At 59.7% G+C, this 47937-nt stretch carries 47 protein-coding genes (1 of these 47 cut by a window edge); 13 read left to right on the forward strand and 34 right to left on the reverse strand.

Annotation, left to right across the window (positions count from 1 at the left end):
• The 4 genes from nusB to nrdR form a co-directional block, all read right to left on the reverse strand.
• Positions 1–396, reverse strand: partial view of a transcription antitermination factor NusB gene (gene nusB, locus B3797_RS18040; protein WP_120451267.1) — the 5' portion only. 24 nt of this gene lie to the left of the window's left edge; only the first 396 of its 420 coding nucleotides appear in the window; its start codon is at positions 394–396; its stop codon lies beyond the left edge, outside the window.
• Between the two features lie 19 nt (positions 397–415).
• Positions 416–886 (reverse strand): 6,7-dimethyl-8-ribityllumazine synthase, encoded by a 471-nt coding sequence (gene ribE / locus B3797_RS18045; RefSeq protein WP_103795113.1) that lies wholly within the window; start codon positions 884–886, stop codon positions 416–418.
• A gap of 89 nt (positions 887–975) precedes the next feature.
• On the reverse strand, positions 976–2079 hold the full coding sequence (ribD, locus tag B3797_RS18050; protein ID WP_311791799.1) for a bifunctional diaminohydroxyphosphoribosylaminopyrimidine deaminase/5-amino-6-(5-phosphoribosylamino)uracil reductase RibD: 1104 nt from the start codon (positions 2077–2079) through the stop codon (positions 976–978).
• 2 nt (positions 2080–2081) lie between these two features.
• Complete coding sequence (gene nrdR, locus B3797_RS18055) at positions 2082–2531, reverse strand: transcriptional regulator NrdR (RefSeq protein ID WP_120451265.1); 450 nt, start codon at positions 2529–2531, stop codon at positions 2082–2084.
• Between the two features lie 176 nt (positions 2532–2707).
• On the opposite strand from nrdR, the gene lysM reads away from it, so the two are divergent.
• Positions 2708–3145 (forward strand): peptidoglycan-binding protein LysM, encoded by a 438-nt coding sequence (gene lysM / locus B3797_RS18060; protein WP_311782105.1) that lies wholly within the window; start codon positions 2708–2710, stop codon positions 3143–3145.
• Positions 3146–3162: 17 nt separating this feature from the next.
• Positions 3163–3726 (forward strand): DUF3251 domain-containing protein, encoded by a 564-nt coding sequence (locus tag B3797_RS18065; protein ID WP_311791800.1) that lies wholly within the window; start codon positions 3163–3165, stop codon positions 3724–3726.
• A gap of 115 nt (positions 3727–3841) precedes the next feature.
• Here B3797_RS18065 and secF read toward each other — a convergent pair whose 3' ends face one another.
• The 5 genes from secF to queA all read right to left on the reverse strand — a co-directional run bounded on the left by secF (position 3842) and on the right by queA (position 9323).
• The gene (gene secF, locus B3797_RS18070; protein WP_120451262.1) at positions 3842–4810 is read right to left on the reverse strand and encodes a protein translocase subunit SecF; all 969 of its coding nucleotides are present in this window, start codon (positions 4808–4810) and stop codon (positions 3842–3844) included.
• A gap of 10 nt (positions 4811–4820) precedes the next feature.
• Positions 4821–6668 (reverse strand): protein translocase subunit SecD, encoded by a 1848-nt coding sequence (secD, locus tag B3797_RS18075; RefSeq protein ID WP_311791801.1) that lies wholly within the window; start codon positions 6666–6668, stop codon positions 4821–4823.
• A 25-nt stretch (positions 6669–6693) separates the two neighbouring features.
• A complete protein-coding gene (yajC, locus tag B3797_RS18080; RefSeq protein WP_120451260.1) occupies positions 6694–7026 on the reverse strand; it encodes a preprotein translocase subunit YajC in 333 nt (110 codons plus the stop codon).
• Between the two features lie 25 nt (positions 7027–7051).
• On the reverse strand, positions 7052–8176 hold the full coding sequence (gene tgt / locus B3797_RS18085; RefSeq protein WP_311782108.1) for a tRNA guanosine(34) transglycosylase Tgt: 1125 nt from the start codon (positions 8174–8176) through the stop codon (positions 7052–7054).
• Positions 8177–8252: 76 nt separating this feature from the next.
• On the reverse strand, positions 8253–9323 hold the full coding sequence (queA, locus tag B3797_RS18090) for a tRNA preQ1(34) S-adenosylmethionine ribosyltransferase-isomerase QueA (RefSeq protein WP_311791802.1): 1071 nt from the start codon (positions 9321–9323) through the stop codon (positions 8253–8255).
• A 105-nt stretch (positions 9324–9428) separates the two neighbouring features.
• Between queA and B3797_RS18095 the strand changes: the two genes are divergently transcribed.
• From B3797_RS18095 to B3797_RS18105, 3 genes are all read left to right on the forward strand, one after another.
• Positions 9429–10010 (forward strand): ACP phosphodiesterase, encoded by a 582-nt coding sequence (locus tag B3797_RS18095; protein WP_311782110.1) that lies wholly within the window; start codon positions 9429–9431, stop codon positions 10008–10010.
• Between the two features lie 129 nt (positions 10011–10139).
• Positions 10140–10955, forward strand: coding sequence for an inositol monophosphatase family protein (locus B3797_RS18100; protein WP_311791803.1), 816 nt, complete (start codon positions 10140–10142; stop codon positions 10953–10955).
• 343 nt (positions 10956–11298) lie between these two features.
• The gene (locus B3797_RS18105; protein ID WP_311791804.1) at positions 11299–13254 is read left to right on the forward strand and encodes an acyltransferase family protein; all 1956 of its coding nucleotides are present in this window, start codon (positions 11299–11301) and stop codon (positions 13252–13254) included.
• A gap of 69 nt (positions 13255–13323) precedes the next feature.
• On the opposite strand, the gene proY is transcribed toward B3797_RS18105, so the two are convergent.
• The 6 genes from proY to phoB all read right to left on the reverse strand — a co-directional run bounded on the left by proY (position 13324) and on the right by phoB (position 20700).
• Positions 13324–14676 (reverse strand): proline-specific permease ProY, encoded by a 1353-nt coding sequence (proY, locus tag B3797_RS18110; protein WP_311791805.1) that lies wholly within the window; start codon positions 14674–14676, stop codon positions 13324–13326.
• 67 nt (positions 14677–14743) lie between these two features.
• Positions 14744–16063, reverse strand: coding sequence for a branched-chain amino acid transporter carrier protein BrnQ (gene brnQ / locus B3797_RS18115; protein ID WP_311782114.1), 1320 nt, complete (start codon positions 16061–16063; stop codon positions 14744–14746).
• A gap of 401 nt (positions 16064–16464) precedes the next feature.
• A complete protein-coding gene (locus B3797_RS18120; protein ID WP_311791806.1) occupies positions 16465–17568 on the reverse strand; it encodes a cobalamin-independent methionine synthase II family protein in 1104 nt (367 codons plus the stop codon).
• Positions 17569–17731: 163 nt separating this feature from the next.
• A complete protein-coding gene (locus B3797_RS18125) occupies positions 17732–18664 on the reverse strand; it encodes a phosphate ABC transporter substrate-binding protein PstS family protein (protein WP_311791807.1) in 933 nt (310 codons plus the stop codon).
• 18 nt (positions 18665–18682) lie between these two features.
• Positions 18683–19996 (reverse strand): phosphate regulon sensor histidine kinase PhoR, encoded by a 1314-nt coding sequence (gene phoR, locus B3797_RS18130; protein WP_120451251.1) that lies wholly within the window; start codon positions 19994–19996, stop codon positions 18683–18685.
• A 14-nt stretch (positions 19997–20010) separates the two neighbouring features.
• The gene (gene phoB / locus B3797_RS18135; protein WP_033788773.1) at positions 20011–20700 is read right to left on the reverse strand and encodes a phosphate response regulator transcription factor PhoB; all 690 of its coding nucleotides are present in this window, start codon (positions 20698–20700) and stop codon (positions 20011–20013) included.
• A 195-nt stretch (positions 20701–20895) separates the two neighbouring features.
• On the opposite strand from phoB, the gene sbcD reads away from it, so the two are divergent.
• From sbcD to B3797_RS18150, 3 genes are read left to right on the forward strand one after another with little or no spacing between them, the layout of a single operon-like run.
• The gene (sbcD, locus tag B3797_RS18140; RefSeq protein ID WP_311791808.1) at positions 20896–22095 is read left to right on the forward strand and encodes an exonuclease subunit SbcD; all 1200 of its coding nucleotides are present in this window, start codon (positions 20896–20898) and stop codon (positions 22093–22095) included.
• A complete protein-coding gene (locus B3797_RS18145; RefSeq protein ID WP_311791809.1) occupies positions 22092–25775 on the forward strand; it encodes an AAA family ATPase in 3684 nt (1227 codons plus the stop codon). The genes sbcD and B3797_RS18145 overlap by 4 nt, the downstream gene beginning before the upstream one ends.
• Entirely contained in the window at positions 25775–26134 is a 360-nt protein-coding gene (locus B3797_RS18150; RefSeq protein WP_311791810.1) for a cell envelope biogenesis protein TolA, read from the forward strand. The genes B3797_RS18145 and B3797_RS18150 overlap by 1 nt, the downstream gene beginning before the upstream one ends.
• A 10-nt stretch (positions 26135–26144) precedes the next feature.
• Here B3797_RS18150 and mak read toward each other — a convergent pair whose 3' ends face one another.
• Positions 26145–27056, reverse strand: a complete 912-nt coding sequence (gene mak / locus B3797_RS18155; protein WP_311791811.1) for a fructokinase — start codon at positions 27054–27056, stop codon at positions 26145–26147.
• Between the two features lie 146 nt (positions 27057–27202).
• Here mak and rdgC point away from each other — a divergent pair, with 146 nt between their 5' ends.
• The gene (rdgC, locus tag B3797_RS18160) at positions 27203–28114 is read left to right on the forward strand and encodes a recombination-associated protein RdgC (RefSeq protein ID WP_120451246.1); all 912 of its coding nucleotides are present in this window, start codon (positions 27203–27205) and stop codon (positions 28112–28114) included.
• A 29-nt stretch (positions 28115–28143) separates the two neighbouring features.
• On the opposite strand, the gene ppnP is transcribed toward rdgC, so the two are convergent.
• The 7 genes from ppnP to aroL form a co-directional block, all read right to left on the reverse strand.
• Positions 28144–28434: a pyrimidine/purine nucleoside phosphorylase gene (gene ppnP / locus B3797_RS18165; RefSeq protein ID WP_081139266.1), complete on the reverse strand. Its 291-nt coding sequence runs from the start codon at positions 28432–28434 to the stop codon at positions 28144–28146.
• 105 nt (positions 28435–28539) lie between these two features.
• The gene (locus B3797_RS18170) at positions 28540–29217 is read right to left on the reverse strand and encodes an AroM family protein (RefSeq protein WP_311791812.1); all 678 of its coding nucleotides are present in this window, start codon (positions 29215–29217) and stop codon (positions 28540–28542) included.
• Positions 29218–29219: 2 nt separating this feature from the next.
• Positions 29220–30149, reverse strand: coding sequence for a DUF1177 domain-containing protein (locus B3797_RS18175; protein ID WP_311791813.1), 930 nt, complete (start codon positions 30147–30149; stop codon positions 29220–29222).
• A gap of 12 nt (positions 30150–30161) precedes the next feature.
• Entirely contained in the window at positions 30162–31718 is a 1557-nt protein-coding gene (locus B3797_RS18180; protein ID WP_311791814.1) for an OPT/YSL family transporter, read from the reverse strand.
• A gap of 165 nt (positions 31719–31883) precedes the next feature.
• Complete coding sequence (locus tag B3797_RS18185) at positions 31884–32645, reverse strand: IclR family transcriptional regulator (RefSeq protein WP_311782125.1); 762 nt, start codon at positions 32643–32645, stop codon at positions 31884–31886.
• Between the two features lie 270 nt (positions 32646–32915).
• Positions 32916–33107, reverse strand: a complete 192-nt coding sequence (locus tag B3797_RS18190; protein WP_120451241.1) for a YaiA family protein — start codon at positions 33105–33107, stop codon at positions 32916–32918.
• Positions 33108–33230: 123 nt separating this feature from the next.
• On the reverse strand, positions 33231–33755 hold the full coding sequence (aroL, locus tag B3797_RS18195; RefSeq protein ID WP_311791815.1) for a shikimate kinase AroL: 525 nt from the start codon (positions 33753–33755) through the stop codon (positions 33231–33233).
• A 280-nt stretch (positions 33756–34035) separates the two neighbouring features.
• On the opposite strand from aroL, the gene B3797_RS18200 reads away from it, so the two are divergent.
• Positions 34036–34752, forward strand: a complete 717-nt coding sequence (locus tag B3797_RS18200; RefSeq protein ID WP_311782127.1) for a DUF2076 domain-containing protein — start codon at positions 34036–34038, stop codon at positions 34750–34752.
• A 2-nt stretch (positions 34753–34754) separates the two neighbouring features.
• Here the strand turns inward: B3797_RS18200 and B3797_RS18205 are convergent, their stop codons facing one another.
• From B3797_RS18205 to B3797_RS18215, 3 genes are read right to left on the reverse strand one after another with little or no spacing between them, the layout of a single operon-like run.
• Positions 34755–35204: a YaiI/YqxD family protein gene (locus tag B3797_RS18205; RefSeq protein WP_120451238.1), complete on the reverse strand. Its 450-nt coding sequence runs from the start codon at positions 35202–35204 to the stop codon at positions 34755–34757.
• A 9-nt stretch (positions 35205–35213) separates the two neighbouring features.
• Positions 35214–35657 (reverse strand): DUF421 domain-containing protein, encoded by a 444-nt coding sequence (locus B3797_RS18210; RefSeq protein ID WP_120451237.1) that lies wholly within the window; start codon positions 35655–35657, stop codon positions 35214–35216.
• A 9-nt stretch (positions 35658–35666) separates the two neighbouring features.
• Complete coding sequence (locus B3797_RS18215) at positions 35667–36176, reverse strand: hypothetical protein (RefSeq protein WP_311791816.1); 510 nt, start codon at positions 36174–36176, stop codon at positions 35667–35669.
• An 87-nt stretch (positions 36177–36263) separates the two neighbouring features.
• Here B3797_RS18215 and proC point away from each other — a divergent pair, with 87 nt between their 5' ends.
• The gene (gene proC / locus B3797_RS18220) at positions 36264–37076 is read left to right on the forward strand and encodes a pyrroline-5-carboxylate reductase (RefSeq protein WP_120451235.1); all 813 of its coding nucleotides are present in this window, start codon (positions 36264–36266) and stop codon (positions 37074–37076) included.
• A 40-nt stretch (positions 37077–37116) separates the two neighbouring features.
• Here proC and B3797_RS18225 read toward each other — a convergent pair whose 3' ends face one another.
• The 5 genes from B3797_RS18225 to B3797_RS18245 all read right to left on the reverse strand — a co-directional run bounded on the left by B3797_RS18225 (position 37117) and on the right by B3797_RS18245 (position 40962).
• Positions 37117–38646 (reverse strand): FAD-dependent oxidoreductase, encoded by a 1530-nt coding sequence (locus tag B3797_RS18225; protein ID WP_311791817.1) that lies wholly within the window; start codon positions 38644–38646, stop codon positions 37117–37119.
• A 169-nt stretch (positions 38647–38815) separates the two neighbouring features.
• A complete protein-coding gene (gene lpxO / locus B3797_RS18230; RefSeq protein WP_311791818.1) occupies positions 38816–39727 on the reverse strand; it encodes a lipid A hydroxylase LpxO in 912 nt (303 codons plus the stop codon).
• 203 nt (positions 39728–39930) lie between these two features.
• Positions 39931–40239 (reverse strand): PsiF family protein, encoded by a 309-nt coding sequence (locus B3797_RS18235; RefSeq protein ID WP_311782132.1) that lies wholly within the window; start codon positions 40237–40239, stop codon positions 39931–39933.
• Positions 40240–40346: 107 nt separating this feature from the next.
• On the reverse strand, positions 40347–40601 hold the full coding sequence (gene iraP / locus B3797_RS18240; RefSeq protein ID WP_311782133.1) for an anti-adapter protein IraP: 255 nt from the start codon (positions 40599–40601) through the stop codon (positions 40347–40349).
• A gap of 208 nt (positions 40602–40809) precedes the next feature.
• Positions 40810–40962: a hypothetical protein gene (locus B3797_RS18245; RefSeq protein WP_311782134.1), complete on the reverse strand. Its 153-nt coding sequence runs from the start codon at positions 40960–40962 to the stop codon at positions 40810–40812.
• A 264-nt stretch (positions 40963–41226) separates the two neighbouring features.
• Here B3797_RS18245 and B3797_RS18250 point away from each other — a divergent pair, with 264 nt between their 5' ends.
• Positions 41227–44352 carry a beta-galactosidase gene (locus tag B3797_RS18250; protein WP_311791819.1) on the forward strand — a complete coding sequence of 1042 codons (3126 nt, stop codon included), beginning with the start codon at positions 41227–41229 and terminating at the stop codon, positions 44350–44352.
• On the opposite strand, the gene B3797_RS18255 is transcribed toward B3797_RS18250, so the two are convergent.
• Positions 44237–45508, reverse strand: coding sequence for a multidrug efflux MFS transporter (locus B3797_RS18255; RefSeq protein WP_311782136.1), 1272 nt, complete (start codon positions 45506–45508; stop codon positions 44237–44239). The two genes, B3797_RS18250 and B3797_RS18255, sit on opposite strands and share 116 nt — an antisense overlap.
• A 422-nt stretch (positions 45509–45930) precedes the next feature.
• Here B3797_RS18255 and B3797_RS18260 point away from each other — a divergent pair, with 422 nt between their 5' ends.
• Complete coding sequence (locus tag B3797_RS18260) at positions 45931–46179, forward strand: biofilm development regulator YmgB/AriR family protein (RefSeq protein WP_311791820.1); 249 nt, start codon at positions 45931–45933, stop codon at positions 46177–46179.
• A 144-nt stretch (positions 46180–46323) separates the two neighbouring features.
• Here B3797_RS18260 and B3797_RS18265 read toward each other — a convergent pair whose 3' ends face one another.
• Positions 46324–46620 (reverse strand): I78 family peptidase inhibitor, encoded by a 297-nt coding sequence (locus B3797_RS18265; protein ID WP_311791821.1) that lies wholly within the window; start codon positions 46618–46620, stop codon positions 46324–46326.
• Between the two features lie 264 nt (positions 46621–46884).
• Positions 46885–47937, reverse strand: a 1053-nt coding sequence (locus B3797_RS18270; RefSeq protein WP_311791822.1) for a bifunctional diguanylate cyclase/phosphodiesterase, incomplete at its 5' end; no start/stop codon positions are given.

Genomic DNA, 47937 nt, shown 5'->3' on the forward strand with positions numbered 1-47937 from the left:
TGGAGCGGCTTTATCCAGCACGCCGTTGACGAACTTATGGCTGTCTTCAGCGCCAAACACTTTCGCCAGCTCGATACCTTCGTTGATGGCCACTTTATAGGGCACATCATCGCGCTTGCTCAGTTCATACAGCGAAATACGCAGGATTGCTTTTTCTACCTGGCCCAGCTCTTCCAGCTGGCGCGACAGGTAAGGTTTCATCAGCCCATCCAGATACGCGCTGTTGGTCGCCACACCGGACAGCAGTTCGCGGAAATAGGTAATGTCGACGTCTTTGACGTCTTGTTCCGCCAGAAACTGGTATTCCACATCGGCAATGTCGTTTTTAGACAACTGCCAGGAGTAGAGCGCCTGGACAGCGCACTCGCGGGCGCGGCGACGAGCAGCAGGTTTCACAAAATTCCCCTTACAAAAATCAGGCTTTGATGGCTTTCAATACGTTAATCATTTCGAGTGCGGTCAGGGCCGCTTCGGCGCCTTTGTTACCCGCTTTGGTACCGGCACGCTCAATAGCCTGCTCGATATTTTCCGTGGTCAGCACGCCGAACGTTACCGGGATTTCGCTGGTCATCGCGACATTAGCGATGCCGGAGCTGGCTTCGCCGGCGACATATTCAAAGTGAGCGGTGCCGCCGCGAATAACGGTGCCCAGCGCCACAATGGCGTCGTGCTTGCCGCTGTTCGCCAGCGCGCGGGCTGCCAGCGGCAGTTCGTACGCGCCTGGAACCCAGACGACGGTGATGTTTTCATCTTTCACCTGACCGATACGCTTCAGGGCATCGATCGCGCCGTCCAGCAGGCTGTCGTTGATGAAGTTGTTAAAACGCGCGATGACGATGGCAACATTGGCCTCAGGCGTGGCAACAGCAGCTTCGATAACTTTCATACTTATCCTTTCAGGGTTTTGTTATGGCCCCGCAGGGGGGCGGATTCTATCACACTCTTTGGCGGCGTGCTCTCGCTTTTCCGCCGCCGTCAGCGCGGCGTCAGCGTCAGGCGGAGATCGGGGCCGACCTGGCGCACGTCGCAGAATGAAAAGGCTGGCGCATCAGCCAGATGCTGCAGGCCAGGCAGCTGGCACAGGCCGCGCGCGGCGTCGCCGAGCAGCGTTGGTGCCAGATAGACAATCAGCTCATCCACCACGCCCGCCTGCAGCAGCGCGCCAGCCAGCGACGCGCCCGCTTCGACCCACAGGCTGTTCACCTGTCGTTTGCCGAGCAGCATCATCAGCGCCACCAGATCGAGCTGCTCGCCGCGCCGCGGCACAGCAATCTGCGTCACGCTCTCCGGCCAGGGCTGCTCATCAGGCGCGGCGCGCATCAGCCAGGTTTCGCCCGGCTGCGTAATCAGTTTATGCTGCGGCGTGACCCGGTTGCGGCTGTCCACCACCACGCGCAGCGGCTGGCGCAGCGCAGCTTCGTCCAGCAGCGAACGCGACTCTTCATCCAGCTCTGGCCAGCGCACCGTCAGCGAAGGATTGTCCGCCAGTACGGTGGCGCTGCTGCTGAGAATAGCGGAGCTTTGCGCGCGCAGACGCTGCACGTCTCGACGGGCGGCGGCCGAGGTAATCCACTGGCTTTCGCCGCTCGCCATGGCGGTACGGCCATCCAGCGAGGCGCCGAGCTTGAGCTGAACAAAAGGAAAACCGGTACGCATACGCTTCAGGAAGCCGCGATTCAGCGCCTCCGCTTCCGCCATCATCAGGCCGTGGCTCACCGCGATGCCCGCCTGCTGCAGGCGATAGAGGCCGCGCCCGGCGACCTGCGGATTGGGATCCTGCATCGCCGCGACCACGCGACTGACGCCGGCGGCGATCAAGGCGTCGCAGCAGGGCGGCGTGCGGCCGTGATGGCTGCAAGGCTCGAGCGTAACGTAAGCGGTCGCGCCACGCGCCCTGTCGCCCGCCATACGCAGCGCGTGCACTTCGGCGTGCGGCTCACCGGCGCGCTGATGCCATCCTTCGCCGACTATCTCGCCGTCGCGCACGATAACGCAGCCCACGTTGGGATTAGGCGTCGTCGTGAAACGTCCGCGCCGCGCCAGCTCCAGCGCGCGCGCCATATAGCGTTCATCAGTCATGGTTAATCCTGTAACTTCGCGATCTCCGCGCCGAAATCGCGAATATCTTCAAAGCTGCGGTAGACCGAGGCGAAACGGATATAGGCGACCTTATCCAGCTTTTTCAGCTCGTCCATCACCAGATTGCCGATCAGCTTGCTGGGAATTTCCCGCTCGCCGGTGGCGCGCAGCTGGGTTTTGATATGGTTTACCGCGCTTTCGACCGCATCGGCGCTCACCGGACGCTTCTCCAGCGCCTTCATCATGCCGCTGCTGAGCTTGTCTTCGTTAAAGGGTTCGCGCACGTCATTGCTTTTCACTACCCGCGGCATCACCAGCTCCGCCACTTCGAAGGTGGTGAAACGCTCATGGCACACCAGACACTGCCGGCGACGCCGCACAGACGATCCTTCGCTGACCAGACGGGAATCAATGACTTTCGTGTCCACAGCAGAGCAAAATGGGCAGTGCATGACGGTTCCTGACGCTAAATAAATGGGCCACACAGTGTAGCGCGAATGGCAAGTCAACAAAATGTATAAGCGTGCCTTTCCACTTTTGCCTTTCGGCAGGAGACGTAGCGAGAAAATGTCTATGCTTAATGATGTCGTCAGAAAGGCGGCTTACACCACGACAATCTGGAGGATATATGGGTTTGTTTAACTTTGTGAAAGAGGCAGGCGAAAAACTGTGGGACGCAGTGTCCAGCCATGATGACGCCAGCAAAAAGCTGAAGGAGCACATCGACAAGCTGGGCTTACCGGACAGCGACAAAGTGAACGTGGCGGTAAACGGCGACACCGTAACGGTGAGCGGCGACGGCATTTCTCAAGAGCTGAAAGAGAAAATTTTGGTGGCGGCCGGTAACGTTGCAGGCATCACCAAAGTCGACGACCAGGTTAAAACAACCGACAACGCGCCGGAAGCGGAGCTCTACACCGTGAAAAAAGGCGACACGCTGAGCGCGATCTCAAAGACCGTTTATGGCAACGCCAACGAATACAACAAAATTTTCGAAGCCAATAAACCGATGCTGACGCATCCTGATAAAATCTATCCAGGCCAGGTATTACGTATTCCTAAATAACGGAAAAGGAACGCTTTATGATCAGGACGGTTTGGGCGCCGCTGGCGTGTACGATAGCGCTGTTAAGCGGCTGTAGCTCGACGCCTACCAGCCCAAAAGTGAATCAGCTGCATCAGGAAGTGAGCCAGCTGAATCAGCAGATGCGCCACCTGACCAGTCAGGCGAGCGCTATCGAAATCCAGGGGCAGCTTAACAGCAACTCGACGCAGGGTGCCTGGCTGGTGCCGCAGGCTAACACGCCGGTGGAGCTGCAAACCCAGCTCGGCAAGCTGCGCCTCTCGCTGACGCGCCTTGCCGCGGAAGCCAACGGCTCACGCGCCAACCTCACCATTAGCGCGGCAGAGAGTCAGGCCGTTCCGGCGCTGCACGCGCGCGTGGTGTGGGGCGAGCGAGACCCAGCGACGGGTAAACCGCTGGAGGCGAGCAGCCTGAGCCAGACTATCGATGTGCCCTCCACGCTGCTGCCGCGCGCCTCGGTAACGGTGCCGCTGCGTCTGAGCGGCTTCGCGCCGGATCAGCTCGGCTTTGTGCGCGTGCATGACGTGGTTGGCGACGCCCCTGCCGTTCCTGCCGCGCAGTAAAGAGAAGCGGACGAAGAGGGGAAAACAAAGCCGCGCCTGCGCGAGCGAGCCCCCTTCCCTCCCCTAAACAAAACGGGCTGCCAGATGGCAGCCCGTTTTTTATCACGCTCGCGCGTTACGGCATGATTGAAGGCTGATCCGCGCCCTCTTTCTCTACCTTCTGCACCAGCATATGTTCGCGCTTCATGCCCAGCTTCAGCGCCAGCGCGGAAGAGACATAAATCGACGAAATGGTACCGATGGTGACGCCGATCAGCATCGTCAGCGAGAAGCCTTTCAGCAGCGCGCCGCCAAAGATGAACAGGATCAGGATCATCGCCAGCGTGGTCAGCGAGGTGATCAGGGTACGGCTCAGCGTCTGGGTCAGCGACACGTTGGTGATATCGTAAGAAGAGCCGCGACGGATCTTGCGGAAGTTCTCACGAATACGGTCGGACACCACGATTTTATCGTTGAGCGAGTAGCCGATCACCGACATCAGCGAGGCGACGATCGTCAGATCGATCTCGATATGCGCCAGCGACAGAATGCCGCAGGTGATGATCACGTCATGCGCCAGCGCCAGTACGGTGCCGAGCGCCAGACGCCACTCAAAACGGAAGCCGATATAGATCAGAATTGCAATCAGCGCCGACAGCAGCGCCATCGCGCCCGCCTGCGCCAGGTCGCTGCCCACGCTCGGGCCAACGAACTCAATGCGCTTCACCGTCGCGTTCTGCTGGGTGGTCTGATTGATGATGGTAATGATCTTGTTGCCCAGCTCCTGCCCAGCCGGGCCGTCCATGGGCGCCATGCGCACCATCACGTCACGGCTGCTGCCGAAGTTCTGCACGATAGGATCGGCATAACCCGCTTTTTCCAGCCCGTCACGCAGCGTATCCAGCTCTGCGGGTTTCTCCAGCGCGATCTCGATCACCGTACCGCCGGTAAAATCGAGACCCCAGTTGAAACCGCGCACTGAGACCATGGCGACAGACGCCACGATCAGCAGGCCGGAGATAATAAACGCCAGCGTGTCCCAGCGCATAAAGTCGACGACTTTACGCCCGTGGTTCAGCTGTTCAATATTGTATTCCTGTGCCACAACGCACTCCTCAGATAGACAGCTTGTTGATGCGTTTGCCGCCGTACACCAGGTTCACGATGGCGCGCGTTCCAACGATCGCGGTAAACATCGAGGTGGCGATACCAATAGCGGTGGTAATCGCAAAGCCTTTAATTGAACCCGTACCAACGGCATACAGGATGATGACCTTGATCAGCGTCGTTACGTTAGCGTCGACGATACTGGAGAAGGCGCCTTTATAACCTTCGTGAATCGCCTGCTGCACGGAACGTCCGTTTCTCAGCTCCTCCTTAATACGCTCGTTAATCAGTACGTTCGCATCCACCGCAACCGCCAGCGTCAGCACGATACCGGCGATACCCGGCATGGTAAGCGTGGCGCCCGGCAGCAGCGACATGATGCCGACAATCAGCACCAGGTTGCACAGCAGCGCGCTGGTGGCGATCAGGCCGAACTTCTTATAGAACACCACCATAAACAGAATGGAGGCGATCAGGCCCCACAGGCAGGCTTCAAGCCCCTGCGTGATATTCTGCGCGCCCATGGTCGGGCCGATGGTGCGCTCTTCCACAATCTGAATCGGCGCAATCAGCGCGCCCGCACGCAGCAGCAGCGAGAGCTGGCGCGCTTCGTTCGGGTTGTTGATGCCGGTGATGCGGAAGCTGTTGCCAAGGCGAGACTGGATATTGGCGACGTTAATCACCTCTTCCTGCTTCACCAGCACCGCGCGGCCGTTGGCGTCTTTCTTACCGCTGTCTTTATACTCCACAAACAGGGTCGCCATCGGCTTGCCGATATTGTCCTTGGTGAAGTTAGACATGATATTGCCGCCCGCGCCGTCCAGCGAGATATTCACCTGCGGCTGGTTGTACTCATCCATGCTGGACGTTGAGTCGGTGATATGGTCACCGGTCAGGATCACGCGCTTGTAGAGCACAACCGGCTGGCCTTCACGCGTCTGTTTCACTTCCGAGTCACCCGGCACGCGGCCGTTGGCGGCGGCAGTCGGATCGGCGGTGGTATTAACCAGACGGAACTCCAGGGTAGCGGTGGCGCCGAGGATCTCTTTGGCGCGCGCGGTATCCTGGATGCCCGGCAGTTCAACCACGATACGGTCAGTTCCCTGACGCTGCACCAGCGGTTCGGCGACGCCGAGCTGGTTAACGCGGTTACGCAGGATGGTGATGTTCTGCTGAACGGCGTACTCGCGCGCTTCGCTGAGGCGCGCATCGCTCATCACCGCACGCAGCGCGTCGCTGCCGCTGGAAGAGATCACCAGGTCGCGATGGCGAGCGGTCAGCCAGTTAATCGCCTCATCACGGCTGTTGCCGTCGCGGAAACGGATTTCCACGCCGTAGTTGGCGATTTTATTGACGTTGGTATAGGGGATATTCTTTTCGCGCAGGTCGCTGCGCAGGCTGTCGGCATTCTGCTCCTGCAGCTTGCCCAGCGCGGTGTCCATATCCACTTCCATCAGGAAGTGCACGCCGCCGCGCAGATCCAGACCGAGCTTCATCGGTTCAGCCGCCAGCAGGCTCAGCCAGCGCGGCGTAGCCGGCGCGAGGTTAAGCGCGACGACGTAGTTTTCGCCAAGCTTATTCATAATCGCTTCACGGGCGCGCAGCTGCACATCCGTATTAGCGAAGCGCGCCAGGATGGCGCCATTTTCCAGCGCGAGGGATTTGCTCTGGATATTCTCTTGTTTTAACAGGTTCTGAATCTGATCCAGCGTTTGCTCACTGGCGGCGGCGCCGCGCGCGCCAGTGACCTGAACAGCCGGATCCTCACCATAAAGGTTGGGAAGTGCATAGAGCAGGCCGACAAGAATGACGACGACCAGCATCACGTACTTCCACAAAGGATAACGATTTAACACGGCAGTTCCCTTAGGGAAGTAAATATTAGAGCGCCTTCATCGTACCTTTCGGCAGGACGGCAGCCACGAAATCACGTTTGATAACCACTTCGTTGGTCTCGTTCAGGGCGATAGAAACATAGCCCGTGTCGGAAACCTTGGTCACGCGGCCTACCAGGCCACCGCTGGTCAGCACTTCGTCACCTTTGGAGATAGATTCCATCAGCTTTTTGTGCTCTTTCGCACGCTTCTGCTGCGGACGCAGGATCATGAAGTAAAAAATCAGGCCAAACACCACCAGCATGATCACCAGAGAATACGGACTTCCCTGCGACGGTGCACCTGCGGCTGCCACAGCGTCAGAAATGAAAAAGCTCATTTAATTTCCCTCATTAATAGAATTATCAGACGTTTAACGGCGGAACCGCTTTGCCCGTCCGTTGGTAGAACTCGCTAACAAAGCGCTCCAATTTACCCTCTTCGATAGCCTGGCGTAAACCCGCCATCAGGCGCTGGTAGTAGCGCAGGTTATGAATGGTATTCAGGCGCGCGCCGAGTATTTCGTTACAGCGATCAAGATGATGCAAGTAGGCGCGGCTGTAATTGCGACAGGTGTAGCAATCACACTCCGCATCCAGCGGCGAGGTGTCGTCTTTATGCTTCGCGTTACGGATTTTCACCACGCCGTCGGTGACAAACAGATGGCCGTTGCGCGCGTTGCGCGTCGGCATCACGCAGTCGAACATATCTATGCCGCGACGTACGCCTTCCACCAGATCTTCCGGCTTGCCGACGCCCATCAGGTAACGAGGTTTATCGTGCGGGATCTGGGGACAAACGTGCTCCAGGATGCGATGCATGTCCTCTTTCGGCTCACCCACCGCCAGGCCGCCCACAGCGTACCCATCAAAGCCAATCTCTACCAGACCTTTGACCGAGACATCACGTAAATCTTCGTAAACAGAACCCTGGATAATGCCGAACAGCGCGTTCTTGTTGCCCAGGCTGTCGAAGCGGTCGCGGCTGCGTTTTGCCCAGCGCAGCGACATCTCCATAGAGCGTTTCGCGTAGTCCCAGTCCGCCGGGTATGGCGTACACTCATCGAAGATCATCACGATGTCCGATCCCAGATCGAACTGAATCTCCATCGACTTTTCAGGATCGAGGAAGATCGGATCGCCGTTGATCGGGTTACGGAAGTGCACGCCCGCTTCGGTGATCTTACGAATATCGCCGAGGCTGAAGACCTGGAAGCCGCCGGAGTCGGTCAGGATCGGGCCTTTCCACTGCATAAAGTCGTGCAGGTCGCCGTGCAGCTTCATGATCTCCTGGCCGGGACGCAGCCAGAGATGAAAGGTATTGCCGAGAATAATCTGCGCGCCGGTCTCCTGTACCTCTTCCGGCGTCATGCCTTTAACCGTACCGTAGGTGCCCACCGGCATAAACGCCGGGGTTTCCACCACGCCGCGATCGAAAATCAGACGGCCACGGCGCGCGCGCCCGTCGGTAGTGTCGAGTTCAAACTTCACAAAGCCTCCATCAGAGAAACAGTCTGATGCGATGGTTAAACAAGCAGTTTACGGCGCAGCCATAAACCGGACGTCATCAGGCGCCGACTTTCTCGTGCGGCGCCTGCGGATTCTTAGTAATAAACATGGCGTCGCCATAGCTAAAGAAGCGATAGGCTTCGGCGACGGCAGCCCGATAGGCCGCCATAGTATGCTGATACCCGGCGAACGCCGACACCAGCATAATCAGGGTGGATTCCGGCAGGTGGAAATTGGTGATCAGCGCGTCGATCACCTGATATTCGTAGCCCGGATAGATAAAAATCTGCGTGTCGTCGAAGAAGGGCGCAATCAGCGCCTCTTTGCTCGCCTGCGCGGCGCTCTCCAGCGAGCGCACCGACGTGGTGCCAACGGCGACCACTTTATTGCCGCGCGCTTTGCACGCCAGCACCGCGTCAACCACCTCCTGCGGCACCTCAGCATATTCGGAATGCATCACATGCTCTTCAATGCTGTCGACGCGCACCGGCTGGAAGGTTCCCGCACCAACGTGCAGCGTGACGAACGCCATCTCTACGCCCTTCTCGCGTAGCGCGGCCAGCAAAGGCTCGTCGAAATGCAGACCGGCGGTCGGTGCCGCCACCGCGCCAGGACGCGCGCTGTAGACGGTCTGGTAAAGCTCGCGGTCCGCCTCTTCATCAGGACGATCGATATAGGGCGGCAGCGGCATATGGCCGACGCTGTTGAGGATATCCAGCACCGCGCGGTCGTCTTCGAAGGCGATCTCAAACAGCGTATCGTGGCGCGCCACCATGGTTGCTTTAACGCTTTCGTCATCGCCAAGCAGCAGCTGCGCGCCGGGCTTAGGCGCTTTGGAGGCGCGTACGTGCGCCAGCACGCGCTTATCGTCCAGCATGCGCTCCACCAGCATTTCGATTTTGCCGCCGCTCGCTTTACGGCCATAGACGCGCGCCGGGATCACCCGCGTATTGTTGAACACCAGCAGATCGCCGGGATTCAGCTTCTCCAGCACGTCGGTAAACACCCCGTGTGTCAGCTGCCCGCTCGGACCGTCCAGCGACAGCAAGCGACAACCGCTACGCTGCGCCTGCGGATAGTGGGCGATTAAAGATTCAGGCAACTCAAAAGCAAAATCGGCGACACGCATGGCTAACTTCTTACTCAGGCATAAAAACAGGCGGCACAGTTTAGCGGAAAAGCGGCCAATTCTGAACAACTGGCTGCGCGTTCGCACTTCTGGCTATAATGCGGCATGAACTTTCTTGCTCATCTTCACCTCGCTCACCTCGCCGAAAGCTCGCTGCTCGGCAACCTGCTGGCGGATTTCGTGCGCGGAAATCCGCACGAACTGTGGCCGACGCCGGTCGCTGACGGCATTCTGATGCACCGCCGACTGGATGCGATGACCGACGCGCTGCCTGAAGTGCAGGAAGCGCGCCCGCTGTTTCGTCCGCAGACGCGTCGCGTCGCGCCCATTACGCTTGACGTGGTCTGGGATCACTTTCTCGCCCGCCACTGGGACCAGATCTGCCCCGACATGACGCTGACCGCCTTCTCGCGCTTTGCCGAACAGCGCGTCGTGCCGCAGCTGGCGGGCACGCCGGAAAGCTTCCAGGCGCTGAACGCGGTGATGTGGCGCGAACGCTGGTTTGAGCACTATGCCGAGCCGACGCGCATGGCGCGCGTGCTCAACGGCATGGCTCAGCGGCGGCCGCGCCTCGCCGCGCTGCGCGACTCTTATCAGGACTTCACCGATCACTACGCCCTGCTGGAAACGCTGTTTTTCCGCTTCTATCCGCGCCTGATGACGCTGGCGCGCAGCAAAACGCTCTGATCTTTTCCCGACTTGCCAGCACTTCGCATTTCCGGCTTAATGAAACCCTGCTTAACAATAGCGCGCTCCCGGCGCGTTATTTCCGGCCCGTGATCGATTCAGCCTGTGATAAATGATAAGAGGGAAAGGATGTCATCCGCTTCGCAAACCGAAACAGACGCACGTTACCACTATGCCTGTGAAATCGCCCGCGCGGCGGCCAGCCGCGCCTATGCATGGTATCAGCAGCGCCAGCAGCTGGTGGTGGAACACAAGCGGGATTTACAGGATGTTGTCAGCGAGGCGGATCGCAACGTTGAAGATCTGATTAAAACCCTTATCGCCGAACGTTTCCCGGACGATGCGGTGCTGGGTGAAGAGAGCGGCGGCGACGTCGAAGGCGCCCGCTGGGTATGGGTCGTCGACCCTATTGACGGCACCGCCTGCTTCCTCAACGGCCTGCATAACTGGTGCGTCTCGCTTGCCGTACTGTGCGACGGCGAAGCGCTAATCGGCGTCGTCTGCGATCCAAACCATCAGGAGCTGTTTCACGCCCGCGCGGGTCGCGGCGCCTGGGTCAACGAGACGCGTTTGCAGGCGCATGGCGCGCAGCACCTCAGCGAGGGCGTGCTGGGGTTAAGCAACTCCAGCCGCGCGTCGACGGCTCAAACCGCCGGTTTCATTCAGGCCCTGCTTGAACAGGGCGGCATGTTCGTACGCATCGGCTCCGGCGCGCTCACCACCGCTTGGGCGGCCGCGGGACGTCTGATCGGCTACTACGAAGCGCATATGAATCCCTGGGACAGCCTGCCGGGTATCGTGCTGATGCGCGAAGCGGGCGGCGTTACCAACGACTATCTGGCCAACAACGGCCTGAAAAACGGTAATCCGGTGCTGCTCGCTAACCCGGCCATCTATGCGCAAGTCAACGCGTTGCTCGGCGCTGCTGCCGTTAAGCAAGCATAATCGCGCCTTCGTCTGAGACGCGGCTGGCTGGCCGCGTCGTTACCCTGCCCCGTCACGCGTTAATTCCGCCATTATCTCACTGTAACGCCTCTTATCTGTCGCGCATTTATCCATAACCTTCCCTACACCATTTTTTTAGCGCCATTACGGACTTTTCTATATTCACCCTCCGCATGATTTCATCGCCTTTTTTTCGCTTAACATAGTGGCGTCAATCATCCCTTTATCATTATTTATTTTGTTATTTGCTTATTTCGGCGACTGGATTCGCCGATTTCTTTATGGGCTGCGCCAGCGCATCAGCGGTATTCACTACCTTTGCCGATACTCGGGGAACCCAATAATGAAAACCCATTTACCCACAGATTATCGCGCGGATATTGATGGCCTGCGCGCCATCGCGATCCTGATGGTTGTGCTGTTCCACGCCGGCGTCAGCACGCTGCCGGGCGGCTATACGGGCGTCGATATTGCCTTTGTTATTTCAGGCTTTCTTATCGGCTCTATTCTCAGCCGTGACATCGCCTCCGGCCAGTTTTCACTCTTTCAGTTCGCTGTGCGACGTATTCGACGCATTGCACCTGCCCTGATGACCATGCTGTTCAGCCTGCTCTTTATCGGCTATTTCCTGCTCTCGCCGCTGGAATATAGCCAGCTGGCGAAATACAGCTTTGCCCTGTTTCTCTCGGTGCCCAATATTATTCTGCTAAAAGGCGCGGATTATTTCAGCGCCCCGGCAGATTTAAATCCGCTGCTGACAACCTGGTCGCTCGGCATTGAAGAGCAGTTCTATATTGCGCTGCCGATCATAATGCTGCTAGCGGCCAGAGCGCGCATCCCGATGTTCGTTGCGGTGGCGCTGCTGAGTCTGTTGTCGCTGGCGGGCTGCATCTGGCTGACGCCGCAAGAAAGCTCGCAGGCCTTCTATCTGCTGCCGACGCGCGGCTGGGAGCTGGGCGCCGGGGTGCTGCTGGCGCTGTGGAAGCCGAAACCCGTCGGCGGCGGCTGGGCCAGCCTCTTTACCCTCGCCGGGCTGGCGCTCATCGCCTTCTGCGCCCTGAGGCTGAATAAAAGCGACGCGTTTCCCGGCTATCAGGCGCTGTTGCCGGTGCTGGGGGCGTGCCTGATTATTATGGCGCGCGGCGCGCTCAGCCGTCTGGCGCTGGAAAACGCGCCGATGCGCTTTATCGGCAAACTCTCCTACTCCTGGTATCTGTGGCACTGGCCGCTGCTGGCGCTGGCGCGTATCTGCAGCGACGGACCGGTCAGCGTCAACCAGGGGCTGAGCATCAGCGCGATGGCGCTGGGGATCGCCTGGCTGACCTGGCGCTATGTTGAACAGCCCTTTCGCCGCCCGGCCAGCGCGCCGCGCCTCGTCATTCCTGCCTACAGCCTGATCTCGCTCGCCGCTGCCGCCGCGATGGTGGGCGTATGGAGCAGCGGCGGTCTCCCCTGGCGCGTTAACGACAAAGTGATCAGCGGCGAAACCTACAAAATTGACGCCCAGGCGAATCCCTGCCTGCTTGATACCGGCCCTAATCTGCCCTCGACGGATAAACGCTGTCAGCCGCAGACCTCGCGTCCCGGCATCGCGCTGGCAGGCGACAGCCATGCAGCGGCGATGCGCAGCGCCGTGGCACGCTACGCAGAAGCGCAGCATAAGCCGCTCTACCAGTTCACTAAAGTCGCCTGTCCGCTGCTGGCGGCGGGCGTTACGCGCGCGCTTTACCAGCAGCCGGCGCACGCCAGCCAGTGCGCGGCGTTCAATGAGGCGGTAATGAAAGAATTATTAAGCGACCGCATCGATGAGGTCGTGATCGCCGCCTCCTGGGCGTCAGGTATCGAAACCCTGCCCGGCGCTGGCTACCGCGATCTCACTCATCCCGATAAAGACAACCTCAGCGCCCTGAGCCAGGGCATGGGTGGGGTCATTGCCCAGCTGCGCCAGGCGGGCAAAAAAGTGGTGCTGATTGAGGAAGCGCCATCGCTCTCTCTCGACCCTCTGCGCTACAGCAACAACCGCAATATGCCGCTGCGCCGCGAACTGAGCCAGTGGCTAAGCGACTGGAAACCTCTGCCGACGCAGAACGCGCGTACCAGGCTCTATTCACTGCCAGAAGCGGATTTGACGCGGCTGCTGCGCAGCTATGAGCAGCGCGACGTGCGCGTGGTGTCGTTACAGGAGAATCTTTGCAATCGCAGCGGCTGTCTGGTGACCTGGCAGGGTCTGCCGCTCTATTACGACGATAACCATCTGAGCCCGCAGGGGGTGGAAATTGCGCTGGGCAGTCGCTGGTAGGTGGGCTGACAGAGAAGTCATAACGCTCCGAGCGCCAGAAAGGTTAAGGGGGGCATCACCCCCCTCTGATTATGCAGTCTTGCGTACCAGCTTATAGCCCGCCAGCAGCAGCACAATCCACACCACACCCACATAGAGCGAAATGCGCGTATCCGGGAAGTAGCCGATCAGCGCGATGATAAAGCCCAGGAACAACACGCCGAACAGTGATGTCCAGATGCCGCCCGGTACGGCAAACCGCAGCTTGCTCGCCGCCTCTTTGCCAATCTTACGGCGGAAGGCGATCTGCGACAGCAGGATCATAATCCACACCCAGACGGTGGCGAAGGTCGCCAGCGAGGCGATAACCAGAAAGACCTTTTCCGGCATCAGATAGTTGAGATAGACCGCTACCAGCATCGCTGCCATCATTACGACCACCGTTACCCAGGGAATGCCGCGCGCTGAGACCTTCATAAAGACTTTCGGCGCATGGCCCTGCTGCGCCATACCGTGCAGCATGCGGCCTACGCCGAACACGTCGCTGTTAATTGCCGACAGCGAGGCCGTCAACACCACGAAATTCAGGATAGAAGCGGCCGCCGCGATCCCCAGATGCTGGAAGGTCAGCACGAAAGGCGAGCCGCTGGTACCGACCTGATTCCACGGATAGATAGACATAATCACAAACAGGGTGCCGACGTAAAACACCAGAATACGCATCGGCACCGAGTTAATCGCGCGCGGAATCGACTGCGCCGGATCTTTGGCTTCGCCAGCGGTGATGCCGATAATTTCAATACCACCGTAGGCGAACATCACCATTTGCAGCGACAGCAGCATGCCGACCACGCCGTGTGCAAAGAAGCCGCCGTTGCTCCACAGGTTATGAATACCGGTCGGCTGGCCGCCGTTGCCGATACCCCAGAAAATCATGGCGAAACCGGCAATAATCATCACGACAATGGTGGCGACCTTAAAGAAAGAGAACCAGAACTCAACTTCGCCAAACACCTTCACGCTCATCAGATTGACGGCGCCGATAATCAGCACCACGCTCAGCACCCATATCCAGTGCGGCACGTCCGGGAACCAGACGCCCATATAGATGCCGAAGGCGGTAACGTCGGCAATGGCAACGATCAGGATTTCAAAGCAGTAGGTCCAGCCGGTGATGTAGCCCGCCAGCGGCCCAAGATAATCCTGCGCATAGCGCGAGAAAGAGCTGGCCTGCGGGTTGTTCACCGACATCTCGCCGAGGGCGCGCATGATGATATACGCCACCGCGCCGCCGATAATATAGGCGAGCAGCACGCTTGGTCCCGCCATTTTGATGGCATCCGCCGACCCGTAGAACAGTCCGGTGCCAATCGCCGATCCCAGCGCCATAAAACGGATGTGGCGCGTGCTCAGTCCGCGTTTGAGCTTGTTGGTTTCTTGCATAACAACCTGTACCTGTGAAAAGAAAAACCACGGGCAAGCCCGTGGTCGGAGAAAACAGCAGTGGCGGTTACGAGTGAACGCTAACCTGCTCGCGTCCTTTCACGCGATCCACAATCGCCGCAATCAGCAGCATCACCAGCGCGGGCGGCAGCCAGGCGAGTCCCTGGTCCGCCAGCGGCAGCTGCTGGCAGAACGCGGGCAGCATATCTTTAAAGCTGGTGGTTTTCACCCCGTCGATGATGCCGAAGATCAGGCTGACCAGCATGGTCGGCGCAATCAGGCGGCTGCTCTTGTTCCACCAGTTAAGGGTGAAACTCAGCACAACCAGCACAATGCAGGGCGGATAGATCGCCGTCAGCACCGGAATCGAAATCTGAATCAGATGGCTCAGGCCGAGGTTCGACACCACCATCGAGAACAGCCCCAGAATAAAGACCAGTGCTTTATACGACAACGGCAGGTGTTGCGCAAAAAATTCCGCACAGGCGCAGGTCAGGCCGACCGCCGTCACCATGCAGGCGACGAAAATCAGCGCCGCAAGGAAGAAGCTGCCCATGCCGCCGAAGGTTTGCTGCACGTAAGCGTGCAGGATCGCCGCGCCGTTCGCGCTCTGCGCCACCAGCGCGCCGCTGCCGTTGCCGAGCTTAAACAGGCTGAGGTAGACCAGCGTCAGGCCGACGCCCGCGATAAGTCCCGCCATCACGGTGTAGCGCGTCAGCAGGCTGGCGCTCTCAACGCCGCGCGAACGCGCCGCATTAACGATAACGATGCCGAACACCAGCGCGCCAAGGGTATCCATAGTGAGATAACCGTTAACGAAGCCGCTGGAGAAGGCAGCACGCTGATAATCTTCGGTGGCAGGCGCGATGGTACCTGCCGGCCAGATCAGCGCCGCAACGCCGAGCACCGTCAGCGCCACGATTTTCAGCGGCGCAAGGAAGTGGCCCACGGTATCCAGCAGCTTACCCGGATAGAGCGAAATGGCGATCACCAGCGCAAAGTAGATAAGGCTGTAAATGAACAGCGGCAGCGCGCCGTCGCCGGTCAGCGGAGCGATGCCCACTTCAAATGAGACGGTCGCAGTACGCGGCGTGGCGAACAGCGGGCCAACTGCCAGATAGCAGACGGTCGCCAGCACCAGGCCTGCGGCCTTGCCGATAGGTGAACTGAGCGCGTCAATGCCGCCGCCGACGCGCGCCAGCGCGATAACGGTCATGACCGGCAGGCCAACAGCGGTGAGCAGGAAACCAATGGCGGCGGTCCAGACGTGTTCGCCTGACTGAATACCGACCATCGGCGGGAAAATAATGTTACCCGCGCCAACAAACAGGGCGAACGTCATGAAGCCCAGCGCGAGGATATCCTTCGAGGTTAAGCGGTGTGTCATACAACTGTATAGCCTGTTACGAGTGTTGCGGTGGAAGTTGGGTTTCTGTTGTCCCCAAACCGCGCAATGACAACGATTTAGCGCACGATGCCAGAGCATTGTGCTTGCTGTAATCGAATCGCGCAGGTGATTTAAGCTGCTTTTGTTCTGTTCACAAGGGGGATGATGCGACAACGGCCGTTAGTAGAACGTTTATAGCGAAGAAAGGCAATACGGGATCGGAAAACCGGGAGCTTATGGCGGAAAACAGGATAAAAGTAGTGGAAACCGCGGTTATATCACCACAGGGCATCAGATGATGTGCTTATTTTTACCGCAGCGCGTGAGAAATTTCAGCATTGGCGCCCGTTGCTATGCACAAAAGGCGCGTATTACGCGCCTGTTTGCACAATTTTGCAGCGTTACCACACCTGACCGGCGATATCGACCACCAGGCGGATCTTCGCCCACTGCTGCTCTTCGCTCAGGCTGTTGCCCTCTTCGGTCGAGGCGAAGCCACACTGCGGGCTAAGGCAGATCTGATCCAGGCTGACAAACTTCGCCGCTTCCTGCAGGCGTGCTTTCACCTGCTCCGGATCTTCCAGCTCGCCGTTTTTAGTGGTCACCAGACCCAGCACCACTTTCTGATGGCCCGGCTTGATAAAGCGCAGTGGCTCAAAGCCGCCGGAGCGCTCGTTATCATACTCCAGGAAGAAAGCGTCGATATTCACGCCGCCGAACAGGATCTCCGCTACCGGCTCATAGCCGCCTTCGGAAATCCAGGTGGAGCGGAAATTGCCGCGACAGACATGCAGGCCCACGGTCAGATCGGCAGGCTTGCCCTCCAGCGCCTTGTTAAGCACGCGGGCATAGGTATGCGCCAGCTGCTCAGGATCGTCGCCGCGCTCGCGGATCTGACGCTTCTGATCTTCCGAACAGAGATAGGCCCAGACGGTATCATCCAGCTGCAGATAGCGGCAGCCCGCATCGTAAAAGGCTTTAATCGCCGTTTTATAGGTTTCGGCCAGATCGTCGAAGTAGTCCGCCAGATCGGGATAAACGGTCTCGTCGATCACCTTACGACCGCCGCGGAAGTGCAGCACGCTCGGGCTGGGAATGGTCATCTTCGGCACCGCATTGCCTGCGATACTTTGCAGGAAACGGAAATGCTGCAGCATCGGGTGATCGCGAAAGCCCAGCTTGCCCACCACGCGCACGCCGTGTGCTTTAGTCTGCACGCCGTTAAACTGAATGCCCTGCTCAGCTTCGAACAGCTCAACGCCCTCCAGCCCGCCGAAAAAGTCAAAGTGCCACCAGGCGCGGCGAAACTCACCGTCGGTCACCACCTGCAAACCGTTGGCGATCTGCTTAGTGACGACGTCGCGAATCGCTTCGTCTTCGACACGGGTCAGCTCGGTTTTATCGATCTGCCCAGCGGCATATTGCTCGCGCGCATTTTTAATCGCGGCGGGACGCAGGAAGCTGCCGACGGTATCGGCGCGGAAGGGGGCGGTCTGTACGGTCATCTTCACTCCTGGCACCCTGACCGTTAATTACGGCAGGGAATAATTACGCTAAGTTATGTGCAGCCATCTGGATGGCTAAACGTCTGGAAACAGAGTGACATGAGCGCGGTTCATCTGCAACAGAAGAAATTTCAGCGGTGATGAAAAAAATTCATGTTAGCGTTCACTGCGCCTCAATCGCCGCCAGCGCCTGCGCGCGCTGCGCCGCCGATAATGGCAGATAGCCCGCCTCGCTGACTCGCTGCTGCCCCTGCGGCGAGAGCACCTGATGCAAAAAGGCATTCACCAGCGGCGGCAAGGGTTTGCCAGGAGGTTTATTAACGTAGATATAGAGCGGACGCGCCCAGGGATAGCGCCCGCTGCGGATAGAGTCGGCGTCCGGTGCGACCGCCGCGCCCTGCCCATCGACCACGGCGAGCATTTTCACGCCGCTGAGATGAAAGCCGAAGCTGGCGTAGCCGATGCTGCGCGGATTGGCGGCGACCGCCTGTACCACGGCCGCCGAGCCGGGAAACTCCGCCACGTCAGAACGAAAGTCGCCGTTGCACAGCGCCTGCTGTTTAAAGAAACCCCAGGTCCCGGAAGCGGAATTGCGCCCGTAGCGCTGGATCGGTCGGCGCGCCCAGTCGGGCTGGCGCTCGCCCATCTCGCCCCAGCGCGTTGGCACCTGAGTCGCGCCGCACAGGCGCGTCACGGAAAAAATAGCGTCCAGCTGGCGCATATCGATCTGCGTCAGCGGGTTGCGCTGATTGACCACCACCACCAGCGCGTCGAGCGCCACCGGTACGGCGAGAGGCGCATAGCCGTAGCGCGCCTGAAAGGTTTGTCGCTCTTCCGCCTGCATGGGACGGCTCATCGGGCCTAGCTGCGCGGCGCCCGCCGCCAGCGCGGTCGGCGCGGTGGAAGAGCCGGAGGCCTGCACCTGCAAATTTACGCCCGGCGCCAGCGCGCTGAAATCCTCGCTCCACAGCATCATCAGCGTGCCCAGCGTGTCTGAGCCGACGCTGCTGAGGTTGCCGGTCAGCATTTCGGGCTGCGGCGCCGCCAGCGTTATCGCGGGCATAAAAAGTGAAAGCAACAGCAGCAAGGCGCGCATGAAAGATTCCATTAACGGTTAATGGACGGCATTCTCCTGCAATCCCGCGCTGACGATCAACCTCGACGGCAGCGTAAAGGTAAAACAGGTCTCTTTATCGGGAATGCTGGTGATCTCCAGCCGCGCGTTATGGTGGCTGAGGGCGTGCTTGACGATCGCCAGCCCCAGCCCGCTGCCGCCGGTGGCGCGCGAGCGCGCCTTATCCACGCGGTAGAAGCGCTCCGTCAGGCGCGGCAGATGCTCAGCCGGAATGCCTGGCCCGTTGTCGCACACCTTAAACTGTGCGCCCTGCCGGTTGCGCAGCCAGCTGATGTCGATGCGGGTGCCTTCCGGCGTATGGTTCACCGCGTTATAGACCAGGTTAGAGATGGCGCTGCGCAGCTGATCGTCATCGCCGAGCACCTTGAGATGCGGGTCGGTATGAAAATGGATCTCGTGGCGACCGCTGCTTAACGTCTCCGCTTCGCGCTGCAGCAGATGCAGCATCATCGGCACGTCCACCGTCTCTTTCATATCAATCGCCGGTGCGGCCTCGATACGTGACAGCGTCAGCAGCTGACGCACCAGGCTGTCCATCCGGCGCGTCTGCTCCTGCATAGTCTGCAGCGCCTTGCCGCGCGAGCGCTCGTTCATTACCGAGTCGTTCATCATCTCCAGATAGCCCTGCAGCACCGTCAGCGGCGTGCGCAGCTCGTGGCTGACGTTGGCGAAAAAGTTGCGGCGCGCGCCCTCCAGCTGGTGCATCTGCGTGACGTCACGCGCCACCATCAGCCACTGCCCTTCGCTATAGGGCATAACGCGGAACTCCATATGGTGCTGGTTATTCAGGATTAAGGTGAGCGGCTTATTGAAATCGCGCTGGCGGATATAGCGGGAGAATTCGGGATAGCGCAGCAGGTTAAGGATGTTCTGCCCGTTATCTTCCGGCCAGCGCAAGCCAAGATGCTGCTGCGCCAGCCCGTTGCACCAGAAAATGGTGCCCTCTTCCGTGGTCAGCACCACCGCGTCGGGCAGCGTCTCGGCGCCGCTGCGAAAGCGCTTAATCAGATTGCCCAGCTCGCGCCGCCGCCGCCGGTTGCGCAGCTGCATCTGATAAAGGCCGTAAAACAGCGGCTCCCAGCTCGCCTGGCCCGTTGGAGGCGTCATGGTGCGATCCACCCACAGCCAGTGCGACAGGCGCATCAGATTGTGAAAGTGCCACAGCAGCACCGCCAGCGCGCTAATCAGCAGTAGCCAGGGCAGATAACCGAAAATCAGCCCGATAATCAGCGCGGGCAGAGACGCCAGCGCCAGCTCAGAGAGCAATCTCTTCCAGGAGAGTCGTTCCAGCACGGTTAAGACTCCGTTTAGTAGCGGGCGGAGAAACGATACCCCGTACCGCGAACGGTTTGAACCATGCGGTCATGGCCGGAAACTTCCAGCGCCTTACGTAAGCGGCGGATATGCACGTCAACGGTGCGATCCTCTACGTACACATTGGTGCCCCAGACGTGGTTCAGCAGCTGTTCGCGGCTGTAGACGCGCTCTGGATGCGTCATAAAGAAGTGCAGCAGTTTATATTCGGTCGGCCCCATTTCCAGCGGCGTTGACTCCGACATCACGCGGTGCGACGAAGGGTCCAGACTCAGGCCCTGCATCTCAATCACCTCTTCCACCGCCATCGGCGAAATACGGCGCATCACCGCCTTGATACGCGCCATCAGCTCTTTCGGCGAGAAAGGCTTGGTGATGTAGTCGTCTGCGCCCACTTCCAGACCGCGTACGCGATCTTCCTCTTCGCCGCGCGCCGTCAGCATCATCACCGGAATATCGCGGGTCAGCGCTTCGCGCTTAAGATGTTTAATAAACTGAATACCGCTGCCGCCCGGCAACATCCAGTCCAGCAGAATCAAATCTGGCCAGGGCTCAATCAGTTTCCCTACCGCGCTGTCATAATCCTCGGCCTCGATGGGCTGGTAGTCGTTCTGCTCCAGAACGAAGCACAACATTTCACGGATAGGGGCTTCATCTTCCACAACCAAAATGCGCTTAGCCATTGTAACTCCTGCTGATGTGACCGCTGTCACCGTTATATGCGGCGCCATTATGCGTCAGATTTATGACACTTTTATGAAAAACATAGCCGCTTAATCAGCGCTTTAACACTGCTTTATGACAGCCGGCGCGGCTTTTTTCGCTTTTGCGCCATAGCCGGTATAATCGTCCGGCAAACCGTTACGGCAGGGAGTTTTATGCGCATCATTCACACCGCGGACTGGCACCTCGGTCAGTTTTTCTATAACAAGAGCCGGGCGACGGAGCACCAGGCTTTTCTGGAGTGGCTGCTGGCGCGCATTGAAGAGCATCAGGTCGATGCGCTGATCGTCGCGGGCGATCTCTTTGATAGCGGCACGCCGCCAAGCTACGCGCGTGAGCTTTTCAACCGTTTCGTGGTGGCGCTGCAGCCGACCGGCTGCCAGCTGGTGGTGCTGGCGGGCAACCACGACTCGGTCGCCACGCTCAACGAGTCACGCGCGCTGCTCGCCTGTCTCAATACCCAGGTGATCACCACGCCGCAGGCGGATCATAACCTGCTGCTGCTGCGGGATCGCGCCGGCGAGCCGGGCGCGCTCCTGTGCGCCATTCCCTATCTGCGTCCGCGCGATATTATGCGCAGCCGACCGGGCCAGTCGGGACGCGAGAAGCAGCTCAGCCTGCTGGAAGCGATAGCCGCGCACTACCAGCGCAGCGTCGACGCGGCGCGCGCGCATCCGCTGACGCTGCCGGTGATCGCCACCGGCCACCTCACCACCGTCGGCGTCAGCAAAAGCGATTCGGTGCGCGATATCTATATCGGCACGCTCGACGCCTTTCCCGCGTCAGCTTTTCCCGACGTCGATTACGTGGCGCTCGGCCATATCCATCGCGCCCAGCGCGTCGCCAACAGCGATCATATCCGCTACAGCGGCTCGCCTCTACCGCTCAGCTTCGACGAGCTCGGCAGCGAGAAGAGCGTGTTTTTAGTGGAGCTGGATAACGCAGGCTTACAAAGCGTCACGGCGCTGCCGGTACCGCAGTTCCAGCCGATGAAAATGCTGAAAGGCTCGCTGGCGCAGATCGAAGCCCAACTGGCGCCTTTCGCCGCTCATAAGGGCGAGAAGCCGGTATGGCTCGATATTGAAGTCACCACCGAAGAGTTTCTCAGCGATCTGCAGCGCCGCATCGAAGCGCTGACCGCTGAGCTGCCGGTTGAAGTACTGCTGCTGCGCCGCAGCCGCGAACAGCGTCAGCACAGCCTGGCGCAGCTGAAAAACGAAACCCTGAGCGAGCTAAAGGTGGAAGAGGTGTTCGCCCGCCGCATCGCGCTGGCGGAGGATATTGATGAGACGCGGCAGGCGCGCCTCAGCGACCTGTTCCGTTCCACCCTCGCGTCCCTTGAGGAGAGTGAATGAAGATCCTCACGCTGCGCTTTAAAAACCTTAATGCGCTGAAAGGCGAATGGTTTATCGACTTTCGCGCCGAACCCTTCGCCAGCAACGGCCTGTTCGCCATTACCGGCGCAACAGGCGCAGGCAAAACCACCCTGCTCGACGCCATCTGCCTGGCGCTCTATCACCAGACGCCGCGCCTCGGCGTGCTGTCGCAGACGCAAAACGGGCTGATGACGCGCGACACCGCCGAATGCCTTGCCGAAGTGGAGTTTGAGATCAAAGGCGAAGCCTGGCGCGCCTTCTGGAGCCAGAACCGCGCGCGCGGCGCGGCCGACGGCAAGCTGCAGGCGCCGCGCGTCGAGCTGGCGCGCTGCATCGACGACAAAATCTTCGCGGATAAGGTAAACGATAAACTAAAGCTGATTGAGTCGCTGTCGGGCCTCGATTTTGAACGCTTTACCCGCTCGATGATGCTGTCGCAGGGGCAGTTCGCCGCCTTCCTGAATGCGAAGCCCGGCGAACGCGCCGAACTGCTGGAAGAGCTGACCGGTACCGAAATCTACGGCCAGATCTCCGTCGCCATCTATGAACGTCACAAGGCGGCGCGGCTGGCGCTGGAGAACCTGCGCAGCCGCGCCGGCACCCTGACGCTGCTCCACGCTGACGCGCGCGACGCGCTGCAACAGCAGCTGGCGACGCTGACCGAAGCGGAGCAGGCGCTTACTCAGCAGAACACGCGCCTGCATCAGCAGCATCAGTGGCTGACCCAGGCAGAGCAGCTGGACAGCGATATTCAGGCCGCGCAGGCGGCGCTGGACGCGGCGGAGCAGGCCTGGCTCGGCGCAGAAGCGGATCGCCAGCGCCTGGCGCGCAGCGAACCGGCGGAGAAGCTGCGCGATAAGCTTGTCCAGCGCGACAGCCTGCTGCATGAACAGCAATATCTGCAGCAGACGCAGCAGCAGCTGGCGCAGCAGCGTCAGGCCATCGAACAGCAGGCGCAAAGCGACCAGCAGCGCCGTGACGCAGCCCTGGCGACGCGCGACGCGGCGCTGCGCGAGCAGCAGGCGCAGGAGACGCTGCTGACGGAACAGGTGATCCCGCTCGATCAGCAGATCGCCGCCCTGCTCGCGCAGGCGCAGCAGCAGCAGCGGGAAGCCGACCAGCAGCAGCAGGCGCTGACGCAAAGCCAGAACGCGCTGCAGCAGGAAACGGCGCAGCGGGAGCAGCTACAGGCCGCGCTGACGCAGCAGCAGCAGTGGCGCGCCGATCAGGGCACGCTGCCGCAGTGGGGCCCTTCGCTGGCGCTGTGGCAGGAGCGTTTCGCCCAGCTGGCGCAGCGGGAAAGCGCGCTGGAATCGCTTCGTGAACAGCAGCGTCAGCAGCAGCAGGCGCTGGCGCAGCGACAGGCGAATATCGCGCAGCTGCAGCAGCAGGCGACGCCGCTGAGCCACGCCGAGCGGCAGGCGGCCGACGCGCTGCAGAGGGCAGAACAGACGCTGGCCGCGTCAGAGCAGACGCATCCGCCACAGGCGCTGCTGGCCCGCCAGGCGCAGTTTGAGGCGAGCCGCCCGCTGCGCCAGCAGCTGGCGGTGCTGACCTCGCAGTGGACACCGCTGCAGCAGCATATCTCCGCGCGTCAGCAGCGCCTCGCCGCGCTGGAAAAAACGCTGCGGCAGGATGAGGAGACGCTGCAAACGCTGCGCGCGACCTTTGCGCGCGAAAAAGCGGCGCTGGCCGATATCAAAAAAATCTGCGAGCTGGAGCAGCATATCGCCGATCTGTCGGCGTGGCGCGCGCGCCTTGAGCCGGAGCAGCCCTGCCCCCTGTGCGGCTCCTGCCAGCATCCGGCGGTGGAGCGCTACGCTGCGCTGGAGCTGAGCGAGAATCAGCGTCGTCTGGCCGATCAGGAACAGCAGGTCGAGGCGCTGCGCGAACAGGGCATCAAAAAAGGCGAGGCCGTTAAGCAGGCGAAAGCCGAACAGCAGCGACTGCAGGAAGAGCTTGCCGCTGAAACCCAGCAGCTGGACGCGCTAAACCAGCAGTGGCAGGCATTACAGAGTGAGCTGGCGCTTACATTCGATGCGGGCGACAGCGCCGCGCTGGCCGCCTGGCAGCAGCAGCAAAGCAGCGAGGAACAGGCGCTGCAGCAGCTTGTTCGTCAGCAGGAGGCCGCCGCGCGCCAGCGTCAGCAGGCGAAAGATGAGTACCTGCGACATCAGCAGGCGCTGCAGCAGCATCAGCAGCAGCTTCAACTGGCCCAGCAAACGCTCACTAACCTGCAGGAGAGCGCCACAGCGCTGGCGCAGCGTCTGGAGCAGGAGGAGCGCGAATGGCGGGAGCGCAGCGACGCGCTACAACAGGAACTGGCCGGTGCGGGAGTCGCCCTGCCCGATGCCGCGGTGCGCGACGGCTGGCTGCAACAGCAGCAGCAGCGCTGGCGGCGCTGGACTGAGAGCGAGCAGCGGCTCGCCGAACTACAGCCGCAGCTGGCGCGCGCCGAAGCACAGTGCGCCAGCCTGCAGCAACGCGTGGAGAGCGAGCGTCAGCGGCTCGATACCCTGCAACAGCTACGCGCGCAAACCGAGGCGACGCTGACGCAGCAGCGCGCGGCCCGGCAGGCGCTGTTTGGCGATCGCGACGTCGCCGCGGCGCGGCGGCAGGCGCAGACGCAGCTCCAGCAGCAGGAAGCCGCGCTCTCCGCCGCGCTGGAGGCGCTGCAAACAACGCAGAGCCAGCTCAGCCAGCTGGCGGGACGCGCGGCGGAACTCGACGCACAGCAGGCCAAGGTCACCCAGTCGCTGAACGCGGCGCAGCAGCAGCTCAGCGCCGCGCTGGCTGCCGCAGAATTCAGCGATGAGGCCAGCCTGCGCGCCGCGCTGCTTGACGAAGAGGAGGCGCGCGCGCTGCGAAGCCAGATGCAGCAGCTTGAGCAGCAGCGACACGCCCTGCAGGCCCAGCGGCAGCAGCTGGCGCAGCGTAGGGCGACGCATCAGCAAAGCCAGCCAGAGGAGACGCCGCAGAACGCCGCCGCGCTGGAGGCGCAGCTTGAGCAGCTGCGTCTGGCGCTGCGCGACAATGCGCGTCAGCAGGGTGAAGCGCAGCAGCAGCTGCAGAGCGATGCGCGCCTGCGCGACCAGCAGCAAAGCCTGATGACCCAGATAGAGGAAGATGAAGCGGCGCTTGAGCAGTGGAGTCAGCTGAATGATTTGATCGGCTCCGCCAGCGGCGATAAGTTCCGCCGCTTCGCGCAGGGGCTGACGCTGGATCACCTGGTGGCGCTCGCCAACCGCCAGCTTGATCGGCTACACGGTCGTTATCTGCTGCAGCGCCGCGCCAGCGACGCGCTGGAGCTGGACGTGATCGATACCTGGCAGGCCGACGCCGCGCGCGATACGCGCACGCTTTCCGGCGGCGAAAGTTTCCTGGTCAGCCTCGCGCTGGCGCTGGCGCTTTCAGATTTAGTCAGCGTGAAAACGCGCATAGAATCTTTGTTTCTCGATGAGGGCTTCGGTACGCTGGACGCCGAAACGCTCGACACCGCGCTGGACGCGCTGGACGCGCTCAACGCCAGCGGCAAAACCATCGGCGTTATCAGCCATGTCGAGGCGATGAAAGAGCGCATTCCGGTGCAGATCCGGGTGCGTAAAATTAACGGGCTAGGCTACAGCAAACTGGAGCTGCCCCGCGCTCAGGAGGCGTAATGAAAACAGGCATGGCGCTGCTGCTCGCCAGCGCGCTGCTGGCGGGATGCAGCAGCAAACCGCAAAGCGATCCCGCCTGCGACCGCCACTACTCGGCGGCGCAGTGCAACTATTTACGCGACGTTCAGCAGCAGCTGATGGGCAGCTTTAACAGCACCGTCGCCCCGCGCTATCCAGGGCGAACCTGTCTGGTTTCGGCACACCGCCGCGCCGACGGCGGCTACAGCGTGCTGCGCACCGAAGGCGACGAAGCGCTTTGCCTGCGCGCCTGGCAGCAGGTAAGCAGCGCGCGCAACCTGCCGCTGCCGCCGGTCGGCGTGCCGGAGGACTGGCAGTTCGCCTTTGGCTCAACGCAGTAACGCGTTACGCTTAACCTTTTAGCGGCCACAGCCAGGCCGCGCCGCGTACCCCGCTTGAATCGCCGTGTATTGCCTTCAGCACCGGCGTTTCGCACTCCCCGCCGAATACCCACTGCTTCATCAGCGTCGGCACGTTCTGATAGAGACGATCGTTATTGCTCATGCCGCCGCCGAGTACGATCACATCGGGATCCAGCAGGTTTACCACCTGCGCCAGCGACTTCGCCAGCCGGGTTTCGTAGCGGCGCATCGCCTGCTCGGCGATCGGATCCTGCTGCGCGATCAGCCTGACGATCTCCGCGCCCCGCAGCGCCTGCCCGCTCAGCCGCCGGTAATCGGTGGCGAAGCCTGTGCCGGAGACAAAGGTCTCGATACACCCCTTCAGCCCGCAGTAGCATGGCACTTCCTCGCGGTAGCGCAGCTCCTCTTCGTCCATCCACGGCAGCGGGTTGTGTCCCCACTCGCCCGCATTGCCGTTGCCGCCGATGCGCGCCTCGCCGCCGATCGCCACGCCCGCGCCCGATCCGGTGCCGATGATCACCGCAAACACCAGCGGCTGGCCCGCGCCCGCGCCGTCTACCGCCTCAGAAACCGCCAGGCAGTTGGCGTCATTAGCGATGCGCACCTCACGCTGCAGCGCCAGCGCCAGATCGCGATCCAGCGGCTGGCCGTTGAGCCAGGTGGAGTTGGCGTTTTTCACAAGGTGCGTGTATGGCGAAATCGTGCCGGGAATGCCGACGCCGACGCTGCCGGTCTGGCCGGTCTTCGCTTCGGCGAGATGCACCAGGTCGGCAATTGCCTTCACCGTGGCGGCGTAGTCGTCGCGCGGCGTATCCACGCGGTGGCGAAACAGCTCTATTCCCTCGTCAGACAGGGCGATCACTTCAACTTTGGTGCCGCCCAAATCAATACCTATACGCACGCGTTATTCCTCATTCTTTGTCAGGGTGAGAGATACATTAGGAGCGGCGTCGGGGAAAGGCAATGAAACCGCTCCGATGTTTCGCTATCATGCGCGCTGACCTCTCGACTTGTGCGCCAGATCGCGCGCCCCGGTAAGGAATTGTGATGTTGTGGTTTAAAAATATGATGGTTTATCGTCTCAATCGGGACATTCCGCTCTCGGCAGACGATATGGAAAAGCAGCTTGAGGCGTACACGTTCTCGCCCTGCGGCAGTCAGGATATGAGTAAAACCGGCTGGGTGTCGCCGATGGGCAACCGCAGCGATGCGCTGACCCATGTGAACAACGGCCAGATTGTGATTTGCGCCCGTAAAGAGGAAAAAATCCTGCCGTCGCCGGTGGTGAAACAGGCGCTGGAGGCGAAGATCAGCAAGCTGGAGGCGGAGCAGAGCCGCAAGCTGAAGAAGACCGAAAAAGATTCTCTGAAAGATGAAGTGCTGCACAGCCTGCTGCCGCGCGCCTTCAGCCGTTTCAGCCAGACCTTTCTCTGGATCGACACCGTTAACAACCTGATTATGGTGGACTGCGCCAGCGCGAAAAAAGCGGAAGATACGCTGGCGCTGCTGCGTAAGAGCCTGGGTTCCCTGCCGGTGGTGCCGCTGACCCTGGAAAAACCTATCGAGCTGACGCTCACCGAGTGGGTGCGCTCCGGCGACCTGCCTGCTGGCTTCGCCCTGATGGACGAAGCAGAGCTGAAGGCGCTGCTGGAAGATGGCGGCGTGATCCGCTGCAAAAAGCAGGATCTGGTGTGCGATGAGATCGCCAACCATATCGAAGCGGGCAAAATGGTGACCAAACTGGCGCTCGACTGGCAGGAACGCATTCAGTTCGTGCTGGCGGATGACGGTTCGGTGAAGCGCCTGAAATTCAGCGATACGCTGCGCGAGCAGAATGATGATATCGACCGCGAAGATTTCGCTCAGCGTTTCGACGCCGATTTTATCCTGATGACCAGCGAGCTTGCCGCGCTTACCAGCAATCTGGTGGAAGCGCTGGGTGGCGAAGCGCAACGCTAAAAAGAAAGGGCCGCGTTGCGGCCCTTTTTTTAGTCTTTCAGATAGCGGCAGAGATAGGAGCTCGGCTCGCCCACCTGCAGATGAAACTCGCTGTGGCCCGGCACGTTAAATACCGAACCCGCTTCAAACCATTGCCACTCGGTCTCGCCCGGCAGCAGCACCTTCAGCGATCCGCTCACCACCGTCATCTCTTCCGGTTGCGCCGTGCCAAAGGTGTATTCCCCTTCCGCCATCACGCCGACGCTGGCACGACCGGTGCTCGCACTGTCGAAACCAATAGATTTCACTTTTCCGTCAAAATACTCACTTACATTGAGCATGTTACTTCCTCACAGCACATTAAGGTGTCTGGCAGTGTAGAGCGGAACTCGCTGATCTGTCACGCGAATTGCAGCTTCGCCTCTGGGTTTGTGATCGCGCGGGGATTAGACGATAAGCTCCGCGGCCAGTTTAGCCACCAGCACGTTAGAGAGCAGCACCGGAATGCCGAGCAGCTTCTGCAAAAAGTCGCGATGCGTCTGGTTATAGCCGATGCAGTCCAGCACCACGACATCCGCGCCCTGCTCCTGCAGCGAGAGCGCGGCGTCGGTGAGCTTCTCATTATCAGGGATATAGGGGCTGGCGACGGCGAAACAGGGGCGATGCTTCAGATTGCGCCACTTATTCGCCTGCTGTTGGATCTGCTCCTCCACCGGCACCACGATGCCAACCTGATGGTCATGCACGATAGCGGAAACAAGCGGCGGGATAATGCGGTCTGGCTCCAGCAGCAGCGCGCTTTTGGTCTTCAGCGCGCCGAACTCGCCGGTGCAGAGCAGCAGGATGGTGTCGTAGCCCTCCGCTTCCAGCGCGTCGATTTTCGCCTGCAGTCCCTGCTCTACTTTTGCCGTGGCCAGCCGCGCCTGCGCGCCGTTCTGCAAACGCGACACCAGCACGCCATCATGCTCGTCAGGCGCGAAGCGCGCGACGATCTCCGCCTCGCTCAGCCCGTCCAGCAGGCCAACATGGTCGGTATGCTCGCTCGGTAAAAACTCTGTCAGCAGCGGCATGATATCGCTGCGCGGCGACTGACCAATGGTCAGCGTAACCAGGGATTTCGTCATCGTTAGTCTCGTTTACGCAGATGGCTCAAACTACCATACAACGCCAGCAAACGGCTATATTCGTCCGCGTCGTAGAAATGGCAGGTCTCACGGCCAAATTCCTTCGCCACTTCCACTGCAAACTTCGCCGCCGCCGCGATATCCACTTCATGGCTCGCGCCGGTGCCGCAGCCCGGCACTACCGACTCGGCGGTGATCGCCACGCCCACAACCGGCACATCGGTCGCGGTAGAGGGTTGCAGAATGCTGTTCAGGTGATAAATGCCGTTGCCGTAAGGGGTAATGTCCTGGGTGGTAATCGGGAAGGTCACCGCCGGACGGCCGGTGGTCATCTCCATAATGCGCAGCAGATCCTCCGACACGCGCAGGATATAACCCTCTTTTACCGTAGGCGAAAGCGCGAACCCTTTGTGATTGATAATGCGGTTGCCTTTGGTGGTATCAATCGACAGGATAGCGTCCACCTCCTGCACCACTTCATTGTCGTTCATGGTCACATCGTCGATGGGCGAATCCATAAAATCTACCGGCTCGTGCGGACGCGTCGGCGCATCCGGGCAGATATGGGTGGTCACAATAACGTCGCCCGCCAGCATGTCGCCTTTGGTCTGCATCAGCGCCAGCTTCAGCGCGCTGGTCACCGCCGCGACGGCGCCATCGGCGTCAGAAACCATACCGATACGCGTCGGGCGCGCGCCGATGCCGCCCAGGCGGCCGATAATGCCCAGCGTTGGCGCGCTGCCGCCGCTGGCTTTGCCTTGCGCGCCCGGAATGTCGATGCGAACGAAATCGGTGCGCCCTTTCGGCCCGCTGACGCGTTTATAGCTGGCCTTAACGCCGGGAAAGGCGCTAAAGAGATCCACCACCTGCTGACCATCAACGAAAGCGCTGTCGAATAACTCAAAGACCTGTAATGTCTGATGCAGACTCATGGGATTCCTTAATTATTTTTTTCCGCTGGCAAACAGCGAGTTAAAGAAGCTGTAGAGAGCGTCGCCGGCAATAAAGCCTGCCGCCATCACCTCCATCGGCGAGCGGCCGCGTTCGCCCCATACGCGAATAATGACGATGCGCAGCGCAATACCCACCACGACCGCCCAGCCGGCCATCGCGTTATTGATCAGCAAGCCGGTGGCGAGCAGTACGCCGAGCTGGCGCTTAGGCCCGCCGATCAGCTGAATAATGGCCCCTGGAATCGCCCACATCAGCAGGCTGCCGGCGATCCCCGGCTCTGCGCCCGCCTGGATGGTTTTAGCGTAGACGCGCGCGACGGGCGGCAGCAGGTTTTCCGCAAAGAACAGGTTGTGCGCGTACCAGACGACGGGAATCGAGACCAGAAAGGCGATCATTGCGGCGATCAGCTGAATGCGGCGGCCCCACAGCTCCTGCTGCAGATCCGCGCCGTTGCCGCGCAGAATAAAACCCGCTTTAAGGTCATAGCCCATATCGGCAAAGGCGGGGCCGGTCGCCGCGGTGAAGCCGCACAGCAGGCAGAGCGCCAGCGGCGGAAAGCCAAGCAGAATGCCAACGATCAGCGTAATAAGCGCTACGGCGAATGCCGGGAACCAGCCGGAGTGCATCGCGGCAATGCCGACGATCAGCTCATGCACAAAAGCGGCGAAGGCGGCGTAAATCACAAACAGCAGCAGCATCGGGATGCTCATCTCGCTCCACAGCCCGCCTGCCAGCGCCAGCAGCGCCGAAATAATTAAATAGCCCGCGCCGCCGAGGCCAAGCGCGCGCCTGACCTCATTGCCGCCGCGACTCACTTTCTGCTCGTCGTTGCGGCGGCTGCGGATCACCATCACGACCTGAATCAGCGCCACCAGCCCTGCGCCGACCATCACGCCGTGTGGCAGGTAGAGCGCGTTAATATCGATGCCGGCAACCGGTTGCGCATAGGCGCGCACCAGAAAGCCCAGCCCGAGCATACCGAGCGCCCAGATATTGCCGATAAAAGCGGTGCCGAATGCGGACATCGGGATCTTGAGCATCGAACCGATGATACCGCCAACGATGCCCGCTACCAGCAGCCAGGCCTGACGTCCGCCTCTGTCGCCCGCTTTGATCGCCTCTGCGGCGGCCACGCCCGGCGGCCAGGCATTGCTGGCAGGAAACACACGGGTATCGAACAGACGATAGAGCAGGTAGGCGTCCAGCAGCATCGCCGCGCTGACGCCGCAAAACATCGGCAATACCAGCTGCGGCTGGCCCAGCGCCCAGGGTACGGCAATCGGCATTAATAAGCTGTTCGCCGCGCCGAAGGTGGCGGAAGAAATAGCGGTTTGTGCGAGGTTCTGAATTTCAATCGAGCGGTAGCGGCGAAACGCCTGCAGCGGAATACGCGCCAGCAGCATGGCAAATAACGCGCCGATAATAGAGGTGTTCGGCGTTACGCCGATGGTGGTAATAAGCTGCACGCCAATAATCGCGCCTGCAACTGACAAAGCGATTAATACTATCGCCACGCCAGCCTGTTTTACTGGATTAACCTTCTCCATATTGTCCCCGTCAGGAATGCCGGTAGAAATGAATGGACGCTTCGCGAGCCTGAATCAGGCTCGCTTACGTCGTTTTTTTATTTCGTCCGTGAGTGTGAATAAACAGGCCCGAAGGCCTGGCTTTTTCCCGGTGTGGCGAAAGTATTGCGCCGATAAAAAATGAATTCAGAGTGGCGTTGCGCCATATTTCTCGGCCAGATCGCTGGCCGTTATGCGTAATTCTTCCAGCAGCGCAGACGGATAGCCCGGCGCATTTTCTTGCGATAAAAATGAAAGGCAAAGCGCCACCGTATCGCCATGATATTTGTTATGCAGCGCGACAGAGATTGAACTGATGCCGGGCAAGGTTTCGTTGCGCGCCAGTGACCAGTTCTGGCGGCGGATCTCCGTCAGCTGCGCGCAAAGCGCATCCAGCGTTTGCGGTGAATTGGGCGGCAGCGTCTCCCAGGCATCGTGGTAGCGCTGGCGCACCTCATCTTCGCTCAACTGCGCCAGCAGCACGCGGCCGGTGGAGGTCGCGGCCGCGGGCATGCGGCTTCCCGGCGGCGTCACCAGCTGGGTAAAGTGACGTCCGTGAAACATACGCATCACCACCAAATCGCGCCCGTCGAGGCGCGAGATATAGCCAATACTGCCTGTTTTATCCGCCAGCCGCGCCATTGCGGGCGAGGCGCTGTCCACCAGCGGCGCGGAGAGATAGTGCCCGGCGACCGACAGCAGCACGCGGCCAATATGAAAACAACGGCTCTCTGCGTCCCGCTCCAGCATTCCCTGACTTTCCATCGTGGCAAGCAGTCGCGATACGGTGCTTTTCGGCAGCCGCAGCGCCTCGACGACATCGGTAAACGTCAGCCCAGGGTTCCCCTGCGATACGCCTTTTTGCTGAAACAGCTTAAGCACCGCGGCAGCGTTTTCGAGTGTGGTCATATTGCCAGTTTCACTATATGGAACTCAGTTCCTGTATCGATGCCCTAAAACTAAAGCGCGATGGAATAGGGGTCAAGCGACAATTTAAGCGAGGGGAAATATGGCGCAGTCAAATAACAGGGTGAGAAGCAAAGAGAAATGATTTTATAGGGCAGTTACGAGAAATAGCAGAATGGATGGGATATTTACTGCTCAGATGCAGGGAATAACAGCAAATACAGACGCAGGAGAAATAAAATGAAGGCTGGCGTCCCTGCCAGAGAGATTGCCCTATTCTTTTTCCACATCCTCATAACGGACTTTGGCATCCTGCGCTTCAGCTTCCGTAGTATGTTCGCTAATTAAAGTATTGGGCGATGGATGATCGGCACGTAACTCCCATGACTTTACGGTGCTGCCCGGCGGCCCCTTCTCAACGGTGACGACGCGGGCTTCACGTGGATAAGGTGGTCTGGTTGGCATATTCAATCCCTCCTGGCTGATCGTATTCCACACGACGAGACGATTCCCGTCAGAGAATCAGTATAGCCAGGCTACGCTACCCAGACGGGAAAGCGGGAAGAATCTGAGGAAAAAGCGTAACAATTAGCTGGCGCGCGCCAGCGACAGTGACTGCAGAATCTCCTCAATAACGCGATCGGGGGCCTGCATGGCGTTGACTTCATGATGTGCGGCGTCGCGATAAAGGTGCGCGCGCTCGCGCAAAATATCGCCCATCTCTTCGGCAATGGGACGGCCGGTCAGCGTGGGTCGCTGCGCCGCTTCCGGCTGGCTCTCCAGCCGCTGCGCCAGAATATGCGACGGCGCGCTGAGCCAGATCACCCGCCCCTGCTCGCGCATAAAGCGACGATTATGCTCCGCCAGCACCATGCCGCCGCCGGTGGCGATAACGGTCGCTGGCGCGGTAACCGCCTTCAGCGACTCGGTTTCCCGCGCGCGAAAGCCTTCCCATCCCTCTTGCGCCACAATCTGGGCGACGCTGCGCTGCGTGCTGAGCTGAAGATGGTGGTCGGTATCGCGAAAGGCGTAGCCCAGCGCGCGTGATAAGGCTTCGCCTACCGTGGTTTTGCCGCAGCCGCGCGCGCCGATCAGATAAATGGGTAAAGACATCGGGCAGTTCCTCCGCCGTTGCAGGCCGTATAACGCGGCGTATCGCTTAATAATGCGACGCATAATAACTGGAAACCGCTATAGCCTCCACCCGCGAAGCAGGAAATGCGCATCCTTTTATCACTTTCACAAAGATTTCATTAAAATTTAGCGGGTTAACCATGCGTATTTCGTGCAGATCGGGGAAGATCAAGCGGCGGCAACATTTGCTTACCTGGCGGATTTTACTTTGTCGCATCCCGCCCCCATATACTTATTAAGTCGTAACAGGAGAGCCCTCATGTATAGCCAGGAACACCAATTGATTGAAGGTCTGTTCAGCCGACTGAAACAGGCCGAGAGCCAGACCGGCCCCCGCGACGCGGCGGCGGAACAGCTGATTAAAGAGCATCTGCAGCAGCAGCCCGGCGCGCCCTACTATATGGCGCAGGCGATCCTGATTCAGGAAGCTGCGATGAAGAAACTCAACGAGCGCATCACCGAGCTGGAAAGCCGTCTGGCGCAGCAGCAACAACAGCCGCAGCAGCAGAGCAGCGGCGGATTTTTGTCGAGCCTGTTCGGCGGTTCGCGGCAACAGCCCTCTGCGCCGCAGCAGCAACAGCCCGTCTGGAACAGCGCGCCGCAGCAACAGCAGCCCGCATGGAACAACGCGCAGCAGCCGCCGCAGTATAACAACGCCCCGGCCGCTCCGGCGCGCGGCACCGGTTTTCTTGGCGGCGCGCTGCAAACAGCGGTCGGCGTCGCAGGCGGCGTAGTGGCAGCGAATATGCTGACCAGCCTGTTCCATCACTCGCAGCCGGAAGAGATCGTCAATATTATCAACGAGCCGCCATTGCCGCAGGTGGATGAGAATCTCGACACCTTTAACAGCGGCGGAAATGGTTTCCTCGACCAGAACAACGGCTGGGATAACAACTACGCGGACAATAACGACTTCAACGACGTCGGCAACGACAGCTTCGACGACTTTAACGACGACGACGACAGTTTCGTCTGACGTTAACGCTGGCGCTGCGTAAGCCAGCTGTCGAGCGCATTAGCGAACTGCTGGCGGTCTCGCGGACTCATGGCCGCCGGACCGCCAGTTTGCACGCCGCTGGCGCGCATCGTATCCATAAAGTCGCGCATGGTTAGCTTTTCACGGATAGTGGCGTGCGAATAGCGCTCGCCGCGCGGATTGAGCGCCTCGCCCCCTTTTTCCAGCACTTCCGCCGCCAGCGGGATATCGGCGGTTATCACCAGATCGCCTTTCTCCACCCGCTTTACGATCTCATTATCCGCTACGTCAAAGCCGGCGGGCACGCGCAGCGTTTTTAGCCAGGGCGACGGCGGAACGCGCAGCGACTGATTGGCGACAAAGGTCACCTGCGTTTTGGTACGGTCCGCCGCGCGGTAGAGCACCTCTTTAATGACGTTGGGGCAGGCGTCGGCATCAACCCAGATAACCATCTTCTTTCCTTACTCTTTGGGAATAATGGAGATCTTGCCGGTCTTCTCCAGAATGGCAAACTTTATTTGGTCCAGCCGCTCCAGCCCCTGCGAGCTGCGCGCGCTTTGCAGAATATCCTCTTCGTCTACGCCCGCGCGTTTCGCCCGCTGGCGCAGCAGCTTGCCCTCCTCCACCAGAATCAGCGAGGAGCCGTCGATCAGCCGCTCGACGCGCGGAAAGCGGGTTTTCATGGTGCCGAACAAAATATCGATGACGATAAGCGTTACGATAGTCAGTCCGGCGCCCGTGACGGAAAAATCATCGCCGAGCAGCGCCTGCTGCGTCGCCTCACTGATAATCAGCAGCAGAATCAGGTCGAACGAGGTCATCTCCATTAGCGTGCGCCGTCCGGCGATTTTAAACACCACCATCAACAGCAGGTACATGCTGGCTGCGCGCAAAACCGTTTCCATATGGATCTCCTAAGGATAAACAAACTGACTAAACTGCACCTCTGACGTCTCGTCGAGCGTGACAGTAAGCCGATAGCTGCCAAAGTTCTGCGCCTGCGTGCCGATCCAGACCGTGGCGTCCTGCTGATCGGCGCGCCGCTTCCAGCGCAGCAGCAGACTGTCTCCGGTACTCCAGGCGTCGTCCGGCTGCGGCTGGAGCGTTTGCAGCTGAATATCGTCCAGCTGCGGGCCGCGCAGCCGCACCTGGTAATAATCGCCGCGCAGCTGCTTTAAGTGCAGCGTCATATCCATGTTGCTTTCCCGCCGCCCGAAGCGTTCATACTCTACGCTCAGCCGTTTATCCGCGCTGCTGGCGCTCTGATTGCTCAGCCATCCTTTTGAAAAAAGACCTGCCGCGCCGGCAAAGACGATCAGCAGCAGCAGCGCGAAACCCGCATGCTGGATCCGCCACTCAATACGCTGCCACGGCATATTCTCTTTAACCGGGTAATGCCGACTTTCATTTTCATTATCTGCCATGCGCTGTTCTCCTTGCTGACTTGTTATTAATCCTGGCTGAAGTAAGCTAACACGTTAAGATTTTCGAACTTTCTTAAGGATACGGCGATGCTGGAGAAGAAAATTGGGTTTATCGGCGGCGGCAATATGGCTAAAGCCATTATCGGCGGACTGGTGAAAAGCGGCCAGGTTGCGCCGTCGAATATCTGGGTTTTTGACCGCAAAGCGGAGACTAACCAGGCGCTGGCGCGCGAACACGGCATCCATGCCGCAGAGAGCGCCGAGGCGCTGGCGCGCGAGGTGGATATTCTGTTCGGCGCGGTAAAACCCAATGTCATTCTGAAGGTGCTGAAAGATCTGGCGAACCAGCTGAAAAAAGAGGCGCTGGTGGTCTCTATCGCGGCGGGCGTAACGCTCGACTCGCTGGCGACGGTGCTGGGCCACGACCGCAAGATCGTCCGCGTCATGCCGAATACGCCAGCGCTGGTCAACGAAGGCATGACCTCCGTTACCCCTAACGTGCTGGTTGAGCAAGCGGAGATCGACGAAGTGGTGTCGATTTTTGAGAGCTTCGGCAAAGCGGCCGTGGTCAGCGAGTATCTGATCCACTCGGTGGTTGGCGTCAGCGGCTCCGCGCCGGCTTACGTATTTATGTTTATCGAGGCGATGGCAGATGCTGCTGTGCTCGGCGGCATGCCGCGCGCCCAGGCCTACCAGTTCGCTGCGCAGGCGGTAAAAGGCTCGGCGCAGATGGTACTGGAGACAGGAAAACACCCAGCCGAGCTGAAAGATATGGTCTGCTCGCCTGGCGGCACCACTATCGAAGCGGTGAAGGTGCTGGAAGAGAAAGGCTTTCGCGCCGCCGTAATGGAAGCGATGCAGCAGTGCATGGCGAAGTCTGAAGCGCTAAGCAAGAAATAGTATGCCGGGCGGAGCCGCAAACCGGCTCCGCCCGCTGTCGCTACGCCTGCTGTCGGCTTTCCACCACCGCCAGCGCCTGCCCCATCGTCATCGGCTGCTGCATCTCCAGCACCAGCGCCGCCGTCAGCGTGTACATGCCGCAGGAAAAGACCGCCGCCAGCTTCCCCTGCTGACCATAGAGCGCAATAAACTTTTTCTCCTCCAGCGAGCCGATCAAACGGTACTCATCCCACTCTTGCGCATGGCCAAGATACTCGTAGCGCGTGCCGAAGTGCGTGGTCCAGAAAAAGGGCACGCGGTCGTACATGACGCGCTTGTCCAGCATGTTAAAAGCGGCGATGCGCCCCTGCTGATGCGCGACACGATAGTGCTCGATGCGCAGCGGCCCCTGCGGCGTCAGATAGCTGGCGATATCCCCTGCCACCCAGACGTTCTCCGTGACGCGCAGCTGGCTGTCGGCAAGCAGACTGCCATCCTCTCGCAGCGGCAGATCGTGAATAAAACCGGTAGCGGGCCGGATGCCGGTCGCCAGCAGCACCACGTCCGCTTTGATGCGTTGGCCATCCTGCATACGCAGCCCGGTCACGTGATGTTCTCCCTCCAGCTCCGCCGGATCGCCATCCACAAAGTGAACGCCATTGCTGCCGTGTAGATCGCGGAAATAACGCCCCACCTGCTCGCCGAACTGGCGCGCAAACGGCAGCGGATGCCGCGCCACCACGCTGACTTCGATATCGCGGTTGCGCAGCGCCGACGCCATCTCCATACCGATAAAGCTGTTGCCGATAATCACCAGTTGCTGGCTCTGATCGACCTCTTGCAGCAGCGCGTCGGCCTGATCCCGCGAACGCAGCAGATGCACACCCGCCAGATCGCTGCCCGGCAGATCGGGACGCTGCGGCGCGCCGCCGGAGGCGATAAGCAGTTTGTCGTAAAAGAGCGACGCGCCGTCAGCGAAGTGGATACGCTGTTCACGCGTGTCGAGACGTGATACCTCGCCCTGCGCGCGATCCACATGCTGCAAAATGTCCTCTTTTAAAATGCGCGGCACATCCTTGATATCCATCTTGCCGGAGGGCACAAATTTGGTCAGCGCGGTGCGGTCGTAAGGCGCATCCGGCTCGCGCTCTACCAGCACCACCTTGCCTTTAAACCCTTCGCGGCGCAGCGTCCAGATCGCTGCGCTGCCCGCCGCACCGCCGCCGAGGACAGCATACACCGGTGCCTCGCCGCCGCTGCCGATGGGCGTCGCCGATGACATGGCTTTAGGATTGACCTGCACAATGCCATTCTCGACGCGAAGCGGAAACTGTTTGAGATCGGCCAGCGCCAGCGGCTCGCACATATGGCCATCTTCCAGCGCAAACACGGCTTTATGCCAGGGGCAGATCAGCTTATCGCCGCAGATAGCGCCCTGCTCCAGCGGCGCGCCTGCGTGGGGGCATTTGGCCTGATAAGCGCGCACTTTATCTCCGTCACGCACCAGCAGGATATCGGTGTCGGCAATTTTCGTTTTGGTCGGCTGGCGTTCAGGCAGGTCCTTTAAGGCGATAACGGGCTGGTAATTCATGACATGGCTCCTTCTTTGTCGTTATTAATAGATACGCCGCTTGCGGGCGCGGCTAATCCCCTACAAAAAGTAAGTGTGGCAAAGGAAAGCGGGAGCCTGAGTCTGAAAATAAAAAAAGCGGTTAACTCCTTGTTAAGCCGCCTGTTTAAAGTTTTAGCAAGTGTGAATATTAAAAGAAGAGGCTGGGAATAATAATCAGGGCGAATATCGCAACGATCAGGCCATGTTTTACCCAGTAGTAGAGTTTACGGTTACGCTTCTTCAGGTTCTGACCCGCATTGCGCAGCGCATAGACATATTTAAAGATGCGGTTGATAAAGCCGGTGCGGTCGTTTTCATCATTGGGCGAGGCGGCTGCCGACATCAGCGAACTGCCGACCCAGTGGTTCACCGCCTGCGCCCAGCGCCATTTCATTGGCCGCTCGATGTCGCAAAACAGGATAATGCGCGTCTGCTCGCTCTCGTTTTGCGCCCAATGCACATAGGTTTCGTCAAAAATCACCGCCTCGCCGTCGCGCCAGCTATGGCGCTGGCCATCAACCTCAATAAAGCAGCGATCGTCATTCGGCGTTTGCAGGCCAAGATGGTAGCGCACCGATCCGGCATAGGGATCGCGGTGTTTGCCCAGGTGGCTGCCCGCCGGCAGTTCGGCGAACATTGCCGCCTTCACGGAGGAAATACGGCTGACCAGTTCGGTCGTGACCGGGCAGAGTTCGCGCGCCGAAGGATGCGCATCGCTGTACCACTTGAGGTAAAAACGCTTCCAGCCGCGTTTAAAAAAGGTGTTAAAGCCGGCGTCGTTGTTGGTCTGTGCCGCCTTAATATGATCCTGCAGGCGCAGCGCCTCTTCACGGATCACCTGCCAGTTGTCGGTGAGCTGACGCAGTTCGGGAAAATCGTCTACTGGAAAATAGGGCTGTTTTGCCGGCAGCGTTGAAAAGCCGGTCATAAACATATTTATCGGTGCCATAAAAGTGGAGTGATCGAAAAGCTGGCGCGATAAAGTCTGTTTTTCTATACCGCGAGAATGGGCATAAAAAACGCTCAGCAGAAAGACGCCAATAATAATAGCCGCGACCATACAACGGGTTCCTTATGTTGCACTTGTGACAGGTTCGATTGCGCTAAACGTAATGAAATTAAGAGGAAATAATATTTAGATAAATTTTTATTTAACGTTTTTGCAACGCGTGCGGCGAGCGGCGTCTTTATTAAACGCAGGTTAAACGGCGTGGGCGAAGAGACGATCACGGCCGCGGCGCGGCCGTGTAAAACAGAGGAGGATCAGGCTTTTTTCAGGCAGCTGCTCATAAAGGTTTTACGGGCGTCGCCGCTGAGCTTTTTATTACCCGCTTCGGTATTACAGCTTTTCATTTTTATCTGCTGCGGCGACATGCTGGACATCTTGCTCTCTTTTTTCAGGCACTCGCTCATAAAAGATTTACGCGCGTCGCCCTTCAGGTTTTGCGAAGTGGCGTGCTGATTGCACTGGGTCATTTTTTGCTGCTGCGCCGTTTTTTCGGCGGCATGCACCGCGCCGACGCCGCTGGTCAGCAAACCTGCCATCACTACTGCCGCTAAATGCAACTTCATGGTTGGGACTCCACAATGAACAATCCGTTAATTCTGGCACGAGGAAAACAGCGCGATGAAACTTTGCGCGATTTTGCAGCCTCGATCGCACAGCCGGGTTATAACGATCAGACGCGAGGATGGTTAAGTAATTTGTCCAGATAGTTACGCAACAGAAGTGCATCTTCACTCGTGGTGTCGGCATTCGCATTCTGCATGGCGTTATCGATGCCTGCAGCGATAGCGTGCTGCTGTTCCGGCTCAAGCTTACGCAGCATTGCCGTCACGACAATCTCCAGTGCCTCAACCTGAGCCACCAGTTCCTTAGACTCTGCTTCTTTAGCCGCCAGCTTTACCAGTAATTCAGCGATAAGGTTCTTCATGCCCTTGTCTCACAGGTTAATAAAAGCAGACGTTATCATTCGCTAAAATAAAAACATAGCGCTTTCAGCCGATTTTCCTCGGCTGCTTATCATCACTTTTATTAAAACAGGGGCTAAACGAATTTTAAGAAGCGGGCGAAACGTTTTACGGCTAATTAAGCGAGACGTAAATCGTTTCAGCCCTTAATAAAGCGGATGCTATGCGGGATTAACGCGGGCCAGCGAAACCGTGACCCGGCCCGCCCCAACCGCCGCCGCCAGGGCCACCGCCACCACCGCCGCCGCCCGGAGGCGGGAAAAGACAACCGCTCAGCGCGGTAACCAGCGCCACGACCGCGGCAATTTTAGCAATACGTACCATAACAACCTCAGGATAGATGAAAACGGGCTGAGTGTATGAGTGCCCGGACAGGGCGACAAGAGAGAATACTCTTACTCAGCGCGGTATTAACCATTGCATACCAGGCTTAACAATTTGCTGGCACGAAAGTGACACAAAAATCATATCCGGCCCCTTTCCGACGCAGAGTGACGTAAAACATTGAGCACAGTATTCAACCGACGCGCTTTACAGCAAACGGGAAAAGCCTCATTGTGAGCGCAATACATTTATGAGGATTCTGTCATGCCTGCTTCGCCGATTTCGCTGAGTGACATCCTGGCCCGCCGCGACTGGGAGAACCCGGTCGTTACCAGCCTTAAGCGCCTCGACGCCCATCCACCCTTCGCCAGCTGGCGCAGTGAAACGGCGGCGCGCGACGAACAGCCGTCATCCGCGCTACGTAGCCTGAATGGCCTATGGGGCTTCAGCTACTTTAGCTGCCCTGAAGCGGTGCCGCACAGCTGGCTGCTGCAGGATCTGCCTGATACCGCTTCCCTGCCGGTGCCCTCAAACTGGCAGATGCATGGTTATGACGCGCCTGTTTATACCAACGTTCAGTATCCGATCCCGATGACTCCGCCCTGCGTGCCGCGTGAGAATCCGACAGGCTGTTATTCGCTCACATTCACTATTGACGAGAGCTGGCCGGAGGCGGGGCAAACGCGCATTATTTTTGATGGCGTCAGCTCCGCTTTTTATCTCTGGTGCAACGGTCAGTGGATAGGCTATTCGCAGGACAGCCGTCTGCCGGCTGAATTTGACCTCAGCGCGGCGCTGGTGCGCGGCGTTAACCGCATTGCGGTGATGGTGCTGCGCTGGAGTGACGGCACCTGGCTGGAAGATCAGGATATGTGGCGCATGAGCGGCATCTTCCGCGACGTCTCGCTGCTGCATAAACCGGAAACGCATCTTGCTGACGTTCAGCTGGAGACGCTGCTCAGCCCGGAGTATCGCAGCGCTGACCTGCTGGCGCGCGTGCGCGTAACCGCACAGGACGCCGCCCTGCGCTTGCGGCTGACGCTGTGGCGGGATGGCGCGCAGGTGGGCGTTGTCGAGCAGCCGCTCGGCAGCGCCATAATTGACGAACGCGGCCACTATGGCGATCGCGCCGAACTGAGGCTGCGCGTTGACGCGCCCGCGCTGTGGAGCGCCGAAATCCCGACCCTCTATCGCGCCACGCTGGCGCTGCTCGATGCGCAAGGCGAGGTGGTAGAGGTTGAGGCGTATGATGTCGGCTTCCGCCGCGTCGCCATTGAAAACGGACTGCTCTGCCTGAACGGGCAGCCGCTGCTGATACGCGGGGTAAACCGCCACGAGCATCATCCGGAGAAAGGCCAGGTTGTGGATGAAGCGCTGATGCGGCGCGACATCGAACTGATGAAGCAGCATAACTTTAACGCGGTGCGCTGCTCGCACTATCCTGACCATCCCCTCTGGTATCGCCTGTGCGACCGCTACGGCCTTTATGTGGTGGATGAAGCCAATATTGAAACCCACGGCATGCAGCCAATGAGCCGTCTGGCGGACGATCCGCGCTGGTTCGCCGCCTTTAGCGAGCGCGTGACGCGTATGGTGCAGCGCGATCGCAACCACTGCAGCATTATTATCTGGTCGCTGGGCAATGAGTCGGGACATGGCAGCACGCACGATGCGCTCTATCGCTGGGTGAAAAGCGCCGATCCAACCCGCCCTGTGCAGTATGAAGGCGGGGGCGCCAACAGCGCGGCGACCGATATTCTTTGTCCGATGTATGCCCGCGTCGATGAAGATCAGCCCTTCCCCGCCGTACCGAAATGGTCGCTGAAGAAGTGGATCGGCCTGCCGGGCGAAAACCGCCCGCTGATCCTGTGTGAATATGCGCACGCCATGGGCAACAGCCTGGGCGGCTTTGCAAAATACTGGCAGGCGTTTCGCCAGTTTCCACGTCTGCAGGGCGGCTTCGTCTGGGACTGGGTCGATCAAAGCCTGACGCGCTATGACGAAAACGGGCTGGCCTGGCAGGCCTACGGCGGCGATTTCGGCGACAAACCCAACGACCGGCAGTTCTGCATGAACGGCCTGGTATTTGCTGACCGCACGCCGCATCCGGCGCTGTTCGAAGCACAGCGCGCGCAGCAGTTTTTCCACTTTGCGCCAGATGCCGGCGATCCCTGGAACTTTACCGTCAGCAGCGACTACCTGTTTCGCCGCAGCGATAACGAGCTGCTGCGCTGGCGTATCGAGCAGCAGGGCGAAGTAGTGGCGCAGGGCGAAGTCACGCTGGATATTCCGCCGCAGGGCGCGCAGCGTATTAGCGTCCCGCCAGCGGAAAACCTGACGGGCGAGTGCTGGCTGAATGTCGCCGTACATCAGCGCGCAGCAACGTCCTGGTCCGAAGCTGACTGGCGCGTCGCCTGGCACCAGTGGCCGCTGCCCGCCGCGCTGGCGCTGCCAGTGCTGCCAGCAGCAGGCGAGCCGCCAACGCTCAACGTCGATGAGGACACTATCGCCGTGGCGCACCGCGGTCAGCGCTGGCACTTTAACCGCCGCAGCGGCGAGCTGACGCAGTGGCTTATCGACGGGCAGGCGATGCTGTTGTCGCCCTTACAGGACTGCTTTATCCGCGCGCCGCTGGACAACGATATCGGCACCAGCGAGGCGGAGCGCATCGATCCCAACGCCTGGTCGGAGCGCTGGAAAGCGGCCGGTTACGACGCCATGACAAGCCGCGTGGAGCAAACCGAAACAGAGAGCCTGTCGGACGACGTGCAGATTAGCGTACTACACGGCTGGTATGCACAAGGCAGGCTGGCGTTTCTCAGCCGTAAACGCTACCGCTTCGACGCGCAGGGCGAAATGAGCCTGGAGGTTGAGGTGGAGCAGGCGTCCAGCCTGCCTGCGCCAGCGCGCATCGGCCTGCGCTGCCAGTTCGCCGCCGCGCCGCAGCAGGTCGCCTGGCTGGGGCTGGGCCCGCATGAAAACTATCCGGATCGCCAGCTGGCGGCGCAGTTCTCGCGCTGGCAGCTGCCGCTTGAGGCGCTGTATACGCCTTACGTTTTCCCGAGCGAAAACGGCCTGCGCGGCGGGACGCGCCAGCTTGATGGCGGCCAGTGGCGCGTCAGCGGCGAGTTCAGCTTCTCAATAAGTCGCTACAGCCTTGAACAGCTGCGCGACGTTTCGCATCGCCACCTGCTGCGCGAGGAACTAGGATGCTGGCTCCATCTGGACGCCGCGCATATGGGCGTGGGCGGCGACGATTCATGGAGCCCGAGCGTCAGCGCCGAGTTTCTGTTGACTCAGCGCCGCTGGCGTTATGCGCTGCGCTTTTCTCCTTCGGCTCCAGCACTGTGCGCGGACGACGGTAGAAACGCTTCAGCAGCACCACGTTAAGCAGCACCACCAGCGCGGTGGCGAAGAAGACCCAGCGGTAGCCAGTCAGCGCCGAGACCGCCGCGCCGAGCATCGGGCCGGCGACGTTGCCGAGATACATAAATGACTGGTTGTAGCCGAAGATACGGCCGGTGATGTTGTCGCGCGAATGCCGCACCAGCAGCGTCTGCACCGCTGGCATCATCGCGCCGTCGGCGAAGCCGAGCAAAAAGCGCAGCACGCCGAGCTGGGTGGCGCTGGTAACGAAAGACATGGCGAGCAGCAGCAGCAGCGACGCCACCATGGTCGCCAGCAGAATACGCTGTGTGCCGATGCGGTCGCCCAGCCTGCCGAGGCGCGGTGCCGCAATCAGCGCCGAGATGCCGGGCAGCGCGGCGATAACGCCGCTGAGGAAGGCAATATTTTCCGCCGTCGGTGCCAGCTCACGTACGAACAGCGTCAGGATTGGGTTTACCGAGCCGTTGCACATCTGGATCACCATGGTGGTGACAAACAGGCAGAGCATCAGCCTGGGATTATCGAGCGAGGCGAATACCTCGCGCCCGCTCAGCTTATCCTGCTTGCTGACCGGCTTGTAGCCGGTCTCCTTAATCAGAAACAGCGTTACCAGAAAGCTGATCAGCAGCAGTGCCGCGGTAACGATAAATACCATGCGCAGCCCGACCCAGTCAGCAAGCAGCCCGCCGAGCATCGGGCCGAGGATCACCCCGCCAATTTGCCCGGTTGAGACGCAGCTCAGCGCCCAGCCGCTGCGCTCGCGCGGCACCTGCGCCGCCACCAGCGCCATCGCGTTGGGGATATAACCTGAGGTTAAGCCCATCAATGCGCGCAGCAGCAGCAGTTGCCAGGCCTGGGTGACAAATGCCTGCATCAGGATCACCACCCCCATGCCAAACGCCGCACGCAGCAGCATCAGCTTGCGTCCTTTTCGATCGGCGAGGCTGCCCCACAGCGGCGCAACGGCGGCCGAGATGATAAAGGTAATGCTGAAGGTCAGACCCGACCAGAGGCTAAGCGCATCGCCGCCGTTGATGCCGAGCTGTTCAATATAGAGCGGCAGAAAAGGAATGATCTGACTGATGGCCAGGCCGGTAAAAAAACAGCCGAACCAGACCGAGATAAGATTTATTTTCCAGGATTCAATTGTGGACGGCATGAGCAAAGAGGCGGTTACAGAAGGAGCCAACAGTCTAGCAACGCCTCTTTATCGCTGAGCGACAAAACATGGCACCCAGGGAAAAACACCCTTTTACGCTGCCCTTCGTCTTTTTCATCCTTTTATATAAACCATTAACGCTTTTTAGCAGAGATTCCGTTCGCTTAGCTGCGCGTTTTCGCGCGGGATTCAGCGGAGTGTCAGGAGAAATGAAAAAATATGTCAGCCTGTTACTGACAAGCGCTGGCGTCAGTTGTATGTTTAAAAAAACGCCAGTTTCCACTGGCGTCGGCGTGGCGTCCTGGCCACGCTAACGCCTCCGCCAGATCCCCGCGGCAGGTCCACAGTTAAAAAAACACGTTGACTATCACGCTGCCCCCGCAGGTCGTGACAGACGCGCCGTCGCCTTAGCGGAGGTGAATATGAGAGCTCAAAACAGTGCCAGCCGTGACATCGTGGACTATTTCAACAGCCCCGCATGGAACGCTCCGCAGGCGTCCGAGCTGCTGGCGGTGATCCTGCGCGAATTAATGGAAGCTGGCCAGCCCGCAACCAATAAGGCCGTGATTGCGCGCGTTATTCAGCGGCTGGAGGTGGAAGGCGACGCGCGTCGTCTGGAAACCTATCGTCAGTTACTGGCGCAGTTAATGGAAACCGATTTGCAGGATTAGGCTAAAAAAATTCCCGCCGAGGCGGGAATAAACAAGACGAGCATTGCATATTGAGAGTGACGAGGAAATCTCTGTTATCCGCGATCCATCCTCGTCCCCCTTGATGACCAGCACATGACAATGCGACGCTTTTTTTATGACGCCTCAGCCGCAGTACACCTGGCTGATGGTGCCGTTCTTGTCTGCCAGAAAATTCAGACGATGCAGATTGAAGTCCATCGTGACCGCGCTGTTCCACGGAATGGCGCGCACCGGCGTGTCAAAATGCAGGCTGTTGACGGCGCTGAGCGGTTTTCCTGTGTAGCTCTGATACTGCGAGGCGCCGCAGGTGTCGCTTTCAGCATCCGCGCCTGACGCGGTTTGATCGGGTTTACTGCCCGACTGACAGGCGGTCAGGGCGAGCATTCCCAGCGCCAGCAGCGCTTTTCCATAATATTTCACGTTTTCTCCTCATCAACAGGGTGAACTGGCCCCGGATCCTAACAAAGCATCGCGTCAGGCTTAACCCTTTGCGCCATAAAAGACGCCACTAACAGGCCATATGCAGCGATTCCCGCTGCTTTTTTCAGATAAATCGCACTTACTGACCAAAATGGCCGGCTCGGATAGCTAGAATTATTAAGACTAATCTGAGGAGAATCCTATGGAACTGGCAATTTTTGTGGGCTTTGCCGTTCTGATGACCGCCGTGGCGGTTAAAGTACGTTAAGCCCGAACCGATGTAGTAGCAGATGTCGTGTCCAGAAGCGCAGTAAAGTCCGTCAGCGGCATCGGCCGCCCGAGAAAGTAGCCCTGCCCCTCTTCACAGGCGAGCTGTTTTAATCGGTCAAGCTGCGCTTCTGTTTCGATCCCTTCTGCCGTAATCGTCAGCGCAAAGGCGTGTGCCAGCGCGATAATGCCCGCCACCACCGATTCCGCCTGCTGCGACTCCGGGAAATCCTTCATCCAGGAGCGATCGATCTTCAGCCCGTTAAACGGGAACGTCTTCAGATAGCCCAGCGCCGCATAGCCGGTGCCGAAATCATCGACCGTCAGCCGTACCCCCAGCGCGCGCAGCCCTTTCATCACCTCCAGCGCCTGCTGCGGATGTTCGAAGGTGACGTTTTCCGTAATCTCCAGCTCCAGCCGCGTCGCGGGCAGCCCGCTGCTCTCCAGCGCACGCGCCACGCGCTGCACTAAATCATTGCTGCGAAACTCGACCGGCGAGATATTGACCGATACATAGCGATCCGCGCCCCAGGCGCTGGCATCACGACAGGCACGCGCCAGTACCCAGTCGCTGATGGCGACGATCAAACCATTCTCCTCCGCCAGCGGGATAAAGCGATCGGGCGTGATCGGCTGACTGTCCGCTGGCTGCCAGCGGATCAGCGCTTCCGCTCCCGCCAGCCTGTCGCTTTGCAGCTGATAACGCGGCTGATAGTGCAGGCAAAACTCTTCATTGTGCAGCGCCTGTTCAATGCGCTGCGCCATATCGCGCTTATGGTCGCGCAGGCTGGCCATATTATTGGCGTACCAGACCCAGCAGTTGCGCCCTGCCGCACGCGCTTCGTTAAGGGCGATATCGGACATGCGCAGCAGCGCTTCGGGATGGCTGGCGTCCTGCGGCGCACAGGCGATGCCGATGCTGGCGGTCAGGTAGTGCGCGTGCTGGCCGGTATAGATCGGCTGCTGCACCTCCTGCAGCAGTCGGGCGCAGCGGTGCTCCACAATCTCCGCGTCGCCCTCGTGCAGCACCAGCACAAACTCATCGCCGCC

The organism is Pantoea sp. UBA5923 (assembly GCF_002431095.1).
GTDB lineage: Bacteria > Pseudomonadota > Gammaproteobacteria > Enterobacterales > Enterobacteriaceae > Pantoea > Pantoea piersonii.

What these genes read in the sequence shown, in the direction of transcription:
- B3797_RS18105 (WP_311791804.1), top strand. Translation starts at nt 11,299, where the DNA reads ATGAAAACCCATTTACCCACAGATTATCGCGCGGATATTGATGGCCTG.
- B3797_RS18255 (WP_311782136.1), bottom strand. Translation starts at nt 45,508, where the DNA reads ATGCCGTCCACAATTGAATCCTGGAAAATAAATCTTATCTCGGTCTGG.
- B3797_RS18215 (WP_311791816.1), bottom strand. Translation starts at nt 36,176, where the DNA reads ATGGCAGATAATGAAAATGAAAGTCGGCATTACCCGGTTAAAGAGAAT.
- B3797_RS18185 (WP_311782125.1), bottom strand. Translation starts at nt 32,645, where the DNA reads ATGACCACACTCGAAAACGCTGCCGCGGTGCTTAAGCTGTTTCAGCAA.
- ribD (WP_311791799.1), bottom strand. Translation starts at nt 2,079, where the DNA reads ATGACTGATGAACGCTATATGGCGCGCGCGCTGGAGCTGGCGCGGCGC.
- phoB (WP_033788773.1), bottom strand. Translation starts at nt 20,700, where the DNA reads ATGGCTAAGCGCATTTTGGTTGTGGAAGATGAAGCCCCTATCCGTGAA.
- B3797_RS18180 (WP_311791814.1), bottom strand. Translation starts at nt 31,718, where the DNA reads ATGGAGAAGGTTAATCCAGTAAAACAGGCTGGCGTGGCGATAGTATTA.
- B3797_RS18175 (WP_311791813.1), bottom strand. Translation starts at nt 30,149, where the DNA reads ATGAGTCTGCATCAGACATTACAGGTCTTTGAGTTATTCGACAGCGCT.
- sbcD (WP_311791808.1), top strand. Translation starts at nt 20,896, where the DNA reads ATGCGCATCATTCACACCGCGGACTGGCACCTCGGTCAGTTTTTCTAT.
- ribE (WP_103795113.1), bottom strand. Translation starts at nt 886, where the DNA reads ATGAAAGTTATCGAAGCTGCTGTTGCCACGCCTGAGGCCAATGTTGCC.
- B3797_RS18145 (WP_311791809.1), top strand. Translation starts at nt 22,092, where the DNA reads ATGAAGATCCTCACGCTGCGCTTTAAAAACCTTAATGCGCTGAAAGGC.
- B3797_RS18205 (WP_120451238.1), bottom strand. Translation starts at nt 35,204, where the DNA reads ATGGTTATCTGGGTTGATGCCGACGCCTGCCCCAACGTCATTAAAGAG.
- lysM (WP_311782105.1), top strand. Translation starts at nt 2,708, where the DNA reads ATGGGTTTGTTTAACTTTGTGAAAGAGGCAGGCGAAAAACTGTGGGAC.
- nrdR (WP_120451265.1), bottom strand. Translation starts at nt 2,531, where the DNA reads ATGCACTGCCCATTTTGCTCTGCTGTGGACACGAAAGTCATTGATTCC.
- brnQ (WP_311782114.1), bottom strand. Translation starts at nt 16,063, where the DNA reads ATGACACACCGCTTAACCTCGAAGGATATCCTCGCGCTGGGCTTCATG.
- queA (WP_311791802.1), bottom strand. Translation starts at nt 9,323, where the DNA reads ATGCGTGTCGCCGATTTTGCTTTTGAGTTGCCTGAATCTTTAATCGCC.
- B3797_RS18225 (WP_311791817.1), bottom strand. Translation starts at nt 38,646, where the DNA reads ATGAATTACCAGCCCGTTATCGCCTTAAAGGACCTGCCTGAACGCCAG.
- proC (WP_120451235.1), top strand. Translation starts at nt 36,264, where the DNA reads ATGCTGGAGAAGAAAATTGGGTTTATCGGCGGCGGCAATATGGCTAAA.
- B3797_RS18190 (WP_120451241.1), bottom strand. Translation starts at nt 33,107, where the DNA reads ATGCCAACCAGACCACCTTATCCACGTGAAGCCCGCGTCGTCACCGTT.
- yajC (WP_120451260.1), bottom strand. Translation starts at nt 7,026, where the DNA reads ATGAGCTTTTTCATTTCTGACGCTGTGGCAGCCGCAGGTGCACCGTCG.
- B3797_RS18260 (WP_311791820.1), top strand. Translation starts at nt 45,931, where the DNA reads ATGAGAGCTCAAAACAGTGCCAGCCGTGACATCGTGGACTATTTCAAC.
- iraP (WP_311782133.1), bottom strand. Translation starts at nt 40,601, where the DNA reads ATGAAGAACCTTATCGCTGAATTACTGGTAAAGCTGGCGGCTAAAGAA.
- proY (WP_311791805.1), bottom strand. Translation starts at nt 14,676, where the DNA reads ATGCAAGAAACCAACAAGCTCAAACGCGGACTGAGCACGCGCCACATC.
- B3797_RS18170 (WP_311791812.1), bottom strand. Translation starts at nt 29,217, where the DNA reads ATGACGAAATCCCTGGTTACGCTGACCATTGGTCAGTCGCCGCGCAGC.
- lpxO (WP_311791818.1), bottom strand. Translation starts at nt 39,727, where the DNA reads ATGGTCGCGGCTATTATTATTGGCGTCTTTCTGCTGAGCGTTTTTTAT.
- B3797_RS18100 (WP_311791803.1), top strand. Translation starts at nt 10,140, where the DNA reads ATGTCATCCGCTTCGCAAACCGAAACAGACGCACGTTACCACTATGCC.
- B3797_RS18065 (WP_311791800.1), top strand. Translation starts at nt 3,163, where the DNA reads ATGATCAGGACGGTTTGGGCGCCGCTGGCGTGTACGATAGCGCTGTTA.
- B3797_RS18245 (WP_311782134.1), bottom strand. Translation starts at nt 40,962, where the DNA reads ATGGTACGTATTGCTAAAATTGCCGCGGTCGTGGCGCTGGTTACCGCG.
- B3797_RS18200 (WP_311782127.1), top strand. Translation starts at nt 34,036, where the DNA reads ATGTATAGCCAGGAACACCAATTGATTGAAGGTCTGTTCAGCCGACTG.
- B3797_RS18250 (WP_311791819.1), top strand. Translation starts at nt 41,227, where the DNA reads ATGCCTGCTTCGCCGATTTCGCTGAGTGACATCCTGGCCCGCCGCGAC.
- B3797_RS18210 (WP_120451237.1), bottom strand. Translation starts at nt 35,657, where the DNA reads ATGGAAACGGTTTTGCGCGCAGCCAGCATGTACCTGCTGTTGATGGTG.
- B3797_RS18150 (WP_311791810.1), top strand. Translation starts at nt 25,775, where the DNA reads ATGAAAACAGGCATGGCGCTGCTGCTCGCCAGCGCGCTGCTGGCGGGA.
- B3797_RS18125 (WP_311791807.1), bottom strand. Translation starts at nt 18,664, where the DNA reads ATGCGCGCCTTGCTGCTGTTGCTTTCACTTTTTATGCCCGCGATAACG.
- B3797_RS18235 (WP_311782132.1), bottom strand. Translation starts at nt 40,239, where the DNA reads ATGAAGTTGCATTTAGCGGCAGTAGTGATGGCAGGTTTGCTGACCAGC.
- rdgC (WP_120451246.1), top strand. Translation starts at nt 27,203, where the DNA reads ATGTTGTGGTTTAAAAATATGATGGTTTATCGTCTCAATCGGGACATT.
- ppnP (WP_081139266.1), bottom strand. Translation starts at nt 28,434, where the DNA reads ATGCTCAATGTAAGTGAGTATTTTGACGGAAAAGTGAAATCTATTGGT.
- B3797_RS18120 (WP_311791806.1), bottom strand. Translation starts at nt 17,568, where the DNA reads ATGACCGTACAGACCGCCCCCTTCCGCGCCGATACCGTCGGCAGCTTC.
- aroL (WP_311791815.1), bottom strand. Translation starts at nt 33,755, where the DNA reads ATGTCTTTACCCATTTATCTGATCGGCGCGCGCGGCTGCGGCAAAACC.
- B3797_RS18095 (WP_311782110.1), top strand. Translation starts at nt 9,429, where the DNA reads ATGAACTTTCTTGCTCATCTTCACCTCGCTCACCTCGCCGAAAGCTCG.